The 57,671-nt window shown below is 70.7% G+C and carries 44 protein-coding genes and 3 pseudogenes (1 of these 47 only partly in view); 30 read left to right on the forward strand and 17 right to left on the reverse strand.

The genetic code is table 11. The features are described 5' to 3' along the window. Positions 1-353: 353 nt before the first annotated feature. Complete coding sequence (locus ACWC91_RS08380; RefSeq protein ID WP_281154037.1) at positions 354-875, forward strand: hypothetical protein; 522 nt, start codon at positions 354-356, stop codon at positions 873-875. Positions 876-1,032: 157 nt separating this feature from the next. Here the strand turns inward: ACWC91_RS08380 and ACWC91_RS08385 are convergent, their stop codons facing one another. The 3 genes from ACWC91_RS08385 to ACWC91_RS08395 form a co-directional block, all read right to left on the reverse strand. Further along, positions 1,033-1,476 (reverse strand): hypothetical protein, encoded by a 444-nt coding sequence (locus tag ACWC91_RS08385; protein WP_450645063.1) that lies wholly within the window; start codon positions 1,474-1,476, stop codon positions 1,033-1,035. A gap of 161 nt (positions 1,477-1,637) precedes the next feature. Continuing rightward, positions 1,638-2,402 carry a bestrophin-like domain gene (locus ACWC91_RS08390; protein ID WP_450645065.1) on the reverse strand — a complete coding sequence of 255 codons (765 nt, stop codon included), beginning with the start codon at positions 2,400-2,402 and terminating at the stop codon, positions 1,638-1,640. Positions 2,403-2,419: 17 nt separating this feature from the next. Continuing rightward, positions 2,420-2,548, reverse strand: a complete 129-nt coding sequence (locus ACWC91_RS08395; protein WP_263637975.1) for a hypothetical protein — start codon at positions 2,546-2,548, stop codon at positions 2,420-2,422. Positions 2,549-3,303: 755 nt separating this feature from the next. Between ACWC91_RS08395 and ACWC91_RS08400 the strand changes: the two genes are divergently transcribed. The 3 genes from ACWC91_RS08400 to ACWC91_RS08410 all read left to right on the forward strand — a co-directional run bounded on the left by ACWC91_RS08400 (position 3,304) and on the right by ACWC91_RS08410 (position 7,446). After that, positions 3,304-4,242, forward strand: coding sequence for an SCO0930 family lipoprotein (locus tag ACWC91_RS08400; protein ID WP_225076808.1), 939 nt, complete (start codon positions 3,304-3,306; stop codon positions 4,240-4,242). Between the two features lie 253 nt (positions 4,243-4,495). Next, complete coding sequence (locus ACWC91_RS08405; protein ID WP_225076807.1) at positions 4,496-5,308, forward strand: SAM-dependent methyltransferase; 813 nt, start codon at positions 4,496-4,498, stop codon at positions 5,306-5,308. Continuing rightward, entirely contained in the window at positions 5,305-7,446 is a 2,142-nt protein-coding gene (locus ACWC91_RS08410; RefSeq protein WP_225076806.1) for a putative bifunctional diguanylate cyclase/phosphodiesterase, read from the forward strand. Before ACWC91_RS08405 ends, ACWC91_RS08410 begins: the two co-directional genes overlap by 4 nt. A gap of 233 nt (positions 7,447-7,679) precedes the next feature. Here the strand turns inward: ACWC91_RS08410 and ACWC91_RS08415 are convergent, their stop codons facing one another. After that, the gene (locus ACWC91_RS08415; RefSeq protein WP_450643781.1) at positions 7,680-9,071 is read right to left on the reverse strand and encodes an APC family permease; all 1,392 of its coding nucleotides are present in this window, start codon (positions 9,069-9,071) and stop codon (positions 7,680-7,682) included. Between the two features lie 96 nt (positions 9,072-9,167). Continuing rightward, entirely contained in the window at positions 9,168-10,787 is a 1,620-nt protein-coding gene (locus ACWC91_RS08420) for an amidohydrolase (RefSeq protein ID WP_450643782.1), read from the reverse strand. Positions 10,788-10,875: 88 nt separating this feature from the next. Between ACWC91_RS08420 and ACWC91_RS08425 the strand changes: the two genes are divergently transcribed. Next, positions 10,876-11,556: a TetR/AcrR family transcriptional regulator gene (locus tag ACWC91_RS08425; protein WP_225076803.1), complete on the forward strand. Its 681-nt coding sequence runs from the start codon at positions 10,876-10,878 to the stop codon at positions 11,554-11,556. 80 nt (positions 11,557-11,636) lie between these two features. Here the strand turns inward: ACWC91_RS08425 and ACWC91_RS08430 are convergent, their stop codons facing one another. After that, positions 11,637-12,524, reverse strand: a complete 888-nt coding sequence (locus ACWC91_RS08430; RefSeq protein ID WP_225076802.1) for a LysR family transcriptional regulator — start codon at positions 12,522-12,524, stop codon at positions 11,637-11,639. A 120-nt stretch (positions 12,525-12,644) separates the two neighbouring features. Between ACWC91_RS08430 and ACWC91_RS08435 the strand changes: the two genes are divergently transcribed. The 3 genes from ACWC91_RS08435 to ACWC91_RS08445 are packed head-to-tail and all read left to right on the forward strand — an operon-like array spanning position 12,645 to position 16,013. Continuing rightward, positions 12,645-13,316, forward strand: coding sequence for a succinate dehydrogenase (locus ACWC91_RS08435; RefSeq protein WP_141355881.1), 672 nt, complete (start codon positions 12,645-12,647; stop codon positions 13,314-13,316). A 1-nt stretch (position 13,317) separates the two neighbouring features. Then, positions 13,318-15,267 (forward strand): fumarate reductase/succinate dehydrogenase flavoprotein subunit, encoded by a 1,950-nt coding sequence (locus tag ACWC91_RS08440; RefSeq protein WP_450643783.1) that lies wholly within the window; start codon positions 13,318-13,320, stop codon positions 15,265-15,267. Beyond that, positions 15,264-16,013, forward strand: a complete 750-nt coding sequence (locus tag ACWC91_RS08445) for a succinate dehydrogenase/fumarate reductase iron-sulfur subunit (RefSeq protein WP_141355877.1) — start codon at positions 15,264-15,266, stop codon at positions 16,011-16,013. Before ACWC91_RS08440 ends, ACWC91_RS08445 begins: the two co-directional genes overlap by 4 nt. Before the next feature lie 88 nt (positions 16,014-16,101). On the opposite strand, the gene ACWC91_RS08450 is transcribed toward ACWC91_RS08445, so the two are convergent. Then, on the reverse strand, positions 16,102-16,863 hold the full coding sequence (locus ACWC91_RS08450) for an IclR family transcriptional regulator (protein ID WP_450643784.1): 762 nt from the start codon (positions 16,861-16,863) through the stop codon (positions 16,102-16,104). A gap of 70 nt (positions 16,864-16,933) precedes the next feature. Here ACWC91_RS08450 and ACWC91_RS08455 point away from each other — a divergent pair, with 70 nt between their 5' ends. Genes ACWC91_RS08455 through dmpG form a run of 3 tightly spaced genes read left to right on the forward strand, consistent with a single transcriptional unit; the run spans position 16,934 to position 19,721 of the window. Then, complete coding sequence (locus tag ACWC91_RS08455; protein ID WP_450643785.1) at positions 16,934-17,755, forward strand: 2-keto-4-pentenoate hydratase; 822 nt, start codon at positions 16,934-16,936, stop codon at positions 17,753-17,755. Further along, positions 17,752-18,696 (forward strand): acetaldehyde dehydrogenase (acetylating), encoded by a 945-nt coding sequence (locus ACWC91_RS08460; protein ID WP_450643786.1) that lies wholly within the window; start codon positions 17,752-17,754, stop codon positions 18,694-18,696. Before ACWC91_RS08455 ends, ACWC91_RS08460 begins: the two co-directional genes overlap by 4 nt. Then, on the forward strand, positions 18,696-19,721 hold the full coding sequence (gene dmpG, locus ACWC91_RS08465) for a 4-hydroxy-2-oxovalerate aldolase (RefSeq protein ID WP_450643787.1): 1,026 nt from the start codon (positions 18,696-18,698) through the stop codon (positions 19,719-19,721). Before ACWC91_RS08460 ends, dmpG begins: the two co-directional genes overlap by 1 nt. 21 nt (positions 19,722-19,742) lie before the next feature. On the opposite strand, the gene ACWC91_RS08470 is transcribed toward dmpG, so the two are convergent. After that, positions 19,743-20,393 carry a TetR/AcrR family transcriptional regulator gene (locus ACWC91_RS08470; protein ID WP_450643788.1) on the reverse strand — a complete coding sequence of 217 codons (651 nt, stop codon included), beginning with the start codon at positions 20,391-20,393 and terminating at the stop codon, positions 19,743-19,745. A gap of 190 nt (positions 20,394-20,583) precedes the next feature. On the opposite strand from ACWC91_RS08470, the gene ACWC91_RS08475 reads away from it, so the two are divergent. The 5 genes and pseudogenes from ACWC91_RS08475 to ACWC91_RS08495 form a co-directional block, all read left to right on the forward strand. Next, the gene (locus ACWC91_RS08475; RefSeq protein ID WP_450643789.1) at positions 20,584-22,128 is read left to right on the forward strand and encodes a bifunctional 3-(3-hydroxy-phenyl)propionate/3-hydroxycinnamic acid hydroxylase; all 1,545 of its coding nucleotides are present in this window, start codon (positions 20,584-20,586) and stop codon (positions 22,126-22,128) included. Positions 22,129-22,183: 55 nt separating this feature from the next. Continuing rightward, positions 22,184-23,116, forward strand: coding sequence for a VOC family protein (locus ACWC91_RS08480; RefSeq protein WP_450643790.1), 933 nt, complete (start codon positions 22,184-22,186; stop codon positions 23,114-23,116). Continuing rightward, a complete protein-coding gene (locus tag ACWC91_RS08485) occupies positions 23,116-23,961 on the forward strand; it encodes an alpha/beta fold hydrolase (RefSeq protein ID WP_450643791.1) in 846 nt (281 codons plus the stop codon). The genes ACWC91_RS08480 and ACWC91_RS08485 overlap by 1 nt, the downstream gene beginning before the upstream one ends. Before the next feature lie 141 nt (positions 23,962-24,102). Beyond that, a complete protein-coding gene (locus ACWC91_RS08490; RefSeq protein ID WP_450643792.1) occupies positions 24,103-24,876 on the forward strand; it encodes a GNAT family N-acetyltransferase in 774 nt (257 codons plus the stop codon). Further along, positions 24,876-25,676: pseudogene (locus tag ACWC91_RS08495) on the forward strand (lysophospholipid acyltransferase family protein); the annotation flags it as partial. The gene ACWC91_RS08490 and the pseudogene ACWC91_RS08495, both read left to right, overlap by 1 nt. A gap of 503 nt (positions 25,677-26,179) precedes the next feature. Here the strand turns inward: ACWC91_RS08495 and ACWC91_RS08500 are convergent. The 3 genes from ACWC91_RS08500 to ACWC91_RS08510 all read right to left on the reverse strand — a co-directional run bounded on the left by ACWC91_RS08500 (position 26,180) and on the right by ACWC91_RS08510 (position 31,132). Beyond that, complete coding sequence (locus ACWC91_RS08500; protein WP_450640443.1) at positions 26,180-27,910, reverse strand: NlpC/P60 family protein; 1,731 nt, start codon at positions 27,908-27,910, stop codon at positions 26,180-26,182. Between the two features lie 96 nt (positions 27,911-28,006). After that, the gene (locus tag ACWC91_RS08505; RefSeq protein ID WP_450640441.1) at positions 28,007-30,346 is read right to left on the reverse strand and encodes an ATP-binding cassette domain-containing protein; all 2,340 of its coding nucleotides are present in this window, start codon (positions 30,344-30,346) and stop codon (positions 28,007-28,009) included. Between the two features lie 99 nt (positions 30,347-30,445). Further along, on the reverse strand, positions 30,446-31,132 hold the full coding sequence (locus ACWC91_RS08510; protein ID WP_450640439.1) for a TetR family transcriptional regulator: 687 nt from the start codon (positions 31,130-31,132) through the stop codon (positions 30,446-30,448). A 149-nt stretch (positions 31,133-31,281) separates the two neighbouring features. Here ACWC91_RS08510 and ACWC91_RS08515 point away from each other — a divergent pair, with 149 nt between their 5' ends. Further along, entirely contained in the window at positions 31,282-32,721 is a 1,440-nt protein-coding gene (locus ACWC91_RS08515) for an aldehyde dehydrogenase (RefSeq protein ID WP_450640437.1), read from the forward strand. A gap of 60 nt (positions 32,722-32,781) precedes the next feature. On the opposite strand, the gene ACWC91_RS08520 is transcribed toward ACWC91_RS08515, so the two are convergent. Continuing rightward, positions 32,782-33,168, reverse strand: coding sequence for a cupin domain-containing protein (locus tag ACWC91_RS08520; protein WP_225076796.1), 387 nt, complete (start codon positions 33,166-33,168; stop codon positions 32,782-32,784). A gap of 148 nt (positions 33,169-33,316) precedes the next feature. On the opposite strand from ACWC91_RS08520, the gene ACWC91_RS08525 reads away from it, so the two are divergent. From ACWC91_RS08525 to ACWC91_RS08545, 5 genes and pseudogenes are all read left to right on the forward strand, one after another. Then, on the forward strand, positions 33,317-33,922 hold the full coding sequence (locus tag ACWC91_RS08525; RefSeq protein ID WP_450640436.1) for an AAA family ATPase: 606 nt from the start codon (positions 33,317-33,319) through the stop codon (positions 33,920-33,922). Beyond that, positions 33,919-34,518 (forward strand): guanylate kinase, encoded by a 600-nt coding sequence (locus ACWC91_RS08530; protein ID WP_450640434.1) that lies wholly within the window; start codon positions 33,919-33,921, stop codon positions 34,516-34,518. Before ACWC91_RS08525 ends, ACWC91_RS08530 begins: the two co-directional genes overlap by 4 nt. 46 nt (positions 34,519-34,564) lie before the next feature. Beyond that, positions 34,565-36,025: a hypothetical protein gene (locus tag ACWC91_RS08535; protein ID WP_450640433.1), complete on the forward strand. Its 1,461-nt coding sequence runs from the start codon at positions 34,565-34,567 to the stop codon at positions 36,023-36,025. A gap of 34 nt (positions 36,026-36,059) precedes the next feature. After that, a complete protein-coding gene (locus ACWC91_RS08540) occupies positions 36,060-36,893 on the forward strand; it encodes an SDR family NAD(P)-dependent oxidoreductase (RefSeq protein ID WP_450640431.1) in 834 nt (277 codons plus the stop codon). 355 nt (positions 36,894-37,248) lie between these two features. After that, positions 37,249-37,596, forward strand: a pseudogene (locus tag ACWC91_RS08545) (DUF5996 family protein); the annotation flags it as partial. Between the two features lie 177 nt (positions 37,597-37,773). On the opposite strand, the gene ACWC91_RS08550 reads toward ACWC91_RS08545, so the two are convergent. Further along, positions 37,774-39,759, reverse strand: coding sequence for an N-6 DNA methylase (locus ACWC91_RS08550; protein WP_450640430.1), 1,986 nt, complete (start codon positions 39,757-39,759; stop codon positions 37,774-37,776). A gap of 140 nt (positions 39,760-39,899) precedes the next feature. On the opposite strand from ACWC91_RS08550, the gene ACWC91_RS08555 reads away from it, so the two are divergent. The 4 genes from ACWC91_RS08555 to ACWC91_RS08570 all read left to right on the forward strand — a co-directional run bounded on the left by ACWC91_RS08555 (position 39,900) and on the right by ACWC91_RS08570 (position 49,907). After that, positions 39,900-40,841 (forward strand): serine/threonine-protein kinase, encoded by a 942-nt coding sequence (locus tag ACWC91_RS08555; protein WP_450640429.1) that lies wholly within the window; start codon positions 39,900-39,902, stop codon positions 40,839-40,841. Positions 40,842-40,940: 99 nt separating this feature from the next. Then, positions 40,941-42,200 carry a protein kinase domain-containing protein gene (locus ACWC91_RS08560; protein ID WP_450640427.1) on the forward strand — a complete coding sequence of 420 codons (1,260 nt, stop codon included), beginning with the start codon at positions 40,941-40,943 and terminating at the stop codon, positions 42,198-42,200. 148 nt (positions 42,201-42,348) lie between these two features. Next, positions 42,349-45,591: a DISARM system SNF2-like helicase DrmD gene (drmD, locus tag ACWC91_RS08565; RefSeq protein ID WP_450640426.1), complete on the forward strand. Its 3,243-nt coding sequence runs from the start codon at positions 42,349-42,351 to the stop codon at positions 45,589-45,591. Further along, on the forward strand, positions 45,588-49,907 hold the full coding sequence (locus ACWC91_RS08570; protein WP_450640424.1) for an Eco57I restriction-modification methylase domain-containing protein: 4,320 nt from the start codon (positions 45,588-45,590) through the stop codon (positions 49,905-49,907). The genes drmD and ACWC91_RS08570 overlap by 4 nt, the downstream gene beginning before the upstream one ends. An 85-nt stretch (positions 49,908-49,992) precedes the next feature. Here the strand turns inward: ACWC91_RS08570 and ACWC91_RS08575 are convergent, their stop codons facing one another. Beyond that, positions 49,993-50,199: a DUF397 domain-containing protein gene (locus tag ACWC91_RS08575; RefSeq protein WP_450640422.1), complete on the reverse strand. Its 207-nt coding sequence runs from the start codon at positions 50,197-50,199 to the stop codon at positions 49,993-49,995. Continuing rightward, positions 50,196-51,020 (reverse strand): helix-turn-helix domain-containing protein, encoded by an 825-nt coding sequence (locus ACWC91_RS08580; protein ID WP_450640420.1) that lies wholly within the window; start codon positions 51,018-51,020, stop codon positions 50,196-50,198. The genes ACWC91_RS08575 and ACWC91_RS08580 overlap by 4 nt, the downstream gene beginning before the upstream one ends. A 293-nt stretch (positions 51,021-51,313) precedes the next feature. Here ACWC91_RS08580 and ACWC91_RS08585 point away from each other — a divergent pair, with 293 nt between their 5' ends. The 3 genes and pseudogenes from ACWC91_RS08585 (at position 51,314) to ACWC91_RS08595 (ending at position 55,800) form a co-directional block, all read left to right on the forward strand. Beyond that, positions 51,314-51,784: an ATP-binding protein gene (locus ACWC91_RS08585; protein ID WP_450640418.1), complete on the forward strand. Its 471-nt coding sequence runs from the start codon at positions 51,314-51,316 to the stop codon at positions 51,782-51,784. A 280-nt stretch (positions 51,785-52,064) separates the two neighbouring features. Then, positions 52,065-54,485: a FlgD immunoglobulin-like domain containing protein gene (locus ACWC91_RS08590; protein WP_450640416.1), complete on the forward strand. Its 2,421-nt coding sequence runs from the start codon at positions 52,065-52,067 to the stop codon at positions 54,483-54,485. 529 nt (positions 54,486-55,014) lie between these two features. Beyond that, positions 55,015-55,800: pseudogene (locus tag ACWC91_RS08595) on the forward strand (DUF5995 family protein). Between the two features lie 392 nt (positions 55,801-56,192). Here the strand turns inward: ACWC91_RS08595 and ACWC91_RS08600 are convergent. Both ACWC91_RS08600 and ACWC91_RS08605 read right to left on the reverse strand, forming a co-directional pair. Then, positions 56,193-56,570 carry a hypothetical protein gene (locus ACWC91_RS08600; RefSeq protein WP_450640414.1) on the reverse strand — a complete coding sequence of 126 codons (378 nt, stop codon included), beginning with the start codon at positions 56,568-56,570 and terminating at the stop codon, positions 56,193-56,195. A gap of 236 nt (positions 56,571-56,806) precedes the next feature. Beyond that, positions 56,807-57,103: a hypothetical protein gene (locus tag ACWC91_RS08605; protein ID WP_450640412.1), complete on the reverse strand. Its 297-nt coding sequence runs from the start codon at positions 57,101-57,103 to the stop codon at positions 56,807-56,809. A gap of 47 nt (positions 57,104-57,150) precedes the next feature. Between ACWC91_RS08605 and ACWC91_RS08610 the strand changes: the two genes are divergently transcribed. Beyond that, positions 57,151-57,671, forward strand: the 5' portion of a protein-coding gene (locus ACWC91_RS08610; RefSeq protein WP_450725849.1) for an IS1634 family transposase. It continues 322 nt past the right edge of the window; 521 of the gene's 843 nt are visible here — the first part of the coding sequence; the start codon lies at positions 57,151-57,153; its stop codon lies beyond the right edge, outside the window.

Consider the following 57,671-nt stretch of genomic DNA (forward strand, 5'->3'; position numbering starts at 1 on the left):
GTGACCGGTTCGGTGAGTTCCGTGGGTTCGGTGAGTTCCGTGGCGGTCGGGGGGACCGGTTCGGTGAGTTCCGTGGGTTCGGTGAGTTCCGTGGCGGTCGGGGGGACCGGTTCGGTGAGTTCCGTGGGTTCGGTGAGTTCCGTGGCGGCCGGGGAGACCGGTTCGGCGAGTTCCCCGGTGGTGGCGTTGGCGGCTTCGGCGGGAACTTCGGCGGGAATTATGGCGGGAACTTCGGCGGGAACTTCGGCGGGAATTATGGCGGGAACTTCGGCGAGAACTTCGTCGGCCCCGTCGGCCCCAATGGCCTGGGAGGCCTCGTAGACAAGGGAGGCGAGGGCGCGGGGGTCGGCGGTCTGGGGGGCCTCGTCGACAAGGGAGGCGAGGGGGCGGCGGCGCCCGGCGCCGGAACGAGTGGCGGTTCCGGGGTCGGTCCGGGTACCGGTCTCGGCGGCGCGTCCGGCCAAGTCCCGGGTGGCGTCCACAGCATCGTGCCCTCGCCCGGAGTGATCGCCCGCGGCGGTCAGCTGGTGGTCACGATCGACGGCTGCCGCAACGGCGGGACCATGTCGTCGACCGTGTTCTCCCGGTCGACGCTGCGGCCGTTCGACGGCGCCGGCGAGCGCGCGAGGGGTGTCGTGACGATCCGCGACGACGCCCGTCCCGGGACGTACGACATCACGGTCGACTGCAACGGCCGGCGGCTGACCAGGCCGGAGGCCTTCACCGTCGTCGGCGCTGTCCGCGGCGGAGTGGGCGGCGGCACCACCACCGGTGCCACCCCGACCGACATGGCCATCGGCGGCGGGCTGATGGCGGCGGGCGCCGTCGGCGGCGGCGTGCTCTGGATGCGGCGCCGGTCCGACAAGCGCTCCTGACGGCTCCGTACTCCGGATCCGGCCCCGCTCTCGTGTGCGGGGCCGGATCCCTTTCTGCCGGCGGGGCCTTCGCCCCTGGTCCGCGTACGCCGCAAGGCCTTCGCCCCGGACCTGGAGAGGTCCGGGGCGAAGGCCTGTCCCGAGGGAGAGGACAAGGTCAGGCGGTGCCCTCCTCGCCGGTGCGCCGGCGGGAGAGGCGGTACGCCGTGCCGATCGAGCCGCCGATGAGCGCGGTGCCCAGGCCGATCTGCTTGAGGTCGAAGCCGGCGACGGTCCCGCCCACGCCCGCGCGGACGCCGTGCTTGAAGTGCTCCGAACCGCCACCGCCGCCGCCCCCGCCGCGACCGCCGAAGCTCCCCTCGTCGTCACCGCCGTAACCGGAGCGGCCGCCCCCGCCGTAGGAGTTGCCGCCCCCGCCGCCGTAGCGCTCCTCGTTGCCGCCTCCGCCTCCGCCTCCGCCGCCGCCTCCGTAGGAACGGCTGTCGCCGCCCCCGTTGCCGTAGGTGCGGCCGTCACCGCCGCTGGCTACGGCGGCCGGCGCGCACAAGGTGAGGGCGCCGACGCCCAGCAGTGCGGCCGATACGACACCTATTACGCGCATGGTGGGTCCTCCGGTCCCCGAGGAGCAGCAGCGGACCTTTTCCGCTTGTGCCGGGTATGCGCCTCGCTGACCAAAACGCTAGGGAGGTGTGCGTTCCGGCGCGATTGCACTCGGGCGAACGGGGCAACGGTTGGGCCGCACAGGGGATTCACACGGGGCCGTCAGTGTGTCAGATGGGGGAACAGGTCCAGGAACGGTCCGGCGGTGGCCGAGACCCCGCGGCTGTAGGGGGCGTCGAAGTCCCAGATCAGGAAGAGGAGGAAGGCGATCAGCGCGGAGAACAGCCCGGCGAGGATCAGCTCCCGTTTCGTGCGCCGGATCTGGAGCGCGAACACCATGCCGATGGTGATGACGCCCCCCGAGAGCAGACCGAACCACACCACACCCGGCATCGTCGCCCCCATGGAGCCGGCCCGTGCGGTGCGGGCCTGGGCGGCGGCGGCCACCTGGTCCACCAGCGGCTGGTAGGCCTGCGCCTCGAAGTCCGACCTGGGCTCGTAGTCGGTGACGTCGGCGCGGACGCGGTCGAGCAGCTCGTCGCCCCGCTTGGTGACACGCCCGTGGTCGACCATGGTCTTCCACTCGGTGGTCACGACGTGTCCGGCGTAGGTGTCGACGTCGGCGCGGATGCGGTCGCGGACGTCGGGCGGATAGACGCGGACGCGCTCGGAGACCTCGTGCAGCGCCTGCGCCTCCGCCTGGACGTGGTCCTGGGCGGCGACGCGCGCCTCCCAGACACCGGCGATGGCCAGCCCCAGCACGATGGCGTAGACCACGCCGATCCACATGGTCATGTACTCGATGACGTCCGGGGTCTCGGTGGGATCGTCGTCCACGGCCTTCGTGCGGTGCCGCAGGAGGGTGATGACCACGACCACGGCACAGGCGGCCAGCATCGCGAGAACGAGAACAAGCCATTCCGACAACGGGTTCCTCCAGGGGGTCAGCGCGGGCGGAGCGCGGCCACGGCGGCCAGTGCGGGCACCGCGATGAGCAGGACGTAGGTGAGGGGTGAGGGGCTGCGCCGTGGTGTCGGCCGGTGCGGCTGGGTGTGGTGGCGCGGGTAGGTCACCGGCGTCATGGACGGGCGGGGACGTGGCTTGGGGGCCGGCTTCGGGGCCGGCGGTGCTGGTGGCGGGGGTGGTGCGGGCGGTGGGGGAGTGGGCCGGGGCTGCGGGGCGGCCGGGGCCGGGCGCGGGGGCGGCGGGGGTTCGGGCTTGGGGGTGGGCGTCGGCTTCGGTGGCGGTGCCGGCGTGGGCGGCGTGGGCGGCGGAGGCGGCGTGGGCGTCGGTGTGGGTGTCGGTGTCGGTGTCGGGGTGGGACTCGGGCTGGGCGGCGGCGTCGGCCGCGGGCACGGCGGCGGAAGAGGCGGAAAGGAGGGCCAGGAGCCGCTGCCGGCCACCGCCACCGCCTCCGTGCCGTCCGGGCCCGTGGAGGCGTACGCGCAGGCGTCGGCCGCGGCCGGGGCGGCTCCGCCCACACACGTCCACGCCAGCAGTGCCGGCGCCAACACCCGCAGCACCAGGCCGGATCGCGTCGGTTCGGGTCGTTGCACGAGCAAGATCATGAGCTGTCGTGGACCGTGGCACGCCGCGGTGGACGCGGATTGCCCCGAAGGTGGGATGCCGCAGGCCGGAGGGTTTGATCGGCGGGCCGGCGCGGCGCCGCCGATGGGTACGCGCGTACGAGGTGGCGCGGAACGTGTCACGGTTTCCGGAAAGAAATCTCTGCCGCGATTGAACACAACCACCTGTGCCGTGCGTACCAAGTGTCGTGCGGCGGCGCAGTAGGGCGCTGCAACACCCTTTTGATTATGGGGAGTTGACGATGAACACCTCCTGGCGGAGCGCCTCACTCGTGGCGGCGGCCGCGGCCGTGCTGGCGCTGACGACGGCGTGCGGTCAGGAAAGCGCCCCTTCGGCGGGCAGTCAGAACGTGGGTGCGACCGCCGCGGCCGGCGGCTTCGGCAGTGTCGGCACCGGTGCCGACACCGGCGTCGGCAACGGTTACGGCGCCGACGGTCAGCAGGGTGCCGCCAAGGCCGCCGGGGAACTCGCGGTCTCCGCCAACGCGGAGCTGGGCAAGGTGGTCACCGACAGCGCCGGGATGACCCTGTACCGCTTCGACGCGGACACGGCCCAGCCCCCCAAGTCCACCTGCGACGCCGACTGCGCCACGGCCTGGCCGCCGGTTCCCGCCGACGACGCCACGGCCGGAGCCGGTATCGACAAGGCCCTGCTCGGCGAGGTCACCCGCGCCGACGGCACCAAGCAGCTGACGATCGCCGGGTGGCCCGCCTACCGCTACGCGAAGGACACCAAGGCCGGCGAGACCAGCGGCCAGGGCGTGAACGGCAAGTGGTTCGCGCTGGCGCCCGACGGCAAGAAGGCCTCGTTGGTGAACCTGCCGGGCCTGTCCGTGAAGAAGACCGAACTGGGCGACGTCGTCGTCGACAAGAACGGCATGACGGTCTACCGCTTCTCCAAGGACCAGGCGTGGCCGAAGTCGGTCTCCGCCTGCACCGGTTCCTGCCTGGAGAAGTGGCCGGCCGTGGCGCCCGTCGCCGTCAGCGACACCAAGGGCGTGCTGAAGAAGGGCATGATGCCCTTCACCCGGCCCGACGGTGTCAAGCAGATGACCATCAACTGCTGGCCTCTCTACACGTTTTCCGGGGACGAGGCGCCCGGGGACGTCAACGGTCAGGGCGTCGGCGGCACATGGTTCGCCGTCTCCCCCGACGGGAAGGCGATCGGCGCGCCGCAGTAGGGGCCGCTTTCCCGGCTTTCCCCACTTCCCCAACTCTCTTCAGATCGGACCGCCCCCTCCGTACCGCACGGAGGGGGCGGTCCGGCGTGTGTGCAGATCGTGGCAATTCATCGCGATGCGGGTGCGACGAGCGGGCCGGAGGCGCAGGTGGTGACCGGGAACGGATGGTCAATTTCCGTTTCCGCTCGCCCGTTCGGCGGGCGATCAGTAGCCTCAGCTCGAACACCGGATCGCCTACGCAGTGGAGAGATGGATGGAGCGTCCCGCCTGGGCTCCGCGAAGCATCGACATCTCGGTGCCGAGCGTCGCTCGAATCTACGACTTCTACTTGGGCGGTTCGCACAACTTCGAGGTCGACCGGGAAGCGGCGCGCAGGGCCATGGAGTTGATGCCGGGGCTGCCCAAGATCATGCAGGCCAACCGGGCCTTCATGCGCCGGGCCGTGGACTTCGCCCTCGACGAGGGCATCACCCAGTTCCTGGACATCGGGTCCGGCATCCCCACCTTCGGCAACGTCCACGAGATCGCCCAGGCCGCCCGGCCCGGCGCGCGGGTGCTGTACGTCGACCACGACCCGGTGGCGGTCAGCCACAGCAAGGCCGTTCTGGCGGGCAACGAGGACGCGGACGTGATCGCGGCCGACCTGCGCAAGCCCGGGGAAATCCTCGCGAGCCACGAGTTGGGGCGGCTGATCGACCTGAATCGGCCAGTCGCGCTGCTTCTCGTTGCCATACTGCACTTCGTGGAGGACGCGGACGACCCCTACGGTGCGGTGGCCGAGCTGCGCGACGCGCTCGCGCCGGGCAGCCTGCTCGTCCTCACTCATGCCGCGTACGAGGGAATCCCGCTCTCCGCGAAGCGGAGCCGGTCCCTGGTGGACGTGTACAAGGACATTCGCAACCCGCTGATCATGCGTTCGCGCGAGGAGATCGCGCGGTTCTTCGAGGGGTACGACATGGTGGAACCCGGGCTGGTGCCGATGCCGAACTGGCGGCCGCGTACGGCGCCGGAGGACGAGGACCCGTATGCCTTCTCCGGGTTCGCGGGCGTGGGGCGTACGGCGTGACCGCGGGACCGGACGGGCCGGAGGGCAGACTTCGCCGGTTGACGACGATCTGGAGCCGGGCCGTCTTCCCGGTGACCTCGACGTCGTTGACCCGCCCGGAGTTCGAGGAACAACTCCTGCCGCTCGCCCGCCGGTTGAGCACGGCGCTACGGGACCGGGCCTTCGCCGCGGAGGAGGGCGAGGCGGTCGGCGCGGCCCTGGTCGACGCGCACTGCACCGCGCCCGAGGCGCTCAGCCGCTCCCTGGACTGCCTCGACGCCTACCTCGTGCTGTACTGCGGCGAGGACGGCGACCAGGAGGACCTGCGCGCCCGCTCCGCGCGGTTGCAGCACTCGATGGCGGCCGGGTTCGCGCGGGCGCTGCGCGAACGCACACTGGCCGAGCAGGAGGCGATAGCCCAGGCGGCGCTGCGCGCCCAGGGCGTGGTCGCCCAGGCCCTGCACGCCAGCGAGGCCCGCTTCCGCGCCGTGTTCGAAGGCGCGGCGATCGGCATCGCCATCGCCGACCTGGAGGGCAACGTCCTCCAGGTCAACAGCGCGCTGCTGCGCATGTTCGGCGGCTCCGAGCAGACCGTGCGCGGCCGCAACGTACGAGAGTGGACCCACGCCGACGACGCCCCGCAGATGTGGCGGCTGTACGAGGAACTGGTGCGCGGCGAGCGCGAGCACTACCACGTGGAGAAGGCCTTCTACCGGCCGGACGGAACGGTTCTGTGGACCAACCTGACCGTCTCCCTGCTCCGCGACGCGGACGGCTACCCGCAGTACCAGCTCGCCCTCATGGAGGACACCACCGAGCGGCGGCTGCTCAACCTGAGACTGCGGTACGAGGCCACCCACGACGCGCTCACCGGCCTGCCCAACCGCACCCTGTTCTTCGAACGCCTGGAGAAGGCGCTGAACGCGGGCGAGGACCAGCGCTTCGGTCTGTGCTACCTCGACCTGGACGGCTTCAAGACCATCAACGACAGCCTCGGCCACGCGGCGGGCGACCGGCTGCTCGTCGAGGTCGCCGACCGGCTCCAGGCGTGTGCGACCGCGCCCGGCGAGATGGTCGCCCGGCTCGGCGGTGACGAGTTCGTCGCGCTGACCACCGGCCCCGGCACCCGGCGCGAGGTCGACGAGCTCGCCGCCCGGATCATGAACGCGCTGGTCGCCCCGGTCCGCATCGACGGCCGGGAACTGGCCGTACGCGGCAGCATCGGCATCGTCGAGGGACCGGCGGGCGAGCGCAGCGCGGCCGAGGTGCTGCGCAGCGCGGACATCACCATGTACCGGGCCAAGTCGGCCGGCGGCAACCGCTTCGAGCTCGCCGATCCGGAGGCCGACGCCCGCGCCATCACCCGGCACGGACTGACCACGGCGCTGCCTGCCGCGCTGGACCGGGGGGAGTTCTTCATCGAGTACCAGCCCCTGGTGCACCTCGGCGACGGCAGCGTGCGCGGCGCCGAGGCGCTGGTGCGCTGGCTGCATCCGCAGCACGGCGTCCTCGGCCCCGACCGGTTCATCCCGCTCGCCGAGCACACCGGGCTGATCGTCCCGCTGGGCCGCTGGGTCATGGAGCAGTCGGTGCGCCAGGCCCGCCGTTGGCGGGAGACGCACCGGGACGGCGCCGAGGGACCGCTGCGCATCAACGTCAACCTCTCGCCGTGCCAGCTCACCCACCCCGGGCTCGTCCAGGACACCGTCGACATCCTGGAGCGTGCGGGCGTGCAGCCGGACGCGCTGTGCCTGGAGGTCACCGAGTCGGCGCTCATCGGCGCCGACGACGACCTGCTCAAGCCGCTGCGCCGGCTGGCCGAGATGGGCGTCGACATCGCCCTGGACGACTTCGGCACCGGCTACTCCAACCTGGCCAACCTGCGCCGGCTGCCGGTGAGCGTGCTCAAGCTGGACCGTTCCTTCACCCAGGGCATGCAGCAGTTTCCGGCCGACCCCGTCGACCTGAAGATCGTCGAGGGCATCGTCGCGCTCGCCCACAGCCTGGACCTCGCGGTCACCGTGGAGGGCGTGGAGACGGGCGCCCAGGCCGAGCAACTGCGGGTGCTGGGCTGCGACACCGCCCAGGGCTGGTACTACGCCCGCCCGGGCCCACCGGACCGCCTGCACGACCTGGCGCTGGCAGACGCGACAACGTAACCGGCAACGCCCGGCGCCTCCGAGCGGCGCGGGGAACCGCGCGCCCAGCGACGACGGACCCGCGGCCCAGCACGTTCTGGGGGGGCCGCCCCGAAGGAGCCCCGGGGGCGCGGGGGACTGCGCGCCCAGCCATGAGGGACCCGCGGCCGAACACGGTCCTCGGCCCCCGGGACGTGGGCCCGACGCGGTTGAGGGCCTGCCGACACCCGTCGGCAGGCCCTCAACCGCGTCACTCAAACCCGCGGCACCGCCGCCACGTCGCCCGGCGCGGCCTCCGCCTTCGACCGCTCCTCGCTGAAGCTCATCACCGGAGGCTTCCGCCGGAACGCGCGGGTCAGGAACAGCAGGTACAGGAACCCGGCCAGCATCCAGCAGAGCCCCACCTCGAAGGTGATGCCCTCCAGGCTGGTCCACAGCCAGACGGTCAGGGCGAATCCGACGATCGGCAGCAGCCCGTAGGAGAGCAGGTCGCGACCGCTGCGACGGCCCTGGTCGATCAGATAGTGCTTGACCACGCTCAGGTTGACCATCGAGAAGGCGATCAGGGCACCGAAGTTGATCATCACCACGGCGTTGTCGAGGCTGATGAACAGGGCGACCAGCGAGACCGCGGACACCAGGCCGGTCGCGATCACCGGGGTGCGGAAGCGGGGGTGCAGACAGCCGAACACCCGCTTGGGCAGCACACCGTCGCGTCCCATCGAGTACAGGATCCGGGACACGCTGGCCTGCGTGGTGACCCCGGAGCCGAAGGCGCCCGCGACATAGACGGCCACGAAGAACGAGGTGAAGGCCGAACCGCCCAGCGTCCGCATGATGTCCAGGCCCGCGCTGTCGGGGTCGCTGAACGTGGCGCCCGGGTGCACGAGCGCGCCCATCCAGGACACCACGATGAACAGGACGCCGCCGATGGCCGTGGTGAGCACGATGGCGCGAGGAATGGTGCGCCGTGGGTCCTTGGCCTCCTCCGACATGGTGGAGACCGCGTCGAACCCGAGGAAGCTCAGCGCCAGGATCGCGGCGCCGGAGAACGCCGCCGAGGTCCCGGAGCCGCCCGGCAGGAACGAGGTGAACGGCTTGGAGGCGCCGTGGCCGAGCGTGTGGTGGACGGACAGGGCGACGAAGACCACCACGAGCACCCCGGCCAGGCCCACCACCAGGATGCTGAGCCGGCTGATGGAGTCCACGCCGAGCACGTTGACGAGAAGCGCGAGCAGCAGCGCGGCGAGCACGAACACCCGCGCGGGAACCGACGGGAACTGGCTGTGCAGATAGATGCCGATCAGCAGGAAGTTGATCATCGGCAGGAAGAGGTAGTCCAGCAGCAGCGTCCAGCCGACCATGAAGCCGACATGCCCGCCGAAGGACTGCTGGGTGTAGGTGTACGCCGACCCCGCCGTGGGGAAAGCCCGCACCATCCGCCCGTAGCTGACTGCGGTGAAGAGCATCACCACGAGGGCGATCACGTAGGCGGCCGGTAGATGGCCGTTGGTGACGCCGGTGACCGCCCCGTAGGTGGTGAACACGGTCACCGGGGCGAGGTAGGTGAGCCCGAAGAGGGTGAGCCCCGGCAGCCCGAGGACTCGCCTCAGTCCTTTTTCCGCGGGGATGTCTTTATCCGTCATGAAGCGTTCCTTCCGCAGAAGAATGGGGCATTGCCGGGTGATCCGGCAAGGGCGGCGGCTGGGGCGGGGCGTGCGGCGGCGCCCCAGCCTTGGGGGTCACCCGTGGGTGCGTTCGCCCGCCAGCCAGGTGCCGAGCACGGTGATGGCGGGCACGTCGTGCGGATCGAGGTCGCGGGGGTCCCGGTCGAGCCAGACCAGGTCGGCGACCCGTCCCGGGGCCAGGACGCCCCGGTCGTCAGCCATCGCCTGATGGGCGACGCCGGCCGTGTAGCAGGACATCGAGGTCTCGATGTCGATCCGTTCCCGCGGCAGCCAGCCGCCCTCGGGGAGGCGCTCCGGCGTCTGTCGGGTCACCGGGACCGGAAGGCCGGTCAGAGGCCGGTGGTCGGTGACCGGCCAGTCGCTGCCGAACGAGACCCGGGCGCCGCCGCGCAGCAGCGAGCCCAGCGGGTACTGCCGCCGGGACCGGACCTCGCCCAGACGGGGCATGGTGAGGTCGGTCATCGCGGGGTCGGGCTGAAGCCACAGCGGCTCGATGTTGGCGATCACGCCCAGTTCGGCGAAGCGGGACAGGTCCTCGGGGTCGACCATCTGCACATGGGCGATCACCGGACGGCGGTCCCGGTGGCCGCGCACCTCGGTGAGATGGGCGAGGGCGTCCAGCGCGGTGCGGATGCCGGCGTCGCCGATCGCGTGCAGATGCGGCTGGAGTCCCAGCCGGTCGATCTCCACCAGTGCCTCGCGCAGCTCGGCGGCGGCCCAGACCGGCATGCCCCGGGTGCAGGGGTCGTCGGCGTACGGTTCGAGCAGCGCAGCGGTGCGGTTCTCGATGATGCCGTCGACGAAGAACTTGACGGTCCGCACGGTCAGCCGGTCGAGCCCCTCCGCGCGGATCCGGTCGCGGTCGGCGGCGAACTCGGCGAGCTGCTCGCGCCACCGCGACGGGTCGGCGCGCAGGGCGAGGTTCACCCGCGTTGCCAGGACGCCCTGCCGGGCCGCCGTCAGATAGGCGTCGACGGCCTCGTGGTCCACCCAGGCGTCCTGGATCCAGGTGACCCCGGCCGCGGCGTAGGTGCGGGTGGCGTGGGTCAGGGCCCGTACGCGTTCGTCCAGGGTGCGCTCGGGTGCGGCGCCGAGGACCGCGTCGACCGCGTCCCACTCGACCATGGTGCCCATCAGGCTGCCGTCGGGACGGCGCACGAACCGGCCGCGCTCGCTGTCCTTGGCGGAGCCGTCGAGGCCGGCCCGGCGCATGGCCTCGGTGTTGCACCACAGCGTGTGGTAGTCCCAGGCCCGCAGGGCGACCGGGCGGTCGGGCACGACGGCGTCCAGCCAGCGGGCGTCGAAGAGGCCGTCGGGGGCGAGGGTGGAGTCGTAGCTGCCGCCGAGGATCCAGTCCGCCTCCGGGTGCTCGGCGGCGTACCGGCCGACCTCCGCGACCAGCTCGTCCACGCTGGTACAGGGTCTGATCCGCGGCCCGAGTGCTTCGAATCCGCCCTGGTCGGGGTGGCAGTGACCGTCTCCGAACGCGGGCATGAGCAGACCTCCGTCGAGGTCCAGCAGCTCGTCGGCGGCGCCGGCGAGCGCCTCGGCCGCCGCGCCGACGGCCTCGACGCGGCCGTCCCGAACGGCCAGCGCGGTCGGCGGCTGCCCGGCGTCGGACGGTACGGGCAGACCGGTCCACACGGTGCCGTTGCGGAAGACGGTGAGGGGCATGCGTACTCCCAAAGCGAACGCCATTCGTTTTAGTGGACGCAGGTTAGACTCACGCGACGACGCTTGGGAAGAGGGGCGGGGACACCGGATGAGCGCCGGGACGCGAAGGACGGGACGGCCGAGCACGCCCGTACTCGATCGCGAGGTGATCGTGCGCGGCGCGCTGGACCTGATCGACGAGGTCGGCGCCGAGGGGTTCTCCATCGCCCTGCTGGCCCGGCGGCTCCGGGTCCGGCCCTCGTCGCTCTACAACCACGTCAAGGGCAAGGACGACATCCTCGCCGGAGTGCGCGAGCTGGTGGCCGACCCGATCGACGCGGAGGTCTTCGACAGCCTGCCCTGGGACGAGGCCCTGGTCGGCTGGGCCCGGCTCTACCGGGCGGCGTTCGCGGCGCATCCGCAGACCATCTCGCTGCTGGCCACCATCCCGGTGTCCGGCGCGCACCGCACCCTGCGGATGTACGAGTCGGTGGTCTCCGGTCTTGAGCGCGGCGGATGGCCGACCGCTTCGGTCATCCCCGTCATGGTCGGCGTGGAGTCGTTCGTCCTGGGTTCGGCGCTGGACCTGGTGGCACCGGCCGCGATGTTCGACCCCGGGCCGGACTCGCCCCGGGTGCCCAGGTTCACCGCCGCGGTGCACGCCCGGGACGAAGCCTGCGCCGCGCAGGGGCGGCCCGCCGCGGACCTGGCCTTCGAGGTCGCCCTCGCGGCGCTGGTCGACGGCCTGCGCGCTCGACTGGCCGCGGAAACCTCCTCTGACGCAGAGTAGTTGACGTTGAGTCAGGCCGACTTTTTAGTCAACTGATGGATCATCAAGTACGGTCCGGAAGACCGGATCACGCTCAACGGTCACCGCTCCAGCAGCATCCGCTGAAGCTCCCTCGCCGCCCTCGGCGGAGCCACGTCGCTGCGGTGGGCCAGTGCGATGGTGCGATGCAGTCCGGGACGGGCCAGCGGGGTGACCCGCAGGCCGTGGCCGGCGCGCGTGGCGACCATGCGCGGGACGACGGCCACCCCGAGCCCCGCCCGTACGAATCCCAGCACCGCGTCCATCTCGCCGCCCTCGACGGCGAGGTCCGGCTCGAAGCCCTCGGCGCGGCACGCGGCGACCGTCAGCTCCCGCAGGTCGTAGCCGTGCCGGAACATCACCAGACGTTCGCCCTCCAGATCCGCGACGGCGACCGAGCGCCGCCCCGGGCCACCGGGCGCCGGCGCCTCCGGCGAGGAGACCACCACCAGGTCCTCGCGCAGCAACTCCACCGTGGTCAGGGCGGGGGAGGGGGTCGGCAGCGGCAGCACGACCAGCGCCAGGTCCAGGGCGCCGCGGGCCAGCTCCCGCACCAGGTCGTGGGAACCCCCCTCCTCGACCAGCAGCCGGATGCCCGGGTAGCGGTCGTGGAAGGCGCGCAGCACGTCCGGCAGCAGGCCGGTGCACAGGCTCGGGGTGGCGCCGAGCCGCACCCGGCCCCGGCGCAGCTGCACCAGTTCCTGCACCTCGTGCCGTGCCGTGTCGGCGTCGGCGAGGATGCGCCGGGCCAGCGGCAGCAGCGCCTCACCGGCGTCGGTGAGCGTGATGTTGCCCCGCGCCCGCAGGAACAGATCCGCTCCCAACTCCCTCTCCAGCGCCTTGATCTGCTGCGACAGCGACGGCTGGGCGACATGCACCAGATCGGCCGCCCGGGTGAAGTGCCGGGTCTCGGCGACCGCCACGAAGTACTGGAGCTGCTGGAACTGCACGAGACCAGCATAGCCAATCCCTATCGAAACGAGCTGGACCATGTCTTGGACCGATGGGGTCCTTCGGCCCTAGCGTGCTGAGACATGGCACTGGCAACGCGGACGGACCGACGGCCGTCCATGGCACGCACCGTGTGGGGCTCGACCGTCGGCAAGAAGACCGTGATGGCGGTCAGCGGGCTGATCATGCTGCTGTACCTGGTCGTCCACATGATCGGAAACCTGAAGATCTACTTCGGGGCGGCCGAGTTCAACCACTACGCCCACTGGCTGCGCACGCTCGGCGAGCCGTTCATGCACTACGAGTGGACGCTCTGGCTGGTCCGCGTGGTGCTCGTGGCCGCCGTCGTCGCCCACGCCGTCTCCGCCTACCAGCTCAGCCGCCGCGACATCAAGGCGCGGCCCAGCAAGTACGTGCACGCCAGGCCCCGGGCCAGTTACGCCACCCGCACCATGCGCTGGGGCGGGATCATCCTCGGCCTGTTCATCGTCTGGCACATCCTCGACCTGACCACCGGCACCGTGCACTCCGGTGGGTTCCAGCCGGGCCACCCGTACCAGAACGTCGTGGACACCTTCTCCACCTGGTACGGCAACGTCATCTACATCGTCGCCATGCTGGCGCTCGGCCTGCACATCCGGCACGGATTCTGGAGCGCCGCCCAGACCCTCGGCGTCGGCAGCCGCACCCGCGACCGTGCCCTGAAGACCGCCGCCAACGTTCTCGCACTGCTGCTCACGGCCGGCTTCATCGCCGTCCCGGTGGGCGTCATGACCGGAGTGGTGAGCTGACATGACCTCCTACGCCGACTACGCGACCGGTGCGCCGGTCGCCGACACCAAGGCCCCGTCCGGCCCGATCAACGAGCGCTGGGACAAGCGCCGTTTCGAGGCCAAGCTGGTCAACCCCGCCAACCGGCGCAAGCACACGGTCATCGTGGTCGGCACCGGCCTCGCGGGCGGCTCGGCCGGCGCCACCCTGGCCGAACAGGGCTACCACGTCGTCCAGTTCTGCTACCAGGACTCCCCGCGCCGCGCCCACTCCATCGCCGCGCAGGGCGGTATCAACGCGGCGAAGAACTACCGCAACGACGGCGACTCCATCCACCGGCTGTTCTACGACACCGTCAAGGGCGGCGACTTCCGCGCCCGCGAGTCCAACGTGCACCGCCTCGCGCAGATCTCGGTCGAGATCATCGACCAGTGCGTGGCCCAGGGCGTGCCGTTCGCCCGCGAGTACGGCGGCCTGCTCGACACCCGCTCCTTCGGCGGCGTCCAGGTCTCCCGCACCTTCTACGCCCGCGGCCAGACGGGCCAGCAGCTCCTGCTCGGCGCCTACCAGGCGCTGTCCCGGCAGATCGCCGCGGGCAACGTCGAGATGCACCCGCGCACCGAGATGCTCGACCTGATCGTCGTCGACGGCCGGGCCCGCGGCATCGTCGCCCGCGACCTGATCACCGGGAAGATCGACACCTACTTCGCGGACGCGGTCGTCCTGGCCAGCGGCGGCTACGGCAACGTCTTCTACCTGTCGACGAACGCCATGAACTCCAACGCCACCGCGATCTGGCGGGCGCACCGGCGCGGCGCGTACTTCGCCAACCCCTGCTTCACCCAGATCCACCCCACCTGCATCCCGCGCACCGGCGACCACCAGTCCAAGCTCACCCTGATGAGCGAGTCGCTGCGCAACGACGGCCGCATCTGGGTCCCGAAGGCCAAGGGCGACAACCGTCCGCCGAACGAGATCCCCGAGGACGAGCGCGACTACTACCTGGAGCGCATCTACCCCTCCTTCGGCAACCTCGTCCCGCGTGACATCGCCTCCCGCGCCGCGAAGAACGTCTGCGACGAGGGCCGCGGTGTCGGCCCCGGCGGCCAGGGCGTCTACCTGGACTTCGCCGACGCGATCCGGCGGATGGGCCGGAAGAAGGTCGAGGAGAAGTACGGCAACCTCTTCGACATGTACGAGCGGATCACCGCGGAGAACCCGTACGAGGTGCCGATGCGGATCTACCCCGCCGTGCACTACACGATGGGCGGCCTGTGGGTCGACTACGACCTCCAGACCACCCTCCCCGGCCTGTTCGCGGTCGGCGAGGCCAACTTCTCCGACCACGGCGCCAACCGCCTCGGCGCCTCCGCCCTGATGCAGGGCCTGGCCGACGGCTACTTCGTCCTCCCGGCCACGATCAACGACTACCTGGCCCGCAACCCGCACCAGGAGGCCGTCACCGAGGACCACCCCGCCGTCCAGGAGGCCGTCGCCGAGACCGAGGACCGCCTCAACCTGCTGCTGGCCGTCGACGGCGACCGCACCCCCGACTCCTTCCACCGCGAAGTCGGCGAACTGATGTGGGAGTTCTGCGGCATGGCCCGCACCGAGGCGGGCCTGCGCAAGGCACTGGACCGCATCCCGCAGATCCGCGAGGAGTTCTGGCGGCGCATCAGGGTGCCCGGCACCGGCGAGGAGTTCAACCAGTCCCTGGAGAAGGCCAACCGCGTCGTCGACTACCTGGAGCTCGCCGAGCTCATGTGCCTCGACGCGCTGCACCGCGCCGAGTCCTGCGGCGGCCACTTCCGCGAGGAGTCCCAGACCCCCGACGGTGAGGCGGCCCGCAGGGACGAGCAGTTCGCCTACGCGGCGGCCTGGGAGTTCACGGCCACGGGCGAGGCGCCCACCCTGCACAAGGAAGACCTGGTCTTCGAGTACGTCCACCCCACCCAGCGGAGCTACGCATGAGGCTCACCCTGCGCGTCTGGCGGCAGAAGAACGCCGACGCCGACGGCGCCATGTCCACCTACGAGGTGGACGACATCTCACCCGACATGTCCTTCCTGGAGATGCTGGACGTCCTCAACGAACGGCTCATCCTCTCCGGCGAGGACCCGGTCGCCTTCGACCACGACTGCCGCGAGGGCATCTGCGGCGCGTGCAGCCTGGTCATCAACGGCGACGCGCACGGCCCCGAGCGCACCACCACCTGCCAGCTCCACATGCGGTCCTTCGAGGACGGCGACACGATCGACATCGAGCCGTGGCGCGCTGCCGCCTTCCCGGTGGTGAAGGACCTGGTGGTCGACCGCTCGGCCTTCGACCGGATCATCCAGGCCGGCGGCTACATCAGCGCCCCCACCGGCTCCGCGCCCGAGGCCCACGCCACCCCCGTACCGAAGCCGGACGCCGACTTCGCCTTCGAGCACGCCGAGTGCATCGGCTGCGGCGCCTGCGTCGCCGCCTGCCCCAACGGCGCGGCGATGCTGTTCACCTCCGCCAAGATCAACCACCTCAACGTGCTGCCGCAGGGCGCCCCCGAGCGCGAGACGCGCGTCCTGGACATGGTGGCCCGGATGGACGAGGAGGGCTTCGGCGGCTGCACCCTGACCGGGGAGTGCGCCACCGCCTGCCCCAAGGGCATCCCCCTCGTGTCGATCACCAGCATGAACAAGGAGTGGCTGCGCGCGACCCGCAAGGCGTCCAAGCGGTAGCCCATCAGGGAACGTTCGCCGAGGGGGCGGACGGGCGGGGCCGGGAGTGGTGCTCATCCCCGGCCCCGCCTCGGTTTCCCCCGGCGGTTCAGCGCAGGAGGTCGCGCCGGGTCAGCGTGCTGCCCAGCGTCGCCGCGGCAGCGCGCACCGCCGTCGTATGCCCCTCGGGACGGAACCGGCTGGTGGGGCCGGCCACACTGATCGCGGCGATCGGCTCGTCCCGGCGCCCCAGGACGGGCGCGGCGACGCACACGAGCCCCACCGCCGACTCCTCCCGTTCGAACGCGACCCCCGTCTCGGTCACGCGCTGCAACTGGCGGCGGAGGATTCCCGGAGCCACCACGGTGTGCGGGGTCCGCCGCTCCAGGGCGCCGGTCAGCACGGCACGCCGAAGATCGGCGTCGGCGTGCGCGAGCAGCGCCTTGCCGATCGCGGTGCAGTGCAGCGGCATCCGTCCGCCGGTGCGTGAGGGCACCCTGGCCTGACGGTGGCCGCCGATCTTGGCGACGTACACGACGTCGTGGCCCTCGCGCACCCCGAGGTGCACGGTCTCGTGGGTGCGCTCGTACAGATCCTGGAGGAACGGCATCGCCACCTCCAGCAGGCTGCGCTCCAGCGAGGCGAGCATGCCGAGTTCGAACAGGCCGCCGCTGAGCCGGTAGCCGCCGTCGGCGCGTTCCAGCAGGCGGTTGGCGACCAGTTCGCCGGACAGCCGGTGCACCGTCGCCTTGTGCAGGCCGGTGCGACGCACCAGATCGGCGAGGCTCACCGCCTGGTCGTCGGGCCGGAAGGCCCGCAGGATCGTCACCGCCTTGCCCAGCACCGTGTTGAGGTCCGCCGTCTCCGACATGCCCGCCAGCGTATCGCTGAGCGAGACGAAGTGCTGGTTCGGCGTCCCTGCCCGACCGCACAGTGAAGGCGTGAACGAAAGCAACGGGCTCGCCACCGCGAGCTTCTCCGACATCGCGGACGCGGCCGGGCGGATCGCCGGGGCCCTCGCCTCCGGCGTACCGTGCGCGCCCGTCCGCGATCTGATCGGCCGGGACGACCTGGCCGCCGCCTACGCCGTGCAGGCCGCGCTCACGGAGCGCCGGCTCGCCGCCGGCGCGTCGGTCCTCGGCCGCAAGATCGGCCTGACCTCGCAGGCCGTGCAGCGGCAGCTCGGCGTCGACCAGCCCGACTTCGGAGTCCTCTTCGACGACATGGCGTACTCCGACGGCGACACGATCCCGTTCGGGCAGGTCCTCCAGCCGAGGGCCGAGGCGGAGATCGCGTTCGTGCTGGGCGCCGATCTGGCCGAGGGACCGCTCTCCCGCACCCAGGTCCGTGACGCGATCGCGTACGGCGTGGCCGCGCTCGAGATCTGCGGCAGCCGGATCGCCGGGTGGGACATCAGCTTCGGCGACACCGTCGCCGACAACGCCTCCTCGGGGGCGTACGTCCTCGGGGCCGAGCGCCTGGGGCTCGACGCGTTCGAGCCTGCGGACGTCGCGATGTCCATGATGATCAATGGAGCCGAGGTCTCCACCGGGTCCGGCGCGGCCTGTCTCGGCGACCCGGTCGAGGCGGTGGTGTGGCTGGCCCGTACCGTCCGGAACCTCGGCGAACCGCTGCGCGCCGGGCAGGTCGTCCTCTCCGGCGCCCTGGGGCCGATGCGCCCGGTCGCTCCCGGTGACACCGTCACCGCCACCCTGTCCGGCCTCGGCGCCGTGACCGTCCGCTTCGACGAGGGAGCCGCATGAGCGGGACGAAGGTCGCGATCATCGGGTCGGGAAACATCGGCACCGACCTGATGATCAAGGTTCTGCGCGGGGCACGGCACCTGGAGATGGGCGCCATGGTCGGCATCGACCCCGCGTCGGACGGCCTGGCCCGTGCCGCCCGGCTCGGCGTCCCGACCACCCACGAGGGCGTGGACGGGCTGATCGCGCTGCCGGGCTCCGACGAGATCGGGATCGTCTTCGACGCGACCTCGGCCAAGGCCCACGAGGCGAACGCCGCCAAGCTGCTTCCGCTCGGGAAGCGACTGATCGACCTGACTCCGGCGGCGATCGGGCCGTACGTCGTACCGGCCGTCAACCTGGACGAGCACCTCGACGCGCCCGACGTCAACATGGTCACCTGCGGCGGCCAGGCCACCATCCCCGTGGTCGCCGCGGTCGGCCGCGTGGTGCCGGTCGAGTACGCCGAGATCGTCGCCTCGATCGCGTCGAAGTCGGCGGGCCCCGGCACTCGCGCCAACATCGACGAGTTCACCGAGACCACCTCGGCCGCCATCGAGCGGGTCGGCGGGGCACGCCGGGGCAAGGCGATCATCGTCCTCAACCCGGCCGAGCCGCCGCTGATCATGCGGGACACGGTGTTCTGCCTGGTCGCGGCGCCGGACCCGGCGACCCACGAGGAGATCCGGCGGTCGGTGGAGAAGATGGTCGCCGACGTCGCCGCCTACGTCCCCGGCTACCGCCTCAAGCAGCAGGTTCAGATCACCGCGCTCCCCGCTGACCAGCCGGTCGGGACACTGCTGCCCGACGGTGCCGCCCGGCCCACCCATCAGGTGTCGGTCTTCCTCGAGGTCGAGGGCGCCGCGCACTACCTCCCGGCCTACGCCGGCAATCTCGACATCATGACCTCCGCCGGCCTGCGGGTCGCGGAGCGCATCGCGGAACGGAAGGCGGGCCACTGATGGGCACTCCGATCTTCGTCCAGGACGTGACCCTGCGCGACGGCATGCACGCCGTACGGCACCGGATCACTCCCGAGGACGTGAAGCGCGTCGTCGCGGCGCTCGACCTGGCGGGCGTCGACGCGATCGAGGTCGCGCACGGCGACGGGCTCGCGGGCGGGTCGGTCAACTACGGTCCCGGTTCGCACACGGACTGGGAGTGGATCGAGGCCGCGGCCTCCGTGCTGGAGCGCGCCCGCCTCACCACGCTGCTGCTCCCGGGCGTCGGCACCATCCACGAGCTGAAGCACGCGCACGACCTCGGCGTCCGTTCCGTCCGGGTCGCCACACACTGCACCGAGGCCGACATCTCCGCCCAGCACATCGCCGCGGCGCGCGAACTCGGCATGGACGTCTCCGGCTTCCTGATGCTCTCCCACATGGCCCCGCCCGGGGAACTGGCCAGGCAGGCCAAGCTGATGGAGTCCTACGGCGCGCACTGCGTCTATGTCACCGACTCCGGCGGCAGGCTCACGATGAACGACGTGGCCGCGCGGGTGCGGGCCTACCGTGACGTCCTGGACGCCGGGACCGAGATAGGCATCCACGCCCACGAGAACCTCTCGCTGTCGGTCGCCAACTCCGTGGTGGCCGTCGAGAACGGCGTGCGCCGGGTCGACGCCTCGCTCGCCGGGCACGGCGCGGGCGCGGGCAACTGCCCGCTGGAGGCGTTCGTCGCGGTCGCGAACATCTCGGACTTCGAGCACGGCTGCGACCTGTTCCGGCTCCAGGACGCCGCCGACGACATCGTCCGCCCGCTGCAGGACCGCGCGGTGCGCGTCGACCGGGAGACTCTCACCCTGGGGTACGCCGGCGTCTACTCGTCGTTCCTGCGGCACGCGGAGGCCGCCGCCGCGCGCTACGGGGTCGACGTCCGCGACATCCTCATGGAGTGCGGCCGCCGTCGTCTCGTGGGCGGCCAGGAGGACATGATCGTCGACATCGCGCTCACGATCGTCGCCGAACGCGAGAAGCGTCCGGCCTGACCATGGGGCCGTCCGGCCGCCTCAGCGAGGAGCGAGGAGCGCCTCGCCGAGCGCCACCGTGGCGTCCGCGAGTTCCTCCATGAACTGCGACACCGGCTTGCCGTCGGCCGACTGGAAGGAGACGAACGCACCGTCGAACCCGGCCATGCAGAAGTGGGCGAGGGCGTCGGCGACCGTGTCGGCGGCGGCGTCGCCCTCGCCGGCGAACGCGGAGCGGATCATGTGCCGCATGTAGGCGCGGCCTTCGTCACGGACGGCCTGCACGGTGCGCAGTGCCTCCGGAGCCTCGGCCGCCTCGTGGCTCATCACCAGCACCAGGAGCAGACGGAGGAACTCCTCGCGGTTCTCGATGACTTCGCCGGTCCTGTGCAGGTACCACCGCATGCGCTCGCCCGGCGTACCGCCCTGCGGCGGGTCGCGGTGGGCGTCGCGCATCGCGGCGAAGAAGCCCTGCGCGCCCTGCACCATGACCGCCGAGAGGAGTCCGGCCTTGGACTCGAAGTGGTGGTAGAAGGCGCTCTTGGGCAGGCCCGTCTCCTTGACGAGCGTCGACATCGAGGTGCCGGCGTAGCCGCGCACGGACATCACGCGGGCGGCCGCGTCGAGGATCTCCTGCCGTGATCTGCGGCCTCGGCGGTTGCTGGTGTGCGCTTTCGGTGCGGGCGTGTCCACCCGCCGCAGTCTAGGCGGGTGCCGGGGCGTGATGATCCACCACGGGTCCGGGCGTTGATGCCTTATCACGTGATCTTACAACAAGTCTTGACATACGACCGACAGCGGTTGTTAACCTCCCCGGCAATGGACCGACCGATCGGTCCAAAACTTCCGCACGAGACTGCGGATGGGACAACGGAGTCTGCGCATGACCCACAGCTACGACGCGGATGTCGCGATCGTCGGATACGGCCCGACCGGCGTGATCGCTGCACTCACCCTCGCCCGGTACGGCGTCCGTGCCGTCGCCCTCGAGCGGGACGAGGACCTCTACCCCCGGGCGCGTGCCGTGACCGTCAACGACTGGACGATGCGGATCTTCCAGGACCTCGGCATCGACGAGCGCGTCGAGAAGACGATCGACCCGCAGCGGGCCCTGCGCTGGATGACCTACGACGGCACGGAGATCATGCGGATCGAGCACCCGCCGTCGACACTGGGCCGCACACCGCGCTTCTACAACATCTACCAGCCCACGATGGAGGCCGAACTGCGCGCCGCCGCACAGGAGTACGGCGACCGCGTCACCGTCCACTACGGTGCCGAGGTCACCGGGATCGACCAGGACGACCACGGCGTCACCCTCACCGCGACGGACACCGCGACCGGCGCGACCCGCACCGTCCGAGCCCGCTACGCGATCGGCGCCGACGGCGGCAGCAGCGCGACCCGGGGCCGGGCGGGCTGCCAGTTGCTCGGCGACACCAACCACGTCACCTGGGTGGTCATCGACTGCCGCGTCAAGCGCTGGTGGCCCGACCGCGACTTCCTGACCTTCTGGTCCGACAAGGAGCGCCCGGTCGTCGACATCGCCCTGTCCGCGGGCAACCACCGCTGGGAGATCCCGCTCAAACCCGACGAGTCCCCGGAGGACTACCCGACCAGCACCGAGGTGTGGCCGCTGCTCACGGCGCTCGGAGTGACCGAGGACGACGTCGAGATCCACCAGCACGCCTTCTACCGGCACCACGTGCGGATGGCCGACACCTGGCGCCGGGGCCGGATCTTCCTGGCCGGCGACGCGGCCCACCTGATGCCGCCGTGGGCGGGCGCCGGGATGCAGACCGGAATGCGCGACGCCCACAACCTGGGCTGGAAGCTCGCCGGAGTCATCAAGGGCGAGCTGCCCGAGAGCTGGCTGGACACCTACGAGGCGGAGCGGCGCCCCAACGCCGAGTTCTACACCGGCCTCGCGGTCGGCCTCGGACGGGTCATCAAGCGGGAGGCCACCGAGGAGGAGCAGGCCGCCATGAACGCGGTGCCCGAGAACACGGTGACCCCGTACGAGCCGCCGCTGATCGCCCCGCCGGTGCTGGAGGGCGGATGGCTGAGGGGTCCACTGGGCGACGCCAGCATCGTCGGCCGGATGGTGCCGCAGCCCACCGTAGGCGACACCGCCGGCCGGATGGCTCGGCTGGACGACCTCCTCGGCCACGGTTTCGTCCTGCTCGGTGACGACGTCGACCCCGCGACCCTGCTGACGCCCGAGGAGAGGGCGGCCTGGGACGCGCTCGGCGCCCGCTGCCTCGCCGTACGGCCGAAGGCGTCGTACACGCGCGGTCCGGACGAACTGGTCGACCTCGACGAGGTCCTGCTGCCGTGGCTGCGCCGCTACGGCGCCCGCGTCGTGGCCCTGCGTCCCGACAAATTCGTGGCCGCGGCCGACACCGGCGGCCTCGCCGTCCCCGCCTGAGACCGGCCGCACCGGAACCACCGACCTGAGCACCCTGAGAACAAGGAGAGCGGACATGTCCGGAGTCAAGGAACTCGGATACGTCGTCTACGAGGTCGGCAGCCTCGCCGACTGGGAGCACTTCGGCGTCGGACTGCTGGGCATGCAGTACGGCGAGAGGACGGACGACGGCTTCACCCTGCGCACCGACGAGAAGGCCCACCGCTGGGTCGTCACCGAGGGCCCCGCCGACGACCTGGTCGCCACGGGCTACGAGGTCTCGGACGCGGCCGCGCTCGACGCGCTCGTCGCGAAGCTGCGCGCGGCCGGGATCGAGACGACCGAGGGCGACGCTGCCCTCGCCGCCGCCCGCAAGGTGGAACGGATCTTCGTCACCACCGACCCCATGGGCAACCGCGTCGAGCTGGTCACCGGCCTCGCCGACGCCCCCACGCCGTTCGAATCCGCGAAACTGCTCGGCGGTTTCGTGACCGGCGCCGGCGGCGCGGGCCACCAGGTTCTCCTGGCGCACGGTGTGCCGCGCGAGACCTACCTCGGCTTCTACATCGACCTGCTCGGCTTCAAGGTCAGCGACATCATCGTCGAGGAACTGGCCCCGGGCGTCGTCGCCGACCTGATCTTTCTGCACTGCAACGGCCGCCACCACACCGTCGCCTTCGGCGACCTGCCCTCGCCCAAGCGGACCCACCACTTCATGGTCGAGGTCACCGACATACGCGACGTCGGCCTCGCCTACGACCGCTGCATGGACGCCAAGCAGCCGTTCGAGATGACGCTCGGCATGCACCCCAACGACCAGATGTTCAGCTTCTACGTCCTCACGCCCTCGGGCTTCAGCATCGAGTACGGCTGGGGCGGGCTGATCATCGACGACGAGACCTGGGAGGTGAAGACGCTCGACAAGCTGCACAGCTGGGGCCACCGTCCCCCGGGCGTCGTCGCCGACCTGCTCGCCGCCGCACCCACGCCGCACGGAGAGGCCCACTGATGACCCTCGACCCCGACGCCATCGCGCGCACCGTCCAGACCGCCGACTGGAAGCTCCGCTACTACGAGGCGGGCTCCGGCCACCCGGTCGTCCTGCTGCACGGCAGCGGACCCGGCGCGACCGGCTGGAGCAACTTCGCCGGCAACATCGAGGCACTCGCCGAGCACTTCCACGTGTACGCCGTCGACATGCCCGGCTGGGGCGACTCGTCCGCGGCGACCGTCGAACAGCTCGACCACGTGACGGCGGCGATCCAGTTCCTGGACGCCCTGGGCATCGAGAAGGCCGCCTTCGTCGGCAACTCGATGGGTGGCCAGACCTCGCTGCGCCTGGCCACGGAACACCCCGACCGGATCTCGCACCTGGTCACCATGGGCCCGCCGGTCGGCCGCACGCCCACCCTCTTCGGCCCCGGCGGCGGCCCCTCCGAGGGCCTCAAGGTGCTGATCGAGGCCTACCACGACGCGAGCCCCGAGAACATGCGCCGACTCGTCGAGATCATGGTCTACGACAAGGCCCGGTTCGCCACCCCCGAACTGTGCCGGGCACGGTCGGACGCGGCACTCGCCCGACCCGACCACCTGCGCAACTACGTCGACGGCCTGCCGAAGGGCGCGCCGCTGCCGAAGTGGGTCGAGCCCGAGCTGCTGCCCGGGATCCAGGTACCGACCCTGCTCATCCACGGCCGTGACGACCGTGTCGTCTCCTACGAGACCTCGCTGTACCTGCTGGCGAACATTCCGAACAGCCGGCTGGTGGTGCTCAACCACTGCGGCCACTGGGCGATGATCGAGCACGCGGACGAGTTCAACCGGCTGGTCGTAGACTTCGTCACGAACAACTGATCCGGCGCATCCCCGCCGCCCCACCCGTTCAACAACCGCACATCCGCTCTCCTGGCACAGGTCACGTGCCCGCCAACAGGCGTCGGAAGAACTGGGGATGTCCCCGACGTCGCCGCACCGGCCCGTGACCAGGAGAGAACCATGACCGGCGTCTCCACGCTCGAAAGCCCCCCGCAGCCCGCGCCGCCCACCCGCTACACCGTCGCCCTCGCCCGTGACGAGGCGGACGTGCGGGCCGCACAGCGGTTGCGGTACGACGTCTTCGCCGGGGAGATGGGCGCCCTGCTGTCCACCCCGCAACCGGGGTACGACCTCGACCCCTTCGACGCCTACTGCGACCACCTGCTCGTGCGCGACACGACGACCGGACAGGTCGTCGGCACCTACCGGCTGCTGCCGCCCGAGCGGGCCGCGATCGCCGGACGGCTGTACGCGGAGGGCGAGTTCGACATCACCGCGCTGGCCCCGATCCGTCCCGGACTGGTCGAGGTGGGCCGCTCCTGCGTGCACCCCGACCACCGCGACGGCGCGGTGATCGGGCTGATCTGGGCCGGGCTGGCCCGCTACATGGTGGACCGCGGCCACGAGTGGCTGGCGGGCTGCTGTTCGATACCGCTGGCCGACGGCGGCGCCCTCGCCTCCGCCACCTGGGAGCGGGTGCGCGAGAAGAACCTGGCACCGCAGGAGCACCGGGTGCGCCCCCTGCTGCCGTGGATCCCGCGGGCCGACCTCCCGGCCGCGCCCCGCACCGAACTGCCCGCCCTCCTGCGTGGCTACCTCCGGCTCGGTGCCCAGGTCTGCGGAGCACCCGCGCACGACCCGGACTTCGGGGTCGCCGACCTCTACGTCCTGCTGTCGATGCGCCGGGTCAGCCCGCGCTATCTGCGGCACTTCCTCTCCCTCGTACCGGCCTGATGAGCCTCTGGCTGCCCAGCGCCCCCTGCACTCCGGGGGCGTGCGTGGAGACGACGGGGTCCACGGGGTCCACGGGGTCCACGGTTGCGGCCGTACCGCGCGCCGTGCTGCGGCTGACACTGGTCGCGATCCTCGTACTCGCCGGGGTCGTACTGTCGCCGCTCGGCCGGGGGAGGATCCCCGCCGACTGGGTCAGGCGCTGGTGCCGGGCGGTCGTCAGGGCCTCGGGGGTCCGGGTCCGCATCACCGGCACCGCCCCGCCCACCGGCGGCCTCCTGCTGGTCGCCAACCACATCTCCTGGCTGGACATCCCGCTGCTGGCCGCCGTCCGCCCGGCCCGGATGCTCGCCAAGACGGAGATCCGCCGCTGGCCGGTGGCCGGCGCGCTCGCCGCGCGCGGCGGCGCCCTGTTCATCGAACGGGACCGGCTGCGCGCCCTGCCCGAGACGGTGGCGCACATCGCCGGGGAGCTGCGCGCCGGCGCCGCGGTCGCCGCCTTCCCCGAGGGCAGCACCTGGTGCGGCCGTGCCCAGGGCGCCTTCCACCGGGCCGTCTTCCAGGCCGCCCTCGACGCCGGGGTGCCCGTCCAGCCGGTCCGCATCCGCTATCTGGGGCACGCCGGGGGAGCGGCCAGCACGGCCCCGGCCTTCGTCGGCGACGACTCCCTGCTCGCGTCCCTGTGGCGGGTGGCGACCGCACGCGACCTGGTCGCCGAGGTCGATGTGCGCCCCGTGCTCCCTCCGGGTGCCTGTCCGGACCGGCGCGCGCTGGCCCGCGCGGCCAGGCAGGACCTCCCCGACGACCGCGACCACGGCACCGACCCGCGCTCGACCGCAACCTGCGGCCACACCGCTGCGGGTCACGTCCCCGTGGGTCACGCGCTCGTGGGTCGGGTCTCTGGCAGGGATGCTGTCGCGGGTCACGTCCCTGTGGGTCACGTCCCTGTGGGTCACGTCCCTGTGGGTCACGTCCCTGTGGGTCACGTCCCTGTGGGTCACGCCCCTGCGGGTCGGACCTCTGCTGGCGATGCTGTCGCGGGTCACGGGCTCGCGGGAGACACTCTCGCGGGTCGGGCCTCTGCTGGGGATGCTGTCGCGGGTCACGGGCTCGCGGGAGACACTCTCGCGGGTCGGACCTCTGCTGGGGATGCTCTGGCGGGTCAGGTCTCCGCCGGGGGTGCTCCCGTGGGTCACATCCCCGCCGGCGGGGACGCCCTCGCGGGACGCGGTTTCGCCGGGCGCGGCTCCGCCGGTACGCCCCCCGCCGGGGCGGCCATCCGGCCGCCCCGGCCCCGCGTGCCGGCTCAGACGCGGCGCACGGTGTGCAGGGACTCGGCGTAGAGGCCCGTGCCGTCGAGCAGTGAGGCGCCGGCCAGGTCGGCCATGGTGGGCCCGTTGACCGTCTTGCGGCTGGACAGGAAGCGCCGCTTGCCGGCCGCGTCCCGTCCGAGGTAGATCCCCACATGGTCGACCGTGGCGGTCCGCGGGTCCCCGTCGTCCCCGGAGTCGGCGTCGAACAGCACGAGGTCACCGGGCTGGAGCAGGTTCGCGGCCGGCGGGCGTACCCCGTCGGTCCGGTCGATCAGCACACCGGGCGTGTGGTCGGCCATGTCGCGGGACTGGCGCGGTATCCGGTTCCCGGACGTGTCCGCCTTCGCGGCCATGGGAACGCCCATGTGGTAGCCGTAGACCATGCGGGTGTACCCCGAGCAGTCGAGATTCCCGGCCTGCTTGCTCGACGGCCCGGTGTAGGCGCCGTCGGGGAAGGTCCAGCCGACGTCCATGTACTCGTGGAAGTCGGCGCCCACCATGCGGTACCCCTGCGCGTTCAGATAGCCGTAACCGGCCTCGCCCAGGACCTGCTTGCCCTGCGCCGGTCCGTCCCCGGCGGTGACCGCGGGGGCGCCCGGAAGGAACATCGCGGCGTAGGAGAGCACGTCCGGCACGGTGGAGCCGGCCCAGCCGCGGATCGTCCGCTCCAACTCGGCCGTCCAGGTGCCGTCGAAGGGTTCGGGCAGCACCCGCACCCAGTCGTCGTGGGTGACGCTCGGCGGGGTGTGCCAGTTGGCGGCGCTCACCTCGAAGCGGCTCGCCTTCAGAGTGACCGGCAGGTTGGTGCAGCCGGTGTTGGCCAGGGCGCGCAGCCCCACGCGGCCCTTGCCGAAGGCCGAGTCGTCGACGTCGAAGGCCCACGTGGACGGCTCGGCGGTGGCGGAACGCCATGCCTTCGCCCGGATCCGGGAGCCCTCGCGGCGCACCCGGATCGTCCAGTCCGTGTTCGCCGGATTGCCCGTCGCCAGCGTGACGGCCGGGGCCAGCTGGGTGACGGCGTCGTCGACCTCCTTCTCGACGCGGAACTCGACCGCCCCCGTGGTCAGGAAGGACAGCCGGGCCCGGTAGTTGTTGTGGGTGCTCTGGTAGCCGAAGGTCAGCCCGTACGAACAGGCCTGACCGGTGGGCACCTTGTCGAACCGGGCCACGGACCGCACGTCGAGATCGGTGACCTCGTCGTCCCGCAGACTGGCGTGCCGGCTGACACCCGTGGTGGTGAGGGCGATCAGGCCGGTGCCCGGTACGACCGAGTGGTCGTCGGGGCCGGAGGGGAGCGTGTTCCAGCTGCCGCCGCCCGGCGAGCTGCCCCAGCCCGTCAGTGTGCGCTGGAAGTCGTCCACGAAGGACCGCTTGTTCTCGGTGAACGTTCTTCGCGGGCCCGGCAGGACGACGGTCCGGGCGCCGTGGGTCAGCAGTGCGACCCGTCTGCCGTTCGAAAGGACCTCCGTGCGGGCCGGGGCCCCGGACAGCACGGAGACGGCGAGCGGCGACACCAGTGTCACCGGCGTGAAGTAGGAGGCGTCCAGCGCGGGCAGGGTCACCGAGGAACGGGCCGAGGTCGGACCCGCCGGTGCCGGGAGGGGATCGACGGGCGCGGGGGCGGCGTCGGCCCGGGCGGGAGCCGCCGCCAGGCCGGTGAGCGGGACGGAGGCCGCGGAGGCGGCGAAGGCGGCGAGCAGGCCGCGACGAGAGGTGTGGATCATGCAAGTCATGATCTCCCCCGTACCGCGACCGGACCCGCCGGACGCGTCAATTCGCCTCAGATACGGCGGCGTTGTGCGGCCGGGACCGTTGGAGTTCTAGGCGTCCCGCCGTACGGCCCGCGCCAGATAGGGAGCCGTGGCGCTCCCCGCCGCCCGCGCGACCTCGACCGGCGGTCCCGCCGCCACGATCCGGCCGCCCGCGTCGCCGCCGCCCGGGCCGAGATCGACGACCCAGTCGGCGCCGGCCACGACGGACATGTCGTGCTCGACGACGATCACGGTGTGCCCGGCGTCGACCAGGCCGTGCAACTGCCGCATGAGCACCTCGACATCGGCCGGGTGCAGTCCGGTCGTCGGCTCGTCGAGGAGGTAGAGGGTGTGGCCGCGGCGGCCGCGCTGCAGCTCGCTCGCGAGCTTGATGCGCTGGGCCTCACCGCCGGACAGTTCGGTGGCGGGCTGACCGAGTCGCAGATAGCCGAGGCCGACGTCGAGGAGGGTGCCGAGACTGCGCGCCACGGCCGGGGTGTCGGCGAAGAACTCCGCCGCGCTCTCCACCGTGAGGTCCAGCACCTGGCCGATGTTCCGCCCGCGGTAGGTCACTTGAAGCGTCTCGGGGTTGTACCGGGCCCCGCCGCAGTCCGGGCACGGAGCGTATGTGCTCGGCAGGAACAGCAGCTCCACGCTGACGAATCCCTCGCCCTGGCAGGTCTCGCACCGGCCTCCCGCGACGTTGAAGGAGAACCGTCCGACCCCGTAACCGCGCGTCCGCGCCTCGTCGGTGTCCGCGAACACCTTCCGTACCACGTCGAACAGGCCCGTGTACGTGGCCAGGTTGGAGCGTGGCGTGCGCCCGATCGGCTTCTGGTCGACGCGGACCAGCCGCCCGACACCGGCCTGCCCCTCCGTGATCTCACCGATCAGCGTGGACTTCCCGGACCCCGACACCCCGGTGACCGCGGTGAACGCGCCGAGCGGGAACTCCGCCGTCACCGCGCGCAGGTTGTGCCGAGTGACCGGCCCCACCATCAACTGCCCACGCGCACGCCGCACTTCGCGCACCGGCCCGGGGGAGCCGTCGAACAGGAACCGGCCCGTCGCGGACTCCGCGACCCCCGCCAGCTCGGCGACCGGTCCGCTGTGCAGCACCCGACCGCCATGCTCCCCCGCCCGCGGACCGACGTCGACGACCCAGTCGGCACCGCGCACCACGTCGAGGTGGTGCTCCACCACGAACACGGAGTTGCCCGCCGCCTTGAGCCGTTGCAGAACCGTGAGCAGGGCCTCGGTGTCCGCCGGGTGCAGCCCCGCCGACGGCTCGTCGAGCACGTACACCACCCCGAACAGCCCCGACCGCAGTTGCGTGGCGAGACGCAGCCGCTGCAACTCGCCCGCCGACAGCGTGGGCGACGCCCGGTCGAGGCTGAGATAGCCCAGACCCAGTTCGACGACCGGCGCGATACGGGACTTCAGGTCCGCGGTGAGCACCCGCGCGGCCTCGGAGGTGCCGCTCAGGTGCTCCGCGAGTTCGGTCAGCGGCAGCGCGGCCAGCTCGGCGATGGTGCGCCCCGCGAAGGTCACGGCCAGCGCCTCGGGCCGCAGCCTGCTGCCGCCGCAGGCCGGGCAGGGGGCGGCGGTGAGGAAACGCTCCGCCTTGGTCCGCAGGGCAGTGCTCTTCGAATCGGCGAACGTCTTCATCACATACCGCCGGGCGCTCATGTACGTGCCCTGGTAGGGCCGTTGGATCCGCTCGGCGTCCCGCACCGGGTGCACGGTCACCACCGGCTGCTCGTCCGTGAACAGGATCCACTCCCGCTCTCCGGCGGGCAGCTCACGCCACGGCCGGTCCACGTCGTACCCCAGCGCGTCGAGGATGTCCCGCAGGTTCTTGCCCTGCCAGGCACCCGGCCAGGCGGCGATCGCGCCCTCACGGATCGACAGCGAGGGATCGGGGACCAGCAGCGCCTCCTCCGTGCGGTGCACCTGCCCGAGACCGTGGCACTGGGGGCAGGCCCCGGCCGCCGTGTTCGGCGAGAACGCGTCCGAGTCCAGCCGCTCGGCCCCCGGCGGATAGTCCCCGGCACGGGAGAACAGCATCCGCAGCGAGTTCGACAGGTTGGTGACGGTGCCCACGGAGGACCGCGACGTCGGCGCCGCCCGCCGCTGCTCCAGCGACACGGCCGGCGGCAGCCCGGAGATCTCCCCGACCTTCGGCGCCCCCACCTGGTGGATCAACCGCCGCGCGTAGGGCGCCACCGACTCGAAGTACCGCCGCTGGGCCTCCGCGTAGATCGTCCCGAACGCCAGCGACGACTTCCCCGACCCCGACACCCCCGTGAACACCACCAGCGCGTCCCGCGGAACATCCACGTCCACCCCTTGGAGGTTGTGCTCACGAGCACCACGGACGCGGACGTACGGGTCGTGCGGGCTGTGCATGGAGGGGCTCCGTACGGGGGTGCGGACGAGAAGAGGCAAACCCTGAAATTCTACGCGAGCGGTCCTGCCGGCCGGCGGGCCCGGCGGGTGGGCCGTCGCTCAGGGGGCGGCGGGGCCCCGCAGCGAGGTGGTGAGCAGTTCGATCATGCGGCCGTAGCGGGCGGGGAAGTCGACGTGCGCGGCGAGGAGCGCGGGGTCCTCGACGGCGGCGACGACGGTGGGTCCGGGGTGGGCGAACGGCCACAGGCCGGCGATGAGCACGATGGTCGCCGAGGCCAGCTCCCCCGCGGCTGTCGGGTCCAGTTCGGGGAGGCGGGCGTGGATGATGCCGGCGAGCCGGTCGTTGCTGGCCAGCGCCTGGCGCTTGTAGGCGCGGACCGTCTCCACCGGGACCGTGCGTTCCAGCACGCTGGCCAGCACGCTCGCCAGCTCGCACATCACCGGCCGGGCGGCGAGTGAGGCGGCGTAGGCCGCGGCGAACCCGCGCACCCGCGCTGCCGGCCCGGTGCCGTCCGCGTCGGCGGGCGCCAGCTCGGCCGGGAGCGCGTCCAGCCAGGCGCCGTAGGCCCGGTTGAGGAGCTCCAGGAAGACCGCCTCGCGGTTCTCGAAGTACCGCAGCACGTTCGAGGTGGCGATCCCCGCCTGCCGGCCGATGTCGCGCAGGGTGATGTCCGCGACCTGCGACGTCTCCAGCAGGTGCTCGGCCGCGTCCAGGATCGACTGTCTGCGCAGCTCCCGGTTCTCGGGGCTGCGCGCGCGGATGAACCCCTGCTTCGTCTCGCTCATGACCCTCTCTTCGCTCGCGGTGTCCCCGCGGTCAGGATATCGACCCTCCTGGTTAAGAGAACTGGATTCTGTTACCGTCGGAGAAGAGTTAAGAGAATGCCGTTCGGCTAACTTGGCCGGACCGGTCCGGACGGATCCGGGAGGACATCGTGATCACGTTCGACAAGCTGCTGGTGGGCGGGGCCTGGACCGCCCCCGCCACCTCAGGCGTCCTGGAGGTCCGCTCCCCGCACGACCAGTCCCTGGTGGGCGTCGTGCCCGAGGCGTCCTTCGCCGACGTCGACCGTGCCGTGGCAGCGGCCCGCGAGGCCTTCGACCACGGCCCCTGGCCACGGCTGGCGCCCGGGGAACGGCGACGGGTGGTCGCCCGGTTCAACGAGCTGCACGCGGCGCGCGCCGGCGAACTGGCCGCGCTCATCACCTCGGAGAACGGCTCGCCGATCTGGTTCACCGGCTGGCTTCAGCGCAGCCTGAAGGACTTCAACGACGACTTCCTCGACGTCGCCGCCGGTTTCGACTGGGAGTCCGAACTGCCCGGCCGGGACGGCCATCGCACCGTGGTGCGCCGGGCCCCCGTGGGCGTTGTCGCGGCGGTGATCCCGTGGAACGCGCCGCACCAGTCCGCCCTGGTCAAGCTGGTCCCCGCGCTGCTCGCGGGGTGCACGGTGATCCTCAAGCCGTCGCCCGAGACGGCCGTGGACGGCCTGCGGCTCGCGGAACTCCTCGCCGAGGCGGGCTTCCCGGAGGGCGTGATCAGCGTGCTGCCCGCCGACCGGGAGGTCAGCGAGTACCTCGTCGCCCATCCCGGCGTCGACAAGATCGCGTTCACCGGCTCGACCGCGGCCGGGCGCCGTATCGCCGCCATCGCCGGTGAGCGGTTCAAGCGCGTCAGCCTGGAACTCGGCGGCAAGTCCGCCTCCATCGTCCTGCCGGACGCGGACGTCGACCGGGCCGCCGCGGCGCTGAAGGGCCTGTCGCTTGGCAACAACGGCGAGGCCTGTGTCGCCCACACCCGCATCCTGGCCCCGCGCAGCCGCTACGACGAGGTCGTCGACGCGATCGCCGCCATGATGCGCGGCGCCACCGTGGGCGACCCGATGGACCCGGACACCTGGATCGGCCCCATGGTCAAGCAGGCCCAGCAGCAGCGCGTCCGGTCCTGCGTCGAGGCGGGCATCGCCGAAGGCGCCCGCCTGGTCCTCGGCGGCCCCGGCGCTCCGGACACCCCGGGCCTGGAGAAGGGCTTCTACGTGCGCCCGACCCTCTTCGCCGACGTCGCCAACACCATGACGATCGCCCAGGAGGAGATCTTCGGCCCGGTCCTGGCGGTCATCCCGTACGACACCGAGGACGAGGCCGTCGCCATCGCCAACGACTCCGCCTACGGGCTCGACGGCGGCGTGTGGACCGCCGACCCGGAGCACGGCCTCGAAGTCGCCCGCCGCATCCGCACCGGCACCTTCAGCGTCAACGGCGCCTCCCGCGACATGCGCGCACCGTTCGGCGGCTTCAAGGCCAGTGGCCTCGGCCGCGAGTTCGGCCCGGCGGGCCTGAGCGCCTACACCGAGTACCAGTCCATCGCCCTGTGATCACCGCGAGGTGCCCGGCACCGCCCGAACAGCACGTACCCACCCCCGCGAGAACCGCGCCTACCGACGCCCGGGCGGCACCGCCTCCTCCACCGCGTAGCCGGGCACGGACGGCCACCGAACGGTCAGCACCACCGACTCCTCCTCCGCGAACCACGAGTGGTCCACTCCACGCCCCCACACCACGTAGTCCCCCTGCTCCTCCAGAAGAACGCTGCGGCCCGGGAGTTCCACCCGGAAGCGCCCCCTGATGAGCACCAGCAGAGCCGTACGTTCCTCCCCCTCCACCCACCGCAACCGCTCGTCGCCACGGGGATGAACCCCCCACTTGATCTCCACGGCCTCACTGCGACGCGGATCGCCGGCCTCCTTGAAGTGCCCGAGCAGCCACCCCCGATCCAGCGCCGCGTCCTTGCCCGCGTTCCCCACATACACACTGTCACTCACGCGGGCGGACGCTAGCAGCCGGCGCACAAGGGTGTCCGTCGTGGACACGGCAGGTTCCGTCAACTCTCGTGTCCGGATGAGAGTTTCGCACCCTGACGAACTCACGGGACTTCTAGGATGATCGCGTAGAACACTCTTGGAGGGCCGAGTGGCAACCACAAGCTCAGGCACGGAACGGCTCACCCTGTCTCTCGTCGCGGGTTATGCCGGCTCGGGCAAGTCGGAGGCCGGCAAGTTACTGGCGGCGGCGACGGGCTGGGCGATGCTCGACAAGGACACGCTCAGCCGTCCCATGACGGAACGACTCCTGCAGGCCATGGGAGGCGACCCGGACGACCGGCACAGTCCGGCCTACCTGGAGCACGTCAGGCCGCTGGAGTACGAGTGCCTCATGAAGGCAGCCTGGGAAAACCTCGAATGCGGCATTTCCGTGGTCCTGGTGGCCCCCTTCCTCACCGAGGCCGCCGATACTCAATGGACCAGCCGAGTCACGAGGCGATGCCGTCGGCTCGGCGCCCGGTTCGAGGCACTGTGGGTGGACAGCGACACGGAGTCCATGCGCGAGCGCCTGATCTCACGTAACGCCTCCCGGGACACCTGGAAGCTCGCCCACTGGCCCGCGTACGTGAACGGCATCGACCTCACGCTGCGTCCGGTCACCCCGCATCACCTGATCGACAACTGCATCACCGCGTCACGGCCACTGGCCGAGCAGTTGGAAGCCGTGGCGCACCGTCTGCTGGAGAGGCCATGACCGCCGTCGTCCTTTACGGTCCGCCGACCGCCGGGAAGGACACCATCACCGCTGCGTTGTCCGCTGTCGACCCCCGGTTCCAGCTGCTCACGAAACTCAAGCAAGGGACGGGGCGGTCAACCGGATACCGATTCGTCACGGAAGGCGAACTGAACGAATTGCGTGACCAGGGCCGCGTCGTGGTGGAGACCCGGCGCTACGGCAACGTCTACGCCGTCGACGGCCACTTGCTGGAAGAGTCCCGGGCGCGCGGGCTGGTGCCGGTCGTGCACATGGGGAACGTCAGCGATCTGCGCACCCTGCTGAGCCGTACGGAGACCGGATGGCTGCGGGTGTTGCTGTGGGTACCGAGGGACGTGTGCGAGACCCGCTCCCGCACGCGGGGCGATGCCGACACCGCCAAGCGGCTGAGAGCCTGGGACGAGACCGTACAGGACCTCCTCGACTCCGACCTGAACGACCTCTTCGACCTGGTGGTGCGCACCGACAGGGTGGAACCCGAGGAAGCGGCGAAGAAGGTCGCCGCCGCGCTGGACCGCCCGGTTTCCGCACGCCTGCCCGAAGAGCTTCGGGCGGCCTTGGACCTCACGACCTGACGACGGTCACGTACAGAGGAAGCCTGTCACCGCAAGCAGTAGGGGGATGCCTGTGGGAGCGATCCGCACACTCGAGGACCTGGCGAGGATCGGCCGGCAACGCACCGTCGCCGGCCGCAGCGTCCACTTGCGTCAGGAGGAGGTGGAGGCGGATCTCCTTCTGGACGCCGTCTCCGCTGACCGGGTCACCCTCGAACGAGTCACCATCGACGGGACACTGACCATTCGCTCCTGCCACATCGACGAACTCGTCATAGACCATGTGGAGGCAGACGCCGTCTTCGTGGCCAACTCGCGAATCGGGCGCCTGACGGTGCGCAACGCCCCCGTGGGATGCGAAGTGATCATCACCGACACCTCGCTCGTGTCCCTGGCCCTCCACTCCTGCGGCACCACCCGGCTGGAGCGCCTGCGCGTCGAGGAGCTCGCCCAGCTCAACGCGCTGCGCGGAGACGTTCGCATCACCCAGACCCGCTTGTCTGCCCTGGCAGTCAAGAGTCAGGTCACCGCGGGGCGCCTCGGTCGCCCGCGCGTGGACGTCCGTGCACTGCGTGCTCGCGAGGACATCACCTTCGACGATCTCTGGCTGTCCGCCCTCGATCTGCGTGACGCCGAAGCGAAGGAGCTGAACCTGCAACGGGTGCGTCTGGACGAGCCCTTGCGAGCCACGGAGCTGCGGTGCAGCGAGACCTTACGCGTCAACGGGCTGGTGGTCCCCGCCGGGGAACGCAGCACGATCACCGAGAGCACCGTACGAGGTCCCGTGGAGGTGCGTGACCTCCAGGTCTGCGAGGGCGGCCGCAGCCGACCGGGCGTGAAGGCCTGCCTGTCCCTGGACAACAGCAGCGTGATGCGCTTGACGGCCACCTCCGTGGAGCCGACGGTGATCAGCCTCCGCGGGTCCTCGGTCACCGACACCCTCGGACTGCCCGGCGGCGGCTCGCGCTACAGCCTCGACGCCAACTCCAGTGTCGGCGACATGGAACTCGCCGGTCAGGTCTTCCGCGACGGACGCCAGATCGTCGCCTTCCTGGAGCGTTCCTTCACCGAAGTGACGGGCACAGCCATGGAGTCGGTCAGAGCGGCGCTGGTCAGACGGAACAGGAACCGCGAGGTCGACCAGCTCTACTACCTCACCCGGCAACGCGAGGCTTCCCTGCTTCCGTTGTTCAGGCGCAGTGCTTCCCGCGGGGTCCTCGGAGGCGTCCTCGGCTGGGGCGTACGAGCCCGTAATCCCGCACGGGTCCTCCTGGCGGGAGTCCTCCTGACCGCCGTCGGACTTCACTTGGCGGGTCCCCTGCGCGGCGCCGGCCAAGGTGTGTTGGACGTGACGTCCGCAGCGAAGTCCCTGGTTCTGGCGCTCGCGCTGTGGCTGAACGTCGGCACCGGCCTGCCGTCGGAACTCAAGACCGCGCAATGGACGGCACTGGCCGTGGCGTTCACCTCGGCCGGTCTGCTGTTCACCACCCTCATCGTGGGCATCGTCATCCGGAAACTGGTTCGCTGAGCAGTCCGGGCGGTCGGATGACAGGCTGAGGGCCATGGAAGAGAGCACAGAGCCCGCCGTCACGTACGGACTGCGAGAGCGGACGTTCCTGGTCACCGGCGGCACCCGCGGCCTCGGTCTCGCCGTCGCGCGGCTCCTTGCCGCGGACGGCTCGTCCCTGGCCATCTGCGGACGTGACGCCACCCGGCTCGCCCGAGCCGCGGCCGAACTGGAGCAGGAGTACAACACGCGGGTGATCACCGGAGCCGTGGACGTCCTGGCGCCGGACGAACTGGAGGACTTCACGAACCAGGCCGGGTGCGCGCTCGCCGGACTCGACGGCCTGGTGGCCAATGTCGGCGGCAAGCGTGGCGGCGGACTCCTCGACTCCACGCGCGAGGACTGGCAGACGACTTGGGAACTGAACGGCGGCCATGCGGTCCGGGCCGTCCGAGCAGGACTGCCTCACCTCCGAGCGGGCAGCTCCGTCGTACTGGTCTCCTCCATCTCCGGCTGGAAGCCACGGTTCCCCGCCCAGTACGGGGCTGCCAAGTCCGCCGAGATCTATCTGGCCGGAGCACTGTGCCAAGAACTTGCCCCGCACCGCGTCCGGGTCAACACCGTGAGCCCCGGCTCCATTCTCCTGCCGGGAAAGAGCTGGGATCGCCTACGCCTGCGGGACCCGGAGACGTACGCCGCCTACGCGCAACGCAACCCGAGCGGGCGTTTGCTCAATGCCGATGAGGTGGCTCGTGTGATCACCTTCCTCCTCTCCCCGGCCTCCGGCGCCGTGAACGGCGCCCACATTCCGGTGGATGGCGGACAACCCCAGGCCGGCCTCATCCTCGCCCCTGGTCCGCGCGCTACCCGAGAAGGGGAGCCCGGGTAGCGGAGATACTCTGCCTGGGACCTCGATACGGACGCGGTCCGCGGATCCCTGCCCGCGCTGCTGTGGACCGGGCTGGTGGAGAGGCAGGACGGGGACCGCGGCACGCTCAAGCTCACCTGGGCCGGAGCGGCGGATCCGAAGCCGCCGCCACAGAGGATCGAGGACGTAGGCGCCGTCGAACGGGACCAACGGGGCGAACTCCTGGACTCCGGCCGCTGTCGAGGCCAGCGCGTTCCCCGGCTCAGAACCCGCTGACGTGCACCTCCAGTCCGGCAGCGACCCAACGACCCCGGAATTACGTGGAACGCAGGCCTGCCCTGGCTGCTGCACTGGGTCCGCGGGCAGCTCCGACAGGGTGAGAACGGCGGGGCAGCCGGGTGAGAGATGTCGCCGGTTTACGGGGCCCCACCGCTGTGGGCGTGGGGGATGCGCGGCGCCACCGAGCAGCCAGGATGCGGTCGGCGTACGGCAAGGTGGGTGGCACCGAGGCGTTTCCAGTGCGAACCGCTACCGTGCGCAGCCCACTGTGCCGCCGCCCCACGGTCCGGCCTTCCAGCAGAACGCCCGGACCGAGGCGTATGTCTCGGTAGGATTCTCCTTCGGCAGTTCCGAGGCGCAGGACGTGGGTATGTACGCCTACATCCGGCCTGAGCCGGATGGTCTGGAGAACCGGTCGTGGAGTGTCGACGGTGCGGCCTGGCATCCTGACGCCGGTCTGGTACACGAGCAGGACGCCGCCTGCCCTGGCCCACACCCAGTACGACCACTGAGAGCAGCAAGCGACAAGGAGCGCCCGGACGTGGGCGGCACCGTCCGCTCACCGGGTGTTGCGTCAAGGACATCGACGTTCACCCACCGCAATTCTGTACGAGCTGCGTCGTCAGCCGCCCAACCCGCCCGAGGCGAGCCTGTCGCTCACGTCGCTCACCAGCCGGCGCCCCAGGTCCTCGGCGCGCGAGAGGAGGTCGTCGAAGTCCGTGAGGCGACGGAAGGCTGCGGCGTAGGCCGCCTGTTCCGCCAGGGGCAGGGGCAGCACCTGCAGGCGCCGGATGTCCACCCGGGACGAGCTGGAGGCGTGGGTGCCGGCCTGGCGTCCGTTGGCGGGGGCGCGCAGGCAGCCGGCCAGGAAGTGGGCGTCCAGTTTCTCCGGGTCCACCCGCAGCGCGTACAACTGCGGGCCCAGCGCCGTCGGCGGCCCTTGGTGCACCCAGGCCCTGAAGGCCCGGATCACTCCGGCGACCACCACGTCACCCTCCTCGGCCACGGCGTGGGCCGAGCCTTCGGGGACACGCCCGCTGGGAGCGCCGTCCATGAGCAGGTCGGGAACGGTGAGCATGGGCAGGCCCGCCGCGCCGGCCGATGGGGCGCTGTCCAGTGGTTGCTGCCCGGCGATCAGGGTCAGGGCGCCCGCCTTGACGAGGTCACCGACCGTGGCCGTGGTCTGCGGTGTCCGGGGCTGCAGGTCCAGTCCGGCCAGGTACTGTGCGCAGCCGGTGAGGTCGGCCAGACGGGTCGTCAGCTCGCGCCAGGATGCCGCGAGTTCAGCGTGGGAGGGCTCCTTTCCGGAGGCGGCGTAGCGGCCCGGGGTGACGTCGACCTCGTCGTCCAGAAGATCGAGCAGAGGAACCCGGACGGCGCCCTCCGGCGGGTTCCGGTCCGGCTGGTCGACGACTTCCAGGGCGGCGAGGACGAACGATCGGAGGGCATCCCAGTCGGGTCCGGGCTCGCGCGCACCGGGCCTGGCGAACCGCGTGGCGTCCACCAGGAGGGCGTCCTGCCCGACAGGAGTCGCGTAGGGACTGTCCGGCAAGGCGCGCAGAATCCACAACTGGAGCGAGACGCTGTGCGGTTGCGCGCTCCCGGGCGGCAGCGCCACAACCGCCCGCAGCACACCGGTGCGCAGCAGGGAGGCCCGGATGCGGCGGCCCGCCTTGCGTGAGGCGACGGCGGGTGGCAGGACGACGACCGCCGTCCCGCCGGGCCTGAGGTGGGACAGCAGGTGTTGCACCCAGGCCAGTTCCGGCTCGGTGCGGGGTGGCAGACCGTGCGTCCAGCGCTGGTCCGTTGCCAGTTCCTCGTAGCCCCAGTCGCGCTCGTTGAAGGGCGGATTGCACAGGGCTATGTCGGCGAGTGTCCCGGCGAAGCAGTCCTCGCGCAGCGCGTCGGCCGTGGCGACCTCCGTACGGATGTCGCGGTCGTCGGCGATGAAGCCCAGACGGGCGGAGGTCAGCGCGGCGAGCGCCGGGTCCCGTTCGCAGGCGAGCACCGTCAGACCGGTCCCGTCGTACTCGTGGGCGACCGCTGCGGGCAGGTGCCCGGTGCCGCAGGCCGGGTCGAGGACCGTCAGCCCGTCCTCGTCACCGTCGAGCCGGACGGCGAGAGCTGCCCGTGCCATCAGCGCGGCGAGCTGTGCCGGTGTGGTGCTGAGTTGCCGTACATGCGTCTCCAGCCACCGCTGCAGCAGGAACTCGAAAGTCTCGCGAGGGCCCTCCCTGCGCCCCAGCTTGGCCGCCTCGATCACCAACTCTCCGGCCTGTACAGACAGTTGAGGGTGGGTGGTCCGAGCCCGGGAGGAGCGCATCCGGCGGGCCGCCTCGGCCACGGCCAGCCCTGACTCGTCCCTGCTGCCCAGCGCCTCGAAACGCGGCCACAGAAGTTCACGGCCGCCGACGTCCTTGAGCTTGCCGTTGTCGCGCAGCCAGTGCTCGACCTCCGCCAGCGAGAACTGCGGACTGACGTCGGTGCCGCCGATACGGGTGGGAAACGAGTCGTGGCGGCGTCGCCAGTTGCTCACCGCGGCGCGGCCGACTCCGGCGATCCGAGCGATTTCGGCCAGGCTGACGGGTACGGCGTCGGTTGTACTCATCGAAGGCTCTCCGGGGTGTGTGGCCGCCGGGCTGGGCGGCGCCCCAGCGGCCGTAGTGCATGGCAGGCTACTACGCTCATTGACTTTGTTCACAGACCGAAGCCCCGAACATCTGTGTGGGAAGTGTGGAGGACGGGAAAATGCAGAGCCCCGAGCCGGGAATGGTGCTCCATGACCGCTATCAGCTGGCGTCGATCCTCGGCCGAGGTGTCATGGGCCAGGTGTGGCTCGGTCGCGACCAGCGCCTGGAGCGACCTGTCGCCATCAAGACCGTGGCGGCGGAGTTGCTGGCCGTGCCGTGGAGCCGCGAGGCGGCCCTGACCCGCTTCCACCGGGAGGCGCGGGCCGCGGCCCGCCTCGACCACGCCAACGTCACGACGGTCTTCGACGCGTCGATCACGGACGACATCTGCTGGCTGGTGATGGAACTCATCGACGGCACGACGCTGGAGCACCTCTTCGACCAGCACGAGGACGGCCGGCTCGACGTGGCCTCGGCCGCCGCCGTCGCCGCTCAGCTGTGCGCCGGACTGTCCGCGGCACACATCGCCGGGCTCGTCCACCGCGACCTCAAACCGCAGAACGTCATGGTCCGCCGCGACGGAGTGGTGAAGATCCTCGACTTCGGCCTGGTGAAACTGCTCTCCGACGCCGACCCCCGGCTGACCATGACCGGCGAGGGTGTCGGCAACATCTCCTTCGCGTCGCCCGAGTTGCTGTCCGGCCGCGACCCGCTCGACGGCCGCAGCGATCTCTACGCGGTCGGCTGCCTCCTGCACCACATGCTCACCGGTGACACCCTCTTCGCCACCGACCAGCCGGCCCTCCTCGCCTCCCGCCATCTGAGCGCACCCCCGCCCCTCGTCGCCGACGCGGGCGTCAAGGTGCCCCGCGACCTGCAGGAGCTGATCACGGCGCTGCTCGCCAAGAGCCCGGACGACCGCCCCTCCTCCGCCGCCGAGGTCTACGCGGCCCTGGGCCCCCACCTGCCGGACCCGGATCTCACACGCGCCACCCGTCCCGGACTGCCCGAAGATCCCCGACGCCCGTTCCTGCTCCCGCAGGGTCCGAGGCCCGTGTGAACGATGAGACAATGACCGCTCCGGCCGGGCGGCGCCGCGAAGCTCCCGGCCAGGGGCTGGGAGGGGCGCCCGCGGGCGCCGGGACTGGAGACGGGCGCAATGCGGCGAAGCCTGGGACGGTACGAACTCACGCGTGAACTGGGCCGGGGCGGCATGGGGGTCGTATGGGCGGCGTACGACGCCGCTCGCGGCCGCGACGTAGCGGTCAAGGTCCTCGCACCGCGCGGTCGGGGCGGCGAACCCAGCACCCTGGAACGCCGATTCCTCCGCGAAACCCGTCTCACCAGCCGCCTGAACCACCCGGGTATCCCCGCCGTCCACGATCACGGCAGCCAGGACGGCGAGTTGTACCTGGTCATGGACCTCGTTCCCGGACGCGCTCTGGACTCCGTCCTCAAGAGCGACGGCCCGCTGACCGTCGAGCAGGCCGCGGACATCACGCGGCGCACCGCCGAGGTCCTCGCCTACGCCCACGGCCAGGGCGTCGTGCACCGCGACCTCAAACCCTCCAACCTGATGATGACCCCCGACGGGGAGATCAAGGTCCTGGACTTCGGCGTCGCCGCCGCCCTGGAGCCCGAGCCGGGCGAGACCCGCTTCACCGCGCCCAACGCCACGCCCGGCACGGTCATTTACATGGCACCCGAGCAGGCCGTCGGCCGGACGGTCCCCGCGAGTGACCTGTACTCGCTCGGCTGCGTGCTGTACGAACTGCTCACCGGCGCCCCGCCGTTCACCGGCGGCAGCCAGTTCGTGCTGTACCACCGGCACGCCACCGAACCCGTGCCGCCACTCACCGACCGCCGCTCCGACGTCCCCGACGGGCTGCGGGCCCTCGTGGAGCGGCTGCTGGAGAAGAAGCCCGAGGACCGCCCCGCCTCGGCCGTGGAGGTGGCCGCCCTGCTCGCCGCCTGGACTCCCCGGCGGGCTCCGGCTTCCCCCGCACCGCCCGCACACCCGCGCCTCGCCGAGATCGCCGCCGTGCGCCGCTCCGGACGCCCCGCCCGCGCCCTGGAGGAGTACGAGCAACTCATGGCCACACCGGGCCTCGCACACGCCGACCTCCTCACTGCCCGTGCCGGAGCCGCCCTGTCCACCGGGGCGCTGGGCAACACCCGTGAGGCCCTGAACGAGCTGAAGTCGGTGCTGGCCGAACAGCGCAGCCTGCTCGGCCCGGGTGACCCGGCCGTGCTGGACACCCGCTACGAGATCGCCGTACTCCTGGTCCGCACGGGAGAGCGCCACGCGGCCGCGGAACTGCTGCGCCGGCTGGCCGCGGAGGAGGACGGGGTCCTGCCGGCCGAGTCCGGGCCCGGACGCAGCCGAGCCCTGCTGGCCCGACTGCAGCGCATGACCTGAGCCGGCGCCACCCCCGCACGAACCCCCAACTTTGTAATCTCTGTTCACACATGACGGACCGTGTTACTCTCCGACCACGCGCGCGTCCGGAGGGGAGACAGGCATTGTCTACGGGCGGCGTGGGAAGACGCCGAGGAGAACAGCGCCCATGACGCCTGCAGTTCAGCGTGCGACCGAACGGACGGGGGCGGAATTGCTGCCCGAGGAAGGCAATCTGGTCGAGGTGCGTGGCCAGTCCTGGGTGGTCGCCCGCGTCGAACCCTCCCCGGCCGCCGACGGCGAGGGGAACCGCCGGAACGCGACCCTGGTCCATCTCCAGTCCGTGGCCGACGGCCGCTTCGGTGACACCCTCTCCGTCATCTGGGAGGTGGAGCCCGGCCGCCGCGTGCTGCCCGCGGGTTCCCTCCCCGACGCCTCCACCGGCGTGTACGACACCCCGAACCGCCTCGCCGCTTTCCTCGACGCCGTGCGCTGGTCCGCCGTCGCCTCCGCCGACGCCAAGACCCTCCAGGCGCCGTTCCGTTCCGGTGTCGCCGTGGAGCCGTACCAGCTGGAGCCGGTGTCGCGAGCGGTCGGCGCACCCCGCGTCAACCTCCTCCTCGCCGACGACGTCGGCCTCGGCAAGACCATCGAGGCCGGCCTCGTCGTGCAGGAGCTCATGCTGCGCGGCCGGGCCCGCCGCACCATGGTGGTCTGTCCGGCCGGCCTCACGCTCAAATGGCGCGACGAGATGGCCGAGAAGTTCGGCCTGGAGTTCACCATCGTCGACTCCGAGCACTGCGCCCGCCTGCGCCGCACCCACGGAACGGCCGCCAACCCCTTCCGTGTGCACCCGCTCACCATCGTCTCCCTGCCCTGGCTGCGCGGCCAGAAGGCCCAGCGCCTCCTCGACGAGGTCATCGGCGCCCCCGAGGAGAGCACCGACGGCGAGCACAAGCGCTTCTTCGACCTGCTGGTCCTGGACGAGGCCCACCACGTCGCACCCGCCGCGCCCAAGCAGGTCTACGCCGTCGACTCCCAGCAGACCAAGCTGATCCGGCGCCTCGTCCCGCACTTCGAGCACCGCCTCTTCCTCTCGGCCACCCCGCACAACGGCTACCCCGAGTCGTACACGGCCCTGCTCGAACTCATCGACGACCAGCGCTTCGCGCGCGGCGTCGACCCCGACAAGGAAGCCCTCAAGGACACCGTCGTACGACGCCTGAAGTCGACGGTCACCAACGCCGACGGCACGCCCCGCTTCCGTACCCGCAGGACCCGCGAACTCCCCGTCGACTACACCCCGCAGGAACGCGAGATCCACCAACTGCTCGGCTCCTTCGCCGAGCTGCGCCGCAAGAAGCTCACCCCGAAGGCCCGGGGAGGCCGCCGCGCCGCCGACCTGGTGACGCTGCTGCTGAAGAAGCGCCTGTTCTCCTCCCCGGCGGCCTTCCTGCACACCGTCCAGGTCTACCTCTCCCACCTGGAGGACACCGGCCCGGCGCGGGGACGTACGGCCGCCGCCGAAGTCCCCGAGTGGCTGGAGGAGTTCGCCGACCTGGTGGCCGATCTCGACGACGCGGGTCTGGTCGACGCCGAGGACGACGCCCTGACCCGCTCCACCTCCCTCACCCCGGCGGAGGACGGCCGGGAACTGGACCTGCTGCAGGAGATGGAGCGCTGGGCCCTCACCCACGAGGCGGCCCCGGACTCCAAGGCCGAGACCTTCATCAGCGAACTCAAGGCCGTCTGCCGGACACCCGACGGCAAGCGCTGGACCAACGAGCGGATCGTCGTCTTCACCGAGTACCGCGACACCCAGGAGTGGCTCCACGACCTCCTCCAGCAGGAGGGACTGACCGACGGCGGCCGCGTGGAACGCCTGCACGGCGGCCTGTCCGCCGAGGAGCGCGAGCGCATCCGTCTCGGCTTCCAGACGGACCCGTCGCAGCCGGAGGGCAAGGTGCGCATCCTCCTCGCCACCGACGCCGCCGGCGAGGGCATCGACCTCCAGAACCACTGCTACCGCCTCATCAACTACGACATACCCTTCAACCCCAACAAGCTCGAACAGCGAATAGGCCGCATCGACCGCTGGGGTCAGAAGCACGACCCGGAGACCACCCACTTCATCGGCTCCGGCTGGCAGCAGGCCCAGGCCGGCTCCTACGAGGCCGACCTCGAATTCCTCTCCCGCGTCGCCAAGAAGGTCGCGCGCATGGAGCACGACCTCGGCTCCGTCAACGCCGTCCTCGCCGACGCCGTTCAGCGCCGCATGACGGGTGACACCGCCCCCGTCGACATCGAGAACGCCAAGCCCAAGCAGATCAAGGGCCGCCGCACCGGCGGCGAGGTCGCGCCCGAGCAGAACGTCACCGCCCAGACCAAGAGGCTCGCCGACCAGTACGAGGGCACCGTGTCGGCCCTCGGCCTGAGCCCGGCCAACATCAAGCGCGTCGTCGACACCGCCCTCGCCCTCGACCACCAGCCCGCTCTGCTGCCGTCCGCGTTCCGCGCCGGGGAGTTCGAACCGGGTGACCTCTTCGACGTACAGCCGCTCTCCGGAAGCTGGGAGCGCGCCACCCGCGGCCTCGCCCACAAGCTGCGCGAGGGCGAGCAGCGCCCGCTCACCTTCTCCCCGGTGGCCGCGGCCCAGGCCCGGGACGACGTCGTCCTCGCCCACCTCAAGCACCCGCTCGTCGCCCTCTCCACACGCCTGCTCACCGCCGCCGTGTGGAACGCCGACTCGGTCGGCCTCAACCGCGTCACCGCCGTGGTCTCCGACGACCCGGCCGTCACCACCACCCTGGTCTCCGCCTACGCACGCTACGTCCTCGTCGGCACCGACGGCACTCGCCTCCACGAGGAAGTCCTGTACGCGGGCGGCTGGTTCGGCGACACCGGACGCTTCCGTCGCTGGGAGTCCGTCGGCGAACAGGGCCGGGTCCTGTCCCAGGCCCTCACCGACGGCACCGAGGCCGCCCCGCACCTGCGCAGGGAGCTCACCGAGGCCTGGCCGAGGCTCCGCGACCCGCTCTACCGGTCGCTCGAGGCCCGCGCCGCCGAACTCGGCCGCCAGCTGGAGAGCCGCCTCGCCGACCGCCGAGTCGAGGAGGAGCGCCGCATCACCGCCACCCTCGACCGCTTCGACGCCACCCTGCGCGCCAAGCTCAAGGAAGAGGGCGACGGCGACGGCGAACAGCTCGCCCTGCTGTCCACCCACGAGCTGACCGGCCACGAGCGCCGCCAGTTCGAAGACGACCGCCGCCGCTGGCAGGAACGCCGCGATGGCCTCCCCGCCGAGCGCGAACGCGAACTCGCCGCCATCGCCGCCCGCTACCGCGAGCCCCGCTCCCACCTCTTCCCCGCCGCCGTCGTCTTCGTCGTTCCCGCAAAGGAAGCCCGCCGATGAGCCCCCGCCGCACCGTGAGCCGTGGAATAGCCGCCGCCAAGGCCCAGGCCATCGACGGCCGCCGGCAGCACCAGGAGTGGCTGGACCTCACCGAGGTCTCCGGCCCCTTCCTCACCATGCCCGTCCTGCTGCGGACCTGGCCCCAGCTCGACACCCTCGAAAAGGACGAACGCGCCCGCCTGCGCGCCCGCCACGCCGACTGGCAGACCGACACGACGGCGGGCCGCGACGAGTGGGTGGCGTACCTCCTGACCCGGCTCCTCGGCTGGAACGACGCCCTGACACTCCGCGTGGGCGAGACCGAGCACCACGGCCTGGACCGCCTCACCCTGCGCGTGCCCGAGCACAACGCCGAAGTCCGCCCCGACTTCGCCCTCGTCGACCCGGGCACCGACCTGGCGGCCGAACCCAGCACCGAGGCCGCCGCCAAGCGGGTGCGGCTGCTGGGCATGACGGTCCCGGCGGGCACCGCGCCCACCGCGCGGACGGGCGGCGGCGGCGACTGGGCGGCGGCACCGGCCGACCGCCTGGCCCGCCTCCTCCGGCACCACGGGGTGCCGCTCGGCCTGGTGACGGACGGCCGCTGGTGGTGCCTGGTCTGGGCCCCGCTGGGCGGCGTCACGACCACGGCGGTCTTCGACACGATCGGCTGGAACGAGGCGGCGGAGCGCAATGTCGTCCGCGCCTTCGTTTCGCTGCTGCGGCGCCGCCGCTTCTTCGAGTACGACGAGCCCGAATCGCTGGTGGGGCTCCTCAAGGCGAGCCTCGCGGCGGGCGAGGACGTCACCGAGGCGCTGGGCGTCCAGGTCCGGCAGGCCGTGGAACTCCTCGTCGACGCCATCGGGCGCGCCGACGTCCGCGCCGTCGAGAACGGTGCCGCCGGCCTGCACGCGGACGGCGTCGGCGCGAGCGAGGTCTACCGGGCCTCGGTCGCGGTGATGATGCGCGTCGTCTTCCTGCTGTTCGCGGAGGAACGCGGCCTGCTGCCGGCGGACAACGAGGTGTACGCGCGGTCGTACTCCGCCCGCTTCCTGCGCGACGAGCTGAAGGCGCGGGCGGACGAGGAGGGCGAGACGTCGCTGGAGCACACGACGTCGGCGTGGCACCGCCTCATCGCCCTCTTCCACGCGGTGCACGGGGGAGTGGACCACCCCGGCTCCGGCTTCCACCTGCCCGCGTACGACGGCTCGATCTTCGACCCCGACACGTACCCGTGGCTGGAGCGCACGACCCCGCTCCTCCCGATAGACGACCGTACGGTCCTGCACATGCTCCAGGCGGTCCAGGAGGTCCGCGTCGGCAAGGGCAAGGACCGCGAGGTCCGCACGCTCAGCTTCCGGGCGCTGGACGTCGAGCAGATCGGTTACGTGTACGAGGGCCTGCTGTCGTACGACGGCCGTCGGGCCACCGAGCACATGGTGGGCCTGATCGGCCCCGAGGGCTTGGAACACGAGGTCCCGCTGCGGCAGTTGGAGTCGCTGGCTGCGCAGGCGGGCGGTTCGCTGAAGTCGCTGGCCAAGTCCATCCACGAGAAGTGGAAGGACCCGAAGCCTCCAGCGACGGCGGGCCAGTTGGAGAAGAAGCTCGCCCCGCTGCCGGCTGAGGACGCGGCGGAGGCGCGTCGCCGTCTGAACGCGGTGACGAAGGACCCGGCCCTGACGGAACGGCTGCTGCCGTTCGTCGGCATCCTGCGGGACGACCTGCGCGGCCTCCCGACGGTCATCCCGAACGGCACGCTGTACGTGGCCGAGTCCTCGCTTCGCAAGAACACGGGCACGCACTACACGCCCCGCTTCCTCGCGGAGGAGGTCGTGCTGCACGCCCTGGAGCCCCTGGTCTACGAGCCGGGTCCGCTGCAGACGGCGGACACGGGGGAGTGGCGGCTGAAGCCGTCCGAGCAGATCCTTGACCTGAAGGTCGCGGACATAGCGGTGGGCTCGGCGGCCTTCCTGGTGGCTGCCTGCCGTTATCTGGGCGACCGCCTGATAGAGGCCTGGGAGGACGAGGGTCGCACGGACGCGATGGTCTACCGGGCGGGGCGCGCTGTCGAGGCCGTCACGGCGGCGGACGCGGAACAGGACCCGGTGGTCGTCGAGGCCCGCCGCCAGATCATCGAGCACTGCCTGTACGGGGTGGACATCAACCCCATGGCGGTGGAGATGGCCAAGCTGTCGCTCTGGCTGGTGTCGATGGACCCGGAGCGCCCGTTCACGTTCCTGGATGACCGGTTGGTGGCCGGTGACTCGCTGCTGGGCGTGCACAGCATGGAGCAGATCCAGGGCGTCCACATGAAGCCGGTGCAGCAGGCCGACATCCTGGCCGAGCAGGCACGTGAGCTGGTGGACCAGCTGACGCGGGAGCGGTTGGCGATCACCGCCATCAAGGGCGTGGACCTGCCGGCGCTCCAGAAGAAACGGGAGCGCCTGGAGGAGGTCAACCGGCACTCGCGGCGGCTGCGGCTGGTGGGTGACCTGCTCGCGGGGGCGGCGCTGGCTACTTGTGCTTCGGGGCGGGTGCCGTGGTACGAGGAAGACGGTGGGGAGCGGATCCGGGATCTGTTTCCTTGGGCTGCGTTGACTGTCCAGCGGATCATGGAAGACGGGGTCGAGGACGGCTCCGAGGTGGTGCGCGAGGCGCGGGCTACGGCGGAGGAGTGGCTGGCGGCGGAGCTGCCGGAGGGGGCGCTGGAGCGGCGGCCGGTGCATTGGCCTTTGGTGTTTCCGGAGGTGTTCTCGCTTAGGGATGGGTTCGACGCAATTGTAGGAAACCCTCCCTTCTTGGGGGCGAAGAAGGTATCCCTCGCAATGGGTTCCTCATATCGGGAATACTTGGTAGATTATGTCTCGGCAAGCCAGCGTGGGAACGCCGACTTGGTGGCGTATTTCGAGCTGCGGGTTCATGCGCTTCTGAACTCGAAGGGTCAGTCCGGGCTAATCGCCACTAACACGCTTGCGCAAGGGGATACGAGAGAGGTCAGCCTTGACCAACTGGAGCGCGGCGGAATGGAAATTCGCCGTGCTGTGAAAAGTGAGCCTTGGCCGTCAAGGTCAGCTCAACTCGAGTATTGCGCAGTTTGGACCAGTAGGGTGCCGACGGCGAAATCAGCGATGAAGATGCTAAATGGAGTGGCCGCGCCTAACGGAATTTCCACATCTTTGAATCTGGCGTCTAGGGTCACCTCCTGGGCGGAATCGCTGCACGCAAATCGTAAGATTGCGTTCATGGGATCGAACGTTCTGGGTTTGGGGTTCACCCTCTCTGAGGCAGAGGCACGGTCCTGGATTGACGAGGATTCACGGTACGCGGAAGTCCTTTTCCCTTACCTGATTGGGCAGGACGTCAACGGTCGCTCAGATCACAGCACTGATCGCTGGGTCATCAACTTCCATGATTGGGACCTGGTGAAGGCGCAAACGTATCCCAAGGCGTTTGATCAAGTTTTTCGGGAGGTTAAGCCCGAGCGGGAACAAAAGAACATCAAGGCCTACCGCGACTACTGGTGGCATTATGCCTCAAAGGGGTCCAACATGGTTGAGGCGCTGGCGTCGCTGAGGTCTTGTATTGTGATTACCCTGGTTAGCAAAGCTGTCATGCCGGTGATGGTGCCGACAGGTCCTGTCTTTGCGCATAAACTGGGTGTTTTCGCTTCTGAGGATCCGGCTCTCCTGGCGGTACTGTCGAGCTCAGTACATTACTGGTGGGCCCTTGATCGTAGTTCGACCATGAAGGCGGATCTTAACTATAGCCCAACCGACGTGTTCGAAACGCTTGTTCGCCCGCCGCTGACGGATTCACTACGGACTGCCGGGGCTCGACTTCACAGCTATCGCCGTGATCTAATGCTTGCTCGCGGCATGGGGCTCACTGCCACGTATAATCTGGTTCACGACTCCGAGTGTCGTGATGAAGATATTGTCGAGCTTCGTCTCATCCATGAGGATGTCGACAAGGCCACTATCGAAGCTTACGGCTGGCGTGACCTCTTGGACGGCTCCGGGCGAACTCCGGTCACAGATCCGACCTACAAGACCTTCCCGCTCGACCACGGCTTCCACGAGACCGACCAGGGTCCCCGCTACACCATCGGCCTCCACGCCCGAACCGAGATCATCGATCGGCTGCGTCAGCTGAACCACCAGGCCTACGCCGACGAGGTTCACCTCGGCCGACACAAGGGAGTGACGGAGAAGAAGGCGAGGGAGAAGCACCCCGACTTGCCCCCGCCGTCTCCCGAGGCCATCCGGAAGCGCAAGGAAGAGCTGGCCGCGCGAGGTGGGGCGGATTTCGGTGAGGGCGCCGAGGGCGCCCTGTTCTGAGCCGACGGCATGACGACGGGCTCGCTCACGTCACCCCAAGTAACGCGAGCGAGCCCGTTGTTCCGCTCGGAAGTGCTGCTTGGCTCTACTCCGCAGCAAGCGCCAGGAAGGCAGCCCACTTGTCCTGGCCGACCCGCAGCACTGGTCCGCGACCCGCGGCCTTTGAGTCCCGTACGTACACGGCGTCCAGGCCGGTGGCCACCTCCACGCAGTCGCCGCCGTCCGATCCGCTGTAGCTGCTCTTGAACCAGTGCAGCCCGTCCACGTTCTCGGCCACCTGCTCCACGCTCATGTCTCTCCAACCATCCGCTCGATGAGTCGCGCAGACTCCTCGACGTTCAAGGCCTGCGATCGCAGCTTGCCATATCGCAAGGCGAAGGCACTGACCTCTGCGGGCTCTGAGACAACGCACCCGACGCCCTGGGACTCGAAGTAGCCAAGGTGCTTGTGCTCGTGCGTCTCCACCACTACGAACGGACCGTTCTTGCCCGGATGGAACCCCCGCCCGGCAGGCATGACTTGGATCTCCACGTTGCGCAAAGCGCCCACCTCCAGGAGGCGTTGCCATTGCCCGCACATGACCTCCTTGCCGCCCACCGGATCGCGCAACGCCTCCTCGCTGATGATGAACGACAGCTCGGCGAGCGGCACTCGCATGAGCAGCTTCTGCCGACTGAGCCGCGCCTCCGTGTGCTGGTCGATGATCTCCTCGCTGAGCGGCGGGCAGTGCCCGGCGAAGACGGCCCGTGCGTACGCCTCCGTCTGCAACAGTCCCGGCACCAGCAGCGGATCGTACGAGAAGCGACTCACCACCTCCGCCTCGATCAGCGCGAAGTTACGGAAGAACCGAGGCAACTTCGCCCGGTCCACCTCGTCCTGGAGCGCCTCCAGAACCCCGCCCGCCTCCAACACCCGATCCGCCGCCACCGTGAACGCCGCCTTCGCTGGCCGCCGCCCCTGCTCCACCGACGCGACCTGCTCCAGCGAGTACCCGATGGCGTCCCCGAGCTGCTGCTGGTTCAACCCGCACCGCTTCCGCAGATGCTGCAGCAGCACGCCGTACGCCGACCACACACCCGGCAGGTCGGGAACCTCGTCCTTGGTCTTCGCCACACGACTGTTCCGCGTACCCCGTACCGCCTTCACGCTCCCACACCCTTCCGTGCCCTGAGTGCAACCCCGCACACCACCCACGGCTACGCTCGTCACCCGCACGCCACCGGGGCCATGTCCAACGCGATCCGCAGGAACGAGGGCACGGCGTGTGACCCGTACAACACCCGTACAAGCCCCGTACAAGCCCCGTACAACCAGGGCACCATCGGAACCTCCCCTTCCGTACAACAACCCCGACGTACGACCGACGTACCTGGTCAGCGGCACACCCACCCGCCCACGCTGATCCCGTGACACAACATCAGATTCCCGACGAGACGGCGCCACCCCGCACCCCCGCCACCCACCAACTGACCCTGCGCTTCAGCAGCACCAGACGCGGCGCCCGGCTGGCCCGGCATCTCGCCGTCCAGCAGATCACCGAGTGGACCGGCCTCCCGCACGACGCCGAACCCGCCCGAACCGTCGCCCTCGTCACGGCCGAGCTGGCCTCCAACGCGATCCGCCACGGCAGCCTCCCCGGCCGCGACTTCCGGCTGACGCTGCTCCTCCTGCCGCACGGTCTGCGGATCGAAGTGACGGACACCCGCCCCGAGCGCCTGCCCCCGCACCCCGCCGCCCCGCCCCCGCCCGCCGACGCGACGTCGGGTCGTGGCCTCCTGCTCGTCGAGGCGTATGCGGACCGCTGGGGCTGCACCGCCCACGACGCGTACACCAAGACCGCCTGGGCCGAGGTCTCCCTCCAGTGCTGTGGCCGCTGACGTTGGGTCTGGCCAGTGAAATCCAGTGCCTGGCCCCCCGGTGTCGGCGGCGGACCGTCACGCGCCCCCACCGCGGCCGGCAGGAAGACGGCCGACAGTGACTGCCGGGCACTGACACTGACCCGACCCGTCACAACTCCACCACATTTGATTCGCAAGTAAGTTCGAATGCCGTGCTAGCCTGACGCGCCTTTCGAAGATCACTTGGAGGTGTCACGTGTCCATACGCCACCGACCGAACCGAACACAATTAATCGTCCGAGGCGCGCTCGCCACGACCATGGCCCTCGCGGCCGCCGGCGGAACCCTGCCCTTCCTCCTCACCAGCGCCCATGCCGCGACGACGGCGCCCCCGACCCTGACGATCGATGCCCCGGACCGCTACCTGCCCCGCCCCTACAACCTGGAGTCGGCAGGCACCGTCGGCGACCTCAATCAGACGCAGCTGGACAGCGACGCCTTCACGGCGTACCGCTGGAGCCCGGTCACCGGCGACCCGCAGACCGTGGGCAAGGACCCGGCCGACACCTCCGCCGAGCGCATCGGCGGCCACGCCTCCGACGTGGTCGGGGTGTACACCGTGGCGGACCGGTCGGTCGAGCTGAAGGACATGAAGGCCGGTACGTCGGCCCGGTTCACGCTCCCCGAGGGACAGACGTACCACGGCACCTTCGGCGAGACCGTGGTGACGGCGACCTGGACGGCCGGCGGTGACGTCGACTCGCTGCATCTGCTGCGCCTGCGCGACGGACAGCTCACCGACACCCCGGTGACCGGCGAGAACGGTGTGCGCGCGGCGTCGTACAAGGTGCTCGGCGCGGATGCCGGCCAGTTGGCGATCATCGTCTCCGGTGACCCGACGGGCGAGGTCGGGCTGGTCGACCTGGCGACCGGGGAGATCACCGGCGTACTCAAGGGCTCGTGGATCAGCGGCTTCACCCAGGTGGTGTTCTCCGAGACGTACGCCGGGTGGTTCGATCCGGCGTACGGCGACGAGAAGGTGCACCTGCTGCGCCGGGACGCCCTGGGCGGCGCGGAGACCACGGTCGGCGTGGCGTCGGCGTACGAGCAGCGGTCGTTCGTCGCGCTGGTGGGCGACTGGGTCGTCTCGCTGCGCCAGACCGAGTCGTTCCGCAACAGCGACGCGCCGAAGAACCGCGGCGAGCCGCTGCTTGCCGCGCCGATCGGAGGGGGAGCGACGAGGACGCTGCTGCCGCACGGCCGCCTGGGCGGTACGTACGGGCTGAACCCGACGCCCGACGGCGGCGTCCTGGTCGCGGGCGGCAGTTCAGCGGGCGACTGGGCCGTGCGCAAGGTGAGTGTGCAGGCCGACGGCAGCCTGGGCGTGAGCGCGGTCCGGGCCGTGGCGCCGAAGCCGGGTACGTACGGAGCGGTGACGCTGGCGGCCGGGGACCTTGCGATGCAGGAGACGGACACCAACTACCTGCCGTCGCTGTACAAGCGGCACATCGAGCTCGGTGACACCCCGTCGGCCGGGAAGCGCAGCCTGGTGGCCGAGCCGCCGCTGAGCACGGACGGCACGGGTGGCTCCGCGGGCAACGGCGCGTACGCACTGGGCGACGGCACCTTCGCCTACGCGAAGGGCCCCGGGATCGAGGTCCTTTCGAATCCCGACGACGCCGCGGTCCTCGCCGCGCCGGGCGGCGGGGAGGTCGTCGACGCCTCCGGCCGGTATGTCGTCTACGGGTACGGGTACATGTCCGGCTTCGGGCAGTACCAGCAGCACGTCATCGATCGCGAGAAGTCCGGCGACGACAAGGTGCTGCTGACACGCGCGGCCTCGGCGGCCGCCGTCTGGGGTACGACGTTCTGGACACCCGGCGACACCAAGGGCACCGTCAAGGCCACCGACCTGAAGTCGGGCAGGACCGAGTCCTTCTCGCTCGGCAAGGAGTGCACGCCGACGGACCTGCAGGCCGTGGGCCGCTGGGTGTACTGGACGTGCGATGCCTACAGCGACCTCCCGGCGTCCGGCGTCTGGGACCGCACCACGCAGCGCATGATCGATGTCCCCAAGGGCGGCGAACTCGGAGACGGCTATGTCGTTCTGCACGACGCGACCGCGGGCAAGCTCCAACTCGTCGACTTCCACACCGTCGACAGCGTGACGACCCGTACGCTGGCGGACATCACCGGTTTCCTGGCCCCCAACTACTACGCCGTCGACCGCTTCGGCGGCGGATTGGCCTACGTTCCCGGGCGCGGTAAGCCCGGCGCCATGCGTGCCGTCGGCGCCGGCGTACCCACCTCTCCGCTCGCCGCGATCGAGACCCACCCCGAGACGTCCGTCGACCTGCAGTCGGCCACGGACGACCGTTGGGACGGCTCCTGGCAGTTGTCGAAGCCGGCGGCTCCGGGCGTGCAGGTCGTGATCAAGGACGCGGGGGGCAAAGTCGTCCGCACACTGGACGCCGTACAGCGCGGCGCGGCGCTCACCGCGGCGTGGGACGGCAGGCGCTTGAACGGGCAACTCTCACACAACGGGACGTACACCTGGGAGCTGACGGCGGCTCCACGGGACGGGCAGGGCGCGGAGCTGAAGCTCAGCGGCGCGATCATGGTGACGGGTGCGGGTGCCAAGGCGACACCGAACGCGTCCAACCACCTTGTTGCCGACAGCGGTTACGGGGCGCTGCGCAGCCACGGCTCGCTCGCCTCGCGCAGGGAGAGCGCTCTCTAGCAACCGGGTCACCGTTCGACGTACCCGACGTCGGCAGGCCCGTACTTCCGGACGCCAGATCGCTCCGTCGCATGCGGCGGCGGCCCTGCCCGGTGCACGGGTCCTGATCCGACATTCGGCGCGGCCGTGTCACCGATGCCCGATCGGTGACACGGCCGTGCGCGGCCTTGCTCGGGGGCACCATCGCCTGGACCGTCGAGCCAGGGTTCCGGCACCACGTTCCGAACCATTTCATCGACCACTCCGAGGGGGCGAGGCGATCTGGTGGCAGTCACGTTCCGTGGTGCCCGGCGACAGCGCACCGGGCACCACGGGAAGGCGCCGTGCCCGATCACTGGTGACGGGGTGTCGGATGCGGGTTCAGGCGCCCGCCCCGGGGATGTCGACGTGCAGGGTCCGGGGCTTCCGTCCGTTTCCTGCAGGGCGGGGACCCTCCTCGGTGTGCGGTGGTAGGACTGGGCTGTGATCGGCACTGCGGACAGCAGCCAGAGTGCGGGCTGAACGAGGGTCTGTAAGAGGGGAGTTGGGCATGAAGGCAGAGAACATCGACGATGTCGTGGACAGGCTTGCCGGGATCGTGCGGGAGGCAAGCCGCGCCGGTGACCGGGTCGGATACTTCGCGGCGCTGTACCGACAGGTGACCGTTGAGGTCCGCACGGCCATCCACGGTGGGCTGTTCGAAGACGGCGCCCGAATGGACCGTTTCGACACGCTCTTCGGCAACCGCTACTTCGACGCGTACGACGCCTGGCGTCGTGACCGGAGCGGGCCGCGTTGCTGGCGCGAGACGTTCGGGCTGCTCGACGAAGCCGACACCATCATCGTCCAGCACCTGATACTCGGCGTGAACGCGCACATCAACCTCGATCTGGCCGTCGCCGCCGCGCGGACCAGCCCGGGCTAGGCCATCCACGCGTTGCGGCGCGACTTTCTGCTGATCAACGACATCCTTGCGCGGGTGGTGTTGGCGGTGCAGGACTCGGTCGGCGCCCTGTCGCCGTTCCTGTCGCTGCTGGATCGGGTCGGAGCCCGCACCGACGAGCGGATCCTCGACTTCAGTGTCCGTCAGTCCCGCGAGGAGGCGTGGTACAACGCCGTCCTGCTTGCCGGCCAGAACGAAGAGGAGCGCGAGGCCACCATCCGGCGGCTCGACATCCGGGCTGCCGTGCTCGCACGGTTGATAGCGCGACCGGCCGGACTCGTCCGGCCGGCTTTGCAGCTGATCCGAAGCACCGAGAGCGATGACGTGCCGGCCGTCATCACTCATCTGGACAAGGCCATGGAGCGACCCTCCGCCCGGCAGGGAACGGGATGAGGCCCGGCGGACTGACCGTCCGGCAACTGGCTGGAGCCGGTGCCGAACACCTGCTCACCTAGTGTCAGAACGAGCCTCAGCTGTCGCTCGACGAAGCGATTCAGCAGGCCCACCTGAGGACGATTCCCATGCCGACGCCCCGGGGGACCGCAGTCCCCCGAGGCGTCGGCGGTCACGTGCGGCGCGGCATACGGATCGCACCGGAGTCGCCCCGACGCCCAAGGGGTCGAAGTAGAGCTCGAACTCCCCAAGCGGAGTTGGCTGGTATTGAGGATCTCCAGAAAATACGCCCTGAACTGCGCAAACGCGGATCTCGCCTGTTGGTCGGCAGCGGCAAGCGGATGACCTTCGGCAAGGCCGGCGAAGGACTCAAGTCCCGTAGTCGACTGTCGTCACTCGATCCAACGGGCAGCGGCCTCGTAGGTGGTGGCTGGGGTGCTGTTGAACGCGATGGCCGCATCGGGTGCGTGCCGCCGAACCAGGTTGATTACTTGCTCGAGCAGTTCAACTTGATCGTCTGAGTGCCGCAGGCCACCGCCGACGGTGACGCATTCCCACGGATGGGCTCGCAGCGCATTCCCGACGACCGCTTCCACGTCGTCACTTCCATCAAGGCCGATCAGACAGGTCTCGACGCCCACGCCACGTTCGGCGAACTTGGTCAGTCCCGCCTCGATCGCCTTGGCCACCGGCTCGGGATCCCACGGCCCGGGCACCCGGTACGGATCAAACCCGATGACGAGCACGCGGGGTGAAGCAGTGGTGTCCATGTCTGGACGATACGGGTCGAACGCCCCGCGAATCAGGAGGTGATGCTCAAGTCGCGTGACACGCCGATCCACAGGTCTTGACCGTCTTCTTGAGCGCAAGCCCGGGCGTTTACGCCCGGGTTAGCTCATCCTCGGTTCGGAGCCGCGCAGCGGCGGAGCTCACTGCGGTGTGGGTGCCGCGGCTGTTCCGGGGCTGGTTGTCAGTGGGGTGCCGTAGTCTTTGGATCTTCCGTGTTCTACGGGGTGCCGTGGCCGTCGAGGAAGCCAAGCAGCACGGCGGCCTCCGCGCGGAGCTGCGCGACACGGGCATCGTGGGCGGGCGCGGTCAACTGCGCTGCGGCTTCCAGTCGCTCGGTGGCCTCGGCTCGCACGACATCCGCCACACTGCACTCGCTCAGCTCACGCCGCACTGCCTCGGTGGCACCGGCACCGACCGGTGACTGTTCGAGAGCCAGGCCGCGCATTTCGGCTTCATCCACGGGCACCGCCTCCGCGTTGTCCAGTGCGGCGAGCGTTGTGCGCAGGGCGCTCACCCGAGCGGGACGCGGGCAAGCCGCCCGGGGAGCGGGAGGTCTGCCGGGTGCTGGAGGACGTCCACACCCTGACCGGTCCGCGCAAGCGCGACCCGGTGCTGACGGTGCGACGGATTCTGGTCCACTCCACCGGCAACGCGAAGGGGCAGCAGGCGGCCCGGGCCAAGCGGCTGGCCAAGGCGGAGGAGGAGCTGGACAAGCTTGCCGGTGCGGCGGGCGGGCGGCACTACAGGACCCGCGAGAAGATCGCCGCCCGGGTCGGGGTCATCGCCGCCCGCCGCGGTGTCGTGTCCTGCCTGCGCTGGCACATCACCGAGGACGAGACCGGCGTCCCGAGTCTGGAGTGGCACTTCGACCAGGAGGTACTGGACGCCGAGGCCGCGGTCGACGGCTGGTACGCACTGCTGGCCGGCATGCCTGCCGACAAGGCCGACCCCGCGCAGGTCCTGGTCCAGTACAAGGGCCAGGGCGCGGTCGAGCGCCGGTACGCGGACTTCAAGGGCCCGCTCGCCGTCGCGCCGGTGTTCGTGCAGCACAACCACCGCGTCGCCGCCCTGATCCAGGTGAT

This window comes from Streptomyces sp. NPDC001204, from assembly GCF_053598035.1.

What these genes read in the sequence shown, in the direction of transcription:
- ACWC91_RS08540 (WP_450640431.1), top strand. Translation starts at nt 36,060, where the DNA reads ATGGAAGAGAGCACAGAGCCCGCCGTCACGTACGGACTGCGAGAGCGG.
- ACWC91_RS08440 (WP_450643783.1), top strand. Translation starts at nt 13,318, where the DNA reads ATGACCTCCTACGCCGACTACGCGACCGGTGCGCCGGTCGCCGACACC.
- ACWC91_RS08400 (WP_225076808.1), top strand. Translation starts at nt 3,304, where the DNA reads ATGAACACCTCCTGGCGGAGCGCCTCACTCGTGGCGGCGGCCGCGGCC.
- ACWC91_RS08485 (WP_450643791.1), top strand. Translation starts at nt 23,116, where the DNA reads ATGACCCTCGACCCCGACGCCATCGCGCGCACCGTCCAGACCGCCGAC.
- ACWC91_RS08600 (WP_450640414.1), bottom strand. Translation starts at nt 56,570, where the DNA reads ATGGACACCACTGCTTCACCCCGCGTGCTCGTCATCGGGTTTGATCCG.
- ACWC91_RS08530 (WP_450640434.1), top strand. Translation starts at nt 33,919, where the DNA reads ATGACCGCCGTCGTCCTTTACGGTCCGCCGACCGCCGGGAAGGACACC.
- ACWC91_RS08560 (WP_450640427.1), top strand. Translation starts at nt 40,941, where the DNA reads ATGCGGCGAAGCCTGGGACGGTACGAACTCACGCGTGAACTGGGCCGG.
- ACWC91_RS08490 (WP_450643792.1), top strand. Translation starts at nt 24,103, where the DNA reads ATGACCGGCGTCTCCACGCTCGAAAGCCCCCCGCAGCCCGCGCCGCCC.
- ACWC91_RS08575 (WP_450640422.1), bottom strand. Translation starts at nt 50,199, where the DNA reads ATGAGCGTGGAGCAGGTGGCCGAGAACGTGGACGGGCTGCACTGGTTC.
- ACWC91_RS08385 (WP_450645063.1), bottom strand. Translation starts at nt 1,476, where the DNA reads ATGCGCGTAATAGGTGTCGTATCGGCCGCACTGCTGGGCGTCGGCGCC.
- ACWC91_RS08405 (WP_225076807.1), top strand. Translation starts at nt 4,496, where the DNA reads ATGGAGCGTCCCGCCTGGGCTCCGCGAAGCATCGACATCTCGGTGCCG.
- dmpG (WP_450643787.1), top strand. Translation starts at nt 18,696, where the DNA reads ATGGGCACTCCGATCTTCGTCCAGGACGTGACCCTGCGCGACGGCATG.
- ACWC91_RS08420 (WP_450643782.1), bottom strand. Translation starts at nt 10,787, where the DNA reads ATGCCCCTCACCGTCTTCCGCAACGGCACCGTGTGGACCGGTCTGCCC.
- ACWC91_RS08550 (WP_450640430.1), bottom strand. Translation starts at nt 39,759, where the DNA reads ATGAGTACAACCGACGCCGTACCCGTCAGCCTGGCCGAAATCGCTCGG.
- ACWC91_RS08435 (WP_141355881.1), top strand. Translation starts at nt 12,645, where the DNA reads ATGGCACGCACCGTGTGGGGCTCGACCGTCGGCAAGAAGACCGTGATG.
- drmD (WP_450640426.1), top strand. Translation starts at nt 42,349, where the DNA reads ATGACGCCTGCAGTTCAGCGTGCGACCGAACGGACGGGGGCGGAATTG.
- ACWC91_RS08535 (WP_450640433.1), top strand. Translation starts at nt 34,565, where the DNA reads ATGCCTGTGGGAGCGATCCGCACACTCGAGGACCTGGCGAGGATCGGC.
- ACWC91_RS08570 (WP_450640424.1), top strand. Translation starts at nt 45,588, where the DNA reads ATGAGCCCCCGCCGCACCGTGAGCCGTGGAATAGCCGCCGCCAAGGCC.
- ACWC91_RS08460 (WP_450643786.1), top strand. Translation starts at nt 17,752, where the DNA reads ATGAGCGGGACGAAGGTCGCGATCATCGGGTCGGGAAACATCGGCACC.
- ACWC91_RS08445 (WP_141355877.1), top strand. Translation starts at nt 15,264, where the DNA reads ATGAGGCTCACCCTGCGCGTCTGGCGGCAGAAGAACGCCGACGCCGAC.
- ACWC91_RS08475 (WP_450643789.1), top strand. Translation starts at nt 20,584, where the DNA reads ATGACCCACAGCTACGACGCGGATGTCGCGATCGTCGGATACGGCCCG.
- ACWC91_RS08450 (WP_450643784.1), bottom strand. Translation starts at nt 16,863, where the DNA reads ATGTCGGAGACGGCGGACCTCAACACGGTGCTGGGCAAGGCGGTGACG.
- ACWC91_RS08510 (WP_450640439.1), bottom strand. Translation starts at nt 31,132, where the DNA reads ATGAGCGAGACGAAGCAGGGGTTCATCCGCGCGCGCAGCCCCGAGAAC.
- ACWC91_RS08505 (WP_450640441.1), bottom strand. Translation starts at nt 30,346, where the DNA reads ATGCACAGCCCGCACGACCCGTACGTCCGCGTCCGTGGTGCTCGTGAG.
- ACWC91_RS08480 (WP_450643790.1), top strand. Translation starts at nt 22,184, where the DNA reads ATGTCCGGAGTCAAGGAACTCGGATACGTCGTCTACGAGGTCGGCAGC.
- ACWC91_RS08425 (WP_225076803.1), top strand. Translation starts at nt 10,876, where the DNA reads ATGAGCGCCGGGACGCGAAGGACGGGACGGCCGAGCACGCCCGTACTC.
- ACWC91_RS08500 (WP_450640443.1), bottom strand. Translation starts at nt 27,910, where the DNA reads ATGATCCACACCTCTCGTCGCGGCCTGCTCGCCGCCTTCGCCGCCTCC.
- ACWC91_RS08590 (WP_450640416.1), top strand. Translation starts at nt 52,065, where the DNA reads ATGGCCCTCGCGGCCGCCGGCGGAACCCTGCCCTTCCTCCTCACCAGC.
- ACWC91_RS08555 (WP_450640429.1), top strand. Translation starts at nt 39,900, where the DNA reads ATGCAGAGCCCCGAGCCGGGAATGGTGCTCCATGACCGCTATCAGCTG.
- ACWC91_RS08415 (WP_450643781.1), bottom strand. Translation starts at nt 9,071, where the DNA reads ATGACGGATAAAGACATCCCCGCGGAAAAAGGACTGAGGCGAGTCCTC.